The following is a 57,671-nucleotide window of genomic DNA, read 5'->3' as shown; positions in this document are numbered from 1 at the left end:
GCCGCCGCCGCGCGCCACCGACTTGGAGACGATGTTGGACGAGGTGTTCGGCGCCATGTGGACCATCTTGGAACCGGCGTCCTGGTGCTGGCCCTCGCCCGCGAAGGCGATCGACAGGGTCTCGCCCTTGGCGTGCTCGCCCATCAGGTAGACGGCCGGGTACTTCATCGTCACCTTGGAGCCGATGTTGCCGTCGATCCACTCCATGGTCGCGCCCTCGTAGGCCACGGCGCGCTTGGTGACCAGGTTGTAGACGTTGTTCGACCAGTTCTGGATGGTCGTGTAGCGGCAGCGGGCGTTCTTCTTGACGATGATCTCGACGACCGCGCTGTGCAGGGAGTCGCTCTTGTAGATCGGGGCGGTGCAGCCCTCGACGTAGTGCACGTAGGCACCCTCGTCGACGATGATCAGGGTCCGCTCGAACTGGCCCATGTTCTCCGTGTTGATGCGGAAGTAGGCCTGGAGCGGGATCTCCACGTGGACGCCCGGCGGGACGTAGATGAAGGAGCCGCCGGACCACACGGCGGTGTTCAGCGAGGCGAACTTGTTGTCGCCGACGGGGATGACGGTCCCGAAGTACTCCTTGAAGAGCTCCGGGTGCTCCTTCAGGGCGGTGTCGGTGTCGAGGAAGATGACGCCCTGCTCCTCCAGGTCCTCGCGGATCTGGTGGTAGACGACCTCCGACTCGTACTGGGCCGCGACACCGGCGACGAGGCGCTGCTTCTCCGCCTCGGGGATGCCGAGCTTGTCGTACGTGTTCTTGATGTCCTCGGGCAGGTCCTCCCAGGACTCCGCCTGCTTCTCCGTGGAGCGCACGAAGTACTTGATGTTGTCGAAGTCGATCCCCGACAGGTCCGAGCCCCAGTTCGGCATGGGCTTCTTCTCGAAGAGCCGCAGGCCCTTCAAGCGCAGCTTGGTCATCCACTCCGGCTCGGACTTCTTCGCCGAGATGTCGCGGACGACCTCCTCGTTCAGACCGCGCCTGGCAGAGGCGCCGGCCGTGTCGGAGTCGGCCCAGCCGTATTCGTACTTGCCCAGGCCCTCGAGTTCGGGGTGGGCAGTCTCCGTGGGGAGAGTCATGCGGGGTTCCTCCCGGCCGTGCTTGCGGATGCGTTGTGGCTTTGGTGATCGGTCTGGGAAATCTTGGGGATGAACGTCGTGCAGACGCCGTCGCCGTGCGCGATGGTCGCCAGTCGCTGGACGTGAGTACCCAGCAGCTCGGCGAAGATCTCCGTCTCCGCCTCGCACAGCTGCGGGAACTGCTCCGCGACATGGGCGACCGGGCAGTGGTGCTGGCAGAGCTGCTCACCCCGCTGCGGGAGGGGCGCGCTGCGCGCCGTAGCAGCGTACCCGTCCACGCTCAGGGCCTTGGCCAGCGCTTCGGTGCGCTCGTCGGGGGTGACGGCCTCGATCGCCTTGCGGTACGCGCTCGCCTGCGCGGCGATCCGGGCCCTGGCGAAGGCGGCGACCGCCTCCGGCCCGCCCTCCCGCTCGGCGATCCAGCGGAGCGCGTCCGCGGCGAGCTTGTCGTACGACTGGTCGAAGGCGTCCCGCCCGCAGTCGGTGAGCGCGAAGACCTTGGCGGGCCGGCCGCGCGTCCGCGCGCCGTACACCCGCTGCTCCCGCGCCGCCACCACGTCGTCGGCGACCAGGGCGTCCAGGTGGCGCCGTACGGCGGCCTGGGTGAGCCCCAGCCGGCCGGCCAGCTCGGCGACGGTCGACGGGCCGTGGTCCAGGATGGACCGCGCGACCCGGTTGCGCGTGGAACGATCCGAGCGCACCCCGGCCGCGAACTCCTCCTGCGGGACCCCCGTGAGGGTCTCCCGAGCCTCGCCGACGTTTTTCACAACGCCATTGTTGCGTAATTCCTCGCGGACTGACAAGCGGCCTTGATCCGGACGGACGGTGCCCTGCGTCACTTAGGCAAACCTAATCCGACCTGCGGAAACGATCTCCGATCGATCAAACGAGTGGCACCCTCCCAGGGCGATGCGCCAGACTCCCCGACCATGCCCACACCGCCGCCGACCGGCCCGCTCGTCACCCGGGACACGATCGCCGAAGGACTGCGCGACCTCGGCGTACGCCCCGGCGAGACCCTCCTCGTCCACTCCTCCCTCAGTTCGCTCGGCTGGGTCTGCGGCGGCCAGGTCGCGGTCGTCCAGGGACTGCTCGACGCGCTCGGTCCCGACGGCACGCTCGTGGTCCCCACCCACTCCGGCGACCTCTCCGACCCGGCGCGCTGGAGCAGACCTCCGGTGCCCGAGGAGTGGTGGGACACCATCCGGGCCACGATGCCCGCCTACGACCCCCTCGTCAGCCCCTCCTTCGGGGTCGGAGTGATCCCGGAGTCCGTGCGCACCTGGCCGGGCGCCCTGCGCAGCGCACACCCGGACGCCTCGTTCGCGGCGATCGGCCCGCGCGCCGCCGCGATCGTCGACGGGCACGCCACCGACTGCCGGTTCGGCGAGCGCAGCCCGCTCGCCCGCCTGGAGGCGCTCGGGGCCCGGGTGCTGCTGCTGGGCGCCGGATACGGTTCCTGCACCTGCTTCCACCTGGCCGAGTACCGGATCCCCGGACCGCTCACCCGGGAGGGCCGGCCCGGGCCGCACGGCTGGGAGGTCGTCACCGACGTGTCCATATCCTCCGAGCGGTTCGACGAACTCGGGCACGACTTCGAGCGCGACCGGCCCGTGGTCCGGGGGACGGTGGGCGCCGCCCGGTCGCGGCTGTTCCCCGTGGCGGACGCGGTGGCGTACGCGGAGCGGTGGCTCGCGGTGCACCGGCCCCGGGAGGATGACTTCCCTCACCCGGCCGCCTGAGCCGTCCGGCGCGTCCCTAGACTTTGGCCTCATGCGAAGTGAGCCCGTGGTCCAGGTCCAGGCCTTGGTGAAGCGGTACGGCACGAAGACCGCGGTGGACGGCCTCGACCTGGTGGCCCGGGCGGGCGTGACCGCCGTGCTCGGCCCCAACGGCGCGGGCAAGACGACGACGGTCGAGACCTGCGAGGGGTACCGGCGGCCGGATTCCGGCACGGTGCGCGTCCTGGGCCTCGACCCCGTGGGACAGTCCGCGCAGCTCAGGCCCCGTATCGGTGTGATGCTCCAGTCGGGTGGCGTGTACTCCGGCGCCCGGGCCGACGAGATGCTGCGGCACGTCGCCAGGCTGCACGCCCACCCGCTGGACGTCGACGCCCTCGTGGAACGGCTCGGACTCGGCGGCTGCGGGCGGACCTCCTACCGCCGGCTGTCCGGCGGCCAGCAGCAGCGGCTCGCGCTCGCCATGGCCGTCGTCGGCCGGCCCGAACTGGTCTTCCTCGACGAGCCGACCGCCGGACTCGACCCGCAGGCCCGCCGGGCCACCTGGGACCTGGTGCGCGACCTGCGCGCCGACGGCGTCTCGGTGATCCTCACCACGCACTACATGGACGAGGCCGAGCAGCTCGCCGACGACGTCGCGATCATCGACGCCGGCCGGGTCATCGCCCAGGGCTCCCCGGAGGAGCTGTGCCGCGGCGGCGCCGAGAACACCCTGCGCTTCACCGGCCGCCCGGGACTCGACGTCGCCTCGCTCCTCAAGGCACTGCCCACCGACTCCTCGGCCGCCGAGCTGACCCCGGGTTCCTACCGCGTCGTCGGCAAGGTCGACCCGCAGCTGCTCGCGACCGTGACGTCCTGGTGCGCCCAGAACGGCGTGATGCCGGACCGCATCTCCGTCGAGCGGCACACCCTGGAGGATGTCTTTTTGGAGCTGACCGGCAAGGAGCTGCGCTCGTGACCACCGCCACCGGTACGTACGCCCCGAAGCCCGGCGCGGCCCCACTGACCCGCATGATCGCGGCGCAGGCGGCGCTGGAGACGAAGATGCTGCTGCGCAACGGCGAGCAGCTGCTGCTCACCGTGGTCATCCCCACGCTGCTGCTGGTGCTGTTCAGTTCCGTGGACGTCGTCGACACCGGCGCGGGCAGGGCCGTGGACTTCCTCACCCCCGGCGTCCTCGCGCTCGCCGTGATGTCGACCGCGTTCACCGGGCAGGCCATCGCGACCGGCTTCGAGCGGCGCTACGGCGTGCTGAAGCGGCTGGCCGCCTCACCGCTGCCGCGCTCGGGGCTGATGACCGCCAAGACGGTGTCGGTGCTGGTCACCGAGGTGCTCCAGGTCGTGCTGCTGACCGTGATCGCGTTCGCGCTCGGCTGGTCTCCGCACGGCAACCCGTTCGCCGTGCTCCTGCTGATGGTCCTCGGCACGGCCGCCTTCTCCGGGCTGGGCCTGCTGATGGCGGGAACCCTGAAGGCGGAGGCCACGCTGGCCGCCGCCAACCTGGTCTTCCTGCTGCTGCTGGTCGGGGGCGGGGTGATCGTCCCGCTGGACAAGTTCCCGCCCGTCGCCCAGGACGTGCTCGGCCTGCTGCCCATCTCGGCGCTCTCCGGCGGGCTGCGGGACGTGCTCCAGCACGGGGCCGGGATGCCCTGGGGCAACCTGGCGATCCTCGCCGTCTGGGCGGTGGCGGGGCTCGCGACCGCCGGGAAGTTCTTCCGCTGGGAGTAGGGCGCGATGGACCCTCGTGAAACGGTGCACAAGCGGACGCCTACGATGGATCGCGTGCCAAACCTGACCCGCGCCGACGCCGTGTCCGCCGTGCGCAACCCGCTCGCCCTCATCGCCGAACGCTGGACCCCGCATCCGAGGACCGTCCAGCGGGCGGCCCTCTCCGCGCTGGTGATGGCGGTGGTCATCGTCGTCACCGGCGGCGCCGTCCGCCTGACCGGCTCGGGCCTCGGCTGCCCGACCTGGCCCACCTGCACGGACGACTCGCTGACCACCACCCGCGAGATGGGTGTGCACGGCGTGATCGAGTTCGGCAACCGGATGCTGACGTACGTGCTGTGCGCCGCCGTGGGCTGGGCGATCCTCGCCGCGCGCGCCCAGAAGCCGTGGCGGCGCGGCCTCACCCGGCTGGGCTGGGCGCAGTTCTGGGTGGTCATGGGCAACGCGGTGCTCGGCGGCATCGTCGTCCTCGTCGGCCTGAACCCGTACACCGTCGCCGCGCACTTCCTGCTCTCCTCGGCGCTGATCGCGGTCGCCACGGTGATGTGGCAGCGCACCCGCGAGGGTGACGCCGAGCCGCGCCCGCTGGTCGGCAAGCCGATCCGGCAGCTGGTGGGATTCCTGGTCCTCGCGAGCGTGCTGCTGATCGCGGTGGGCACGGTGGTCACGGGCGCCGGGCCGCACGCGGGTGACTCCCAGGAGGTCGCCCGTATCCCGATCGACTGGCAGACGGTCGCCAAGCTGCACGCCGTGCTGGCGTGGATCGTGGTCACGCTGACGTTCGCCCTGTGGTTCATCCTCAAGGCCGTCGACGCGCCGCGGGGCCCCCTGGCGCGGACCCGCGAACTGTTCCTGATCCTGCTGGGCCAGGGCGCCATCGGCTATGTCCAGTCCTTCACGCACCTGCCCGAGGTCCTGGTCGGCCTGCACATGCTGGGCTCCTGCGTCATGTGGATCTGGGTGCTGCGCGTGCTGCTGTCGCTGCGCGAGCGGCCGGAGGCGGTGGCCGACCTGCCGGGTCCCGCCACCGAGGCGACGCTGGCCAAGGCCTGAGGCGGGACCGCCGGGGGTCAGCCGGGCCTGAGGCGGGACCGCCGGGGGTCAGCCGGGCCTGAGGCCGGGGCGCCCGAGGTTCAGCCGGGGGCAGCCCGTGTGCCCCGCTGGAGTAGAGGACCTTGCCGAACGGGGCCGGCTCCAGGATCTCCGCGAGGACCGTCGCGGCGCGGGCGCCGGTGCGGACCAGTGCGGCGCCCGAGTCGGCGTAGACGTGCGGGAAGAGGGCCCTCGGTGCGGGCCGGCCGGGCCTCGAAGGTGCCGAGGCCCGGCTCCGTTCTCAGGACCCCGTGGCAGTGCTGATCCACGAGGGACGGCGTCTCGATCAGCCGGTTCTCCCGACGCTGGGCCCGCTGCCTCCGTCAGGCCCCAACGGGTGAACCGGCCGTCAGGTGTTGCTGACCCGGGCCGTCCGGATCCGGTCAGCCGTTGGACGGGCCGCCCAGCTGGAGGCCCGCCATACGGCTCCACTCGTACGGGCCCGTCCGCACCTTGGCCGCGAACTCGCCGTCGAACGCCTCGTGGACGGTGATCCCGGACTTCTCCACCGCCTGCTCGGCGATGGCGTACGTCGGGGCCACGAGGTCGCCCCAGGTGCCGTCCTCGCCCACCAGGACGATCCTGGCGCCGCGCTCCCCGAGGTACGCGACCTGTCCCTCGGCGCCTCCGTGAGCCTTGGAGAAGGAGCCGATCCGCCGGGCGAGGCGGGCGGCCCTGCGCTCGGTCTTGGGGTCAACCTGCTGCGTGTCTGCCATGGCCAGGATGCTACCCACGGGTAGACCGAACGGCGACGGGCGGGGTGCGTGGCCTTGACCACGCACCCCGCCCGAGGGAAACCGCCACGACCCGTACGAGGGGTCAGCGCAGGAACGGATCCACCGCCACCGCCACGAACAGCAGCGACACATAGGTGATGGACCAGTGGAACAGGCGCATCTCCTTCAGCTTCGTGCCGGTCGCCTCGGCCTTGGCCCGGTTCTGCAGCGCGTGCGCCTCCCACAGCCACCAGCCGCCCGCCGCCAGCGCCACCGCCGTGTAGAACCAGCCGGTGTAGCCGAGCGGGGTCAGCAGCAGCGAGACCGCCACCATCACCCAGCTGTAGAGCACGATCTGGCGGGCGACCACCTTGTTGGAGGCGATGACCGGCAGCATCGGCACGCCCACGCGCGCGTAGTCCTCCCTCACCTTCATGGACAGCGGCCAGTAGTGCGGCGGCGTCCAGAAGAACATGACGAGGAAGAGGATGACCGGCGCCCAGGACATCGAGTTGGTGACCGAGGACCAGCCGATCAGCACCGGCATGCAGCCGGCGATGCCGCCCCACACGATGTTCTGCGAGGTACGGCGCTTGAGGATCATCGTGTAGACGACGACGTAGAAAAGGAGCGCTCCGAGCGACAGCCACGCGGACAGCCAGTTGACGGTGAGGCCGAACAGCAGCGTGGAGACGACCGCCAGCGTGATGCCGAAGGCCAGGCACTCGCGCGGGCTGACCATGCCGGTGACCAGCGGGCGCTGGGAGGTGCGGTCCATGAGCGCGTCGATGTCGCGGTCGATGTACATGTTCAGCGCGTTGGCGCCGCCCGCGGACAGGTAGCCGCCGAGACAGGTGAGCAGGACCAGCCCCAGGTCGGGCACGCCGCGCTGCGCCAGGAACATCACCGGAACGGTGGTGATCAGCAGCAGCTCGATGATCCGCGGCTTGGTCAGCGCCACAAACGCCTTGACACGGGCCCCGAACGGCCGGTGGCTCGGGCTCTGGCTCGCACCGAGTACCCCCGCTGGACGGGATTCGACGGCCGTCACGCACACCCCTGACAGAGACTCCCAGCGAGCCGCCCGTGTGAACCGACGGTAAGGACTCGCGCGTACCACGCCACTGTAGACGTTGCCCAGACCCGGACATTCGCGGGGGTCGGGTCGTGTTGGCGGGGCCCTCCGGACGGGCACGATCCGGCTCGATTGAGCGATCGGATGAGCAGCCCCGTATTCATGTGCCGAATGCTGTTCCGACCAGCGGGGAGGCGGATCCCGGAGAGTCCCGGCACTCTGGAACGACGCGGAAAAACGCACGTTCTGACGGGATAGGCTCGACAATGGCCGGCCGACGCCGAGAACGCCGGCAACCGGTGCGCGGTCCCCCCGTACGCCGGCATCCGACATGTGGAGAGGAGCCCTGACCCAGGGTGAGCACCAAGCCGACCACCACAGACCTCGAGTGGACCGAGTTGGACCAGCGTGCCGTGGACACCGCGCGCGTCCTGGCCGCCGACGCCGTACAGAAGGTCGGCAACGGCCATCCCGGTACGGCGATGAGTCTGGCTCCCGCCGCCTACACCCTCTTCCAGAAGGTGATGCGGCACGACCCGGCCGATCCGCAGTGGGTGGGGCGCGACCGCTTCGTGCTGTCCGCCGGCCACTCCTCCCTGACCCTCTACACCCAGCTGTACCTGGCCGGTTTCGGGCTGGAGCTGGACGACCTGAAGGCCTTCCGCACCTGGGGCTCGAAGACGCCCGGCCACCCGGAGTACGGGCACACGGCGGGCGTGGAGACCACGACCGGCCCGCTCGGCCAGGGTGTCGCCAACGCGGTGGGCATGGCGATGGCCGCCCGCTACGAGCGCGGTCTGTTCGACCCGGAGGCCCCCACCGGCACGTCCCCGTTCGACCACTTCGTCTTCTGCGTCGCCGGTGACGGCTGTCTCCAGGAGGGCATCTCCGCCGAGGCGTCCTCGCTGGCCGGCCACCAGAAGCTCGGCAACCTGATCCTGCTGTGGGACGACAACCACATCTCGATCGAGGGCGACACCGAGACGGCCGTCTCCGAGGACACCGTCAAGCGGTACGAGGCCTACGGCTGGCACGTGCAGCGCGTGGAGGCCAAGGAGGACGGCGACCTCGACCCGCAGGCGATCCACGCGGCCGTCGAGGCGGCCAAGGCCGTCACCGACCGGCCGTCCTTCATCGCGATGCGCTCGATCATCGCCTGGCCGGCCCCGCACGCGCAGAACACCGAGGCCGCGCACGGCTCGGCCCTGGGCGAGGAGGAGGTCGCGGCCACCAAGCGCGTCCTCGGTTTCGACCCCGAGCAGCACTTCGAGGTCTCCGACGAGGTGCTGAACCACACCCGCGCCGCCCTCGAGCGGGGCCGCCGGGCCAAGGCCGAGTGGGAGAAGTCGCTCCAGGTCTGGCGCGAGGCCAACCCCGAGCGGGCGGCCGAGTTCGACCGGATCGCCGCGGGCGAACTGCCCGCCGGCTGGGACGAGAAGATCCCGGTGTTCGAGGCGGGCAAGGGCCTGGCCACGCGTGCCGCGTCCGGCAAGGTGCTCCAGGCGCTCGGCGACGTGATCCCGGAGCTGTGGGGCGGCTCGGCGGACCTGGCCGGCTCGAACAACACCACCATCGACAAGACCTCGTCGTTCCTGCCCGAGGGCAACCCGCTGCCGGAGGCGAACCCGTACGGGCGCACCATCCACTTCGGCATCCGCGAGCACGCGATGGCCGCGGCGATGAACGGCATCACGCTGCACGGCAACACCCGCGTCTACGGCGGCACCTTCCTGGTCTTCTCCGACTACATGCGCAACGCGGTGCGCCTGTCGTCCCTGATGCACCTGCCGGTGACGTACGTCTGGACGCACGACTCCGTCGGCCTGGGCGAGGACGGCCCCACCCACCAGCCGGTCGAGCACCTGGCCTCGCTGCGCGCCATCCCGGGCCTGAACATCGTCCGCCCGGCCGACGCCAACGAGACCGCGATCGCCTGGCGCGAGATCCTGCGCCGCTGGACCAAGGAGTTCGGCAAGGGCACCCCGCACGGTCTGGCGCTGACCCGCCAGGGCGTGCCGACGTACGAGCCCAACGACGACGCCGCGCGCGGCGGTTACGTGATGTTCGAGGCCGAGGGGCCGGAAGGGCAGAACACCACGGCACAGGTCGTCCTGATCGCCACCGGCTCCGAGGTGCACGTGGCCGTGGAGGCCCGCGAGCGGCTCCAGGCCGAGGGCATCCCCACCCGGGTGGTGTCCATGCCCTCCGTGGAGTGGTTCGAGGAGCAGGACCAGGGGTACCGGGACAGCGTGCTGCCCCCGGCCGTGCGGGCACGCGTCGCGGTCGAGGCAGGTATCGGTCTGACCTGGCACAAGTACGTGGGAGACGCCGGCCGCATCGTTTCCCTCGAGCACTTCGGTGCTTCGGCCGACGCCAAGGTGCTCTTCCGCGAGTTCGGCTTCACCGCGGAGAACGTGGCCGACAAGGCCCGGGAATCCATCGCCGCCGCCCAGCGCTGACGCTCATACACGACCCGTAGGAGATGTAATTTCCATGACAGACGCACTGAAGCGCCTTTCCGACGAAGGCGTCGCGATCTGGCTGGACGACCTGTCGCGCAAGCGGATCACGTCCGGCAACCTCGCCGAGCTGATCGACCAGCAGCACGTCGTGGGCGTCACCACCAACCCGACGATCTTCCAGAAGGCGATCTCGCAGGGGGACGGCTACGAACAGCAGGTCTCCGACCTGGCCGCCCGCCGGGTCACGGTGGAAGAGGCCATCCGCATGATCACCACGGCGGACGTCCGGGACGCCGCCGACATCATGCGCCCCGTCTTCGACGCCACCGGCGGCAAGGACGGCCGGGTGTCCATCGAGGTGGACCCCCGCCTGGCGCACAACACCAGGGCCACGGTCGCCGAGGCCCGCCAGCTGGCCTGGCTGGTCGACCGGCCCAACACGCTCATCAAGATCCCGGCCACCAGGGCGGGCCTGCCGGCGATCACCGAGACCATCGGCAACGGCATCAGCGTCAACGTCACCCTGATCTTCTCGCTGGAGCGCTACCGCGCGGTGATGGACGCGTACCTGAGCGGCCTGGAGAAGGCCCGGGAGCGCGGCCTGGACCTGTCGAAGATCCACTCGGTGGCGTCCTTCTTCGTGTCCCGTGTGGACACCGAGATCGACCGGCGGATCGACGAGCTCGGCACCGCCGAGGCCAAGGCGCTGCGCGGCAAGGCGGGCGTGGCCAACGCGCGTCTGGCCTACGAGGCGTACGAGGAGGTCTTCGCCTCCGACCGGTGGAGCGCGCTGGAGCGGCAGGGCGCCAACAAGCAGCGTCCGCTGTGGGCGTCCACCGGAGTGAAGGACAAGGCGTACAAGGACACCATGTACGTCGAGGAGCTGGTGGCGCCGAACACGGTGAACACCATGCCCGAGGCCACGCTGGAGGCCACCGAGGAGCACGGCGCGATCCGCGGCGACGCGGTCACCGGCACCTACGAGCAGGCCCGCGCGGACATCGACGCGCTGGAGGGGATCGGGATCTCGTACGACGACGTGGTCCAGGTCCTGGAGGACGAGGGCGTCGAGAAGTTCGAGTCGTCCTGGAACGACCTGCTCAAGTCCACCGAGGCGGAGTTGGAGCGCCTCGCTCCCGCGGAGGGCTGAGAACCTTGGCGCCCCTTTCCGTCACTGGAGCGAACCCGCTCCGTGACCCCGCCGACCGACGGCTCCCGCGTATCGCGGGGCCGTCGGGCCTGGTCATCTTCGGTGTCACGGGTGACCTGTCGCGCAAGAAGCTCATGCCCGCGGTGTACGACCTCGCCAACCGGGGTCTGCTGCCGCCGGGCTTCTCGCTCGTCGGCTTCGCCCGCCGCGACTGGGAGCACGAGGACTTCGCCCAGGTCGTGCACGACGCCGTCAAGGAGCACGCGCGCACGCCGTTCCGGGAGGAGGTCTGGCAGCAGCTCATCCAAGGGATGCGCTTCGTGCAGGGCACCTTCGACGACGACGACGCGTTCGAGCGGCTGCGCGGCACGATCGAGGAACTGGACAAGGCACAGGGCACGGGCGGCAACTTCGCCTTCTACCTGTCGGTGCCCCCGAAGTCCTTCCCGGTGGTCATCCAGCAGCTGAAGAAGCACCAGCTGGCCGACCAGAGCCACGGCTCGTGGCGGCGCGCGGTCATCGAGAAGCCCTTCGGCCACGACCTGAGGTCGGCCGAGGAGCTCAACGCGATCGTGCACGAGGTCTTCGCCCCGGACCAGGTCTTCCGCATCGACCACTACCTGGGCAAGGAGACCGTCCAGAACATCCTGGCCCTGCGCTTCGCCAACACGATGTTCGAGCCGATCTGGAACCGGTCCTTCGTGGACCATGTGCAGATCACCATGGCCGAGGACATCGGCATCGGCGGCCGGGCCGGCTACTACGACGGCATCGGCGCCGCCCGCGACGTCATCCAGAACCACCTGCTGCAACTCCTGGCCCTGACCGCGATGGAGGAGCCCGCCTCCTTCGACGCGGACGCGCTGGCCGCGGAGAAGACCAAGGTGCTCGGCGCGGTGAAGCTGCCCAGGGACCTGGGCAAGTCGACCGTGCGCGGGCAGTACGCGGCGGGCTGGCAGGGCGGCGAGAAGGTCATCGGCTACCTCGAGGAAGAGGGCATCGACAAGAAGTCGAAGACCGACACGTTCGCGGCCGTCAAGCTGGAGATCGACAACCGCCGCTGGGCGGGCGTCCCCTTCTATCTGCGCACCGGCAAGCGCCTGGGCCGCCGGGTCACCGAGATCGCGGTCGTCTTCCAGCGGGCGCCGCACTCCCCCTTCGACACCTCGGCCACCGAGGAACTCGGGCAGAACGCCATCGTCATCCGCGTCCAGCCGGACGAGGGTGTCACGGTCCGCTTCGGCTCCAAGGTTCCCGGCACGTCGATGGAGATCCGGGACGTGTCGATGGACTTCGCCTACGGCGAGTCCTTCACGGAGTCCAGCCCGGAGGCGTACGAACGCCTGATCCTGGACGTGCTGCTCGGCGACTCCAACCTCTTCCCGCGCACCGAGGAGGTCGAGCTGTCCTGGCGGATCCTCGACCCGATCGAGACGTACTGGGACAAGCACGGCAGGCCCGCGCAGTACCCGTCCGGGACGTGGGGGCCCGCCGAGGCGGACGAGATGCTCGCACGAGACGGACGGAGCTGGCGCCGGCCATGAAGATAGACCTGACCGACACCACGGCCAGCAAGATCAACAAGGCGCTGGTGCGGGCCCGGCGGGCGATCGGCACCCCGGCCGTGGGCATGGTGCTCACGCTGGTCATCGTCACCGACGAGGAGAACGCCTACGACGCGCTGAAGGCCGCCGGAGACGCCTCGCGGGAGCATCCCTCGCGCCTGCTGGTGGTCATCAAGCGGCATGCCCGCACCCTGCGCGACCGCACGTCCTCGCGGCTGGACGCCGAGGTGCGGGTGGGCGCGGACGCCGGCGCCGGCGAGACGGTGGTGCTGCGTCTGCACGGCGAGGTGGCCGACCACGCCCAGTCGGTGGTGCTGCCTTTGCTGCTCCCCGACGCGCCGGTCGTCGTCTGGTGGCCGGTGAACGCCCCGCTCGAACCGGCCAAGGACCCGCTGGGCGCCCTGGCGCAGCGCCGGGTCACCGACACCTACGCCGCCGAGCAGCCGGTGCGGGAGCTCTCCGCGCGGGCCGAGGCGTACACGCCCGGCGACACGGACCTGTCCTGGACCCGGATCACTCCGTGGCGCTCGATGCTGGCCGCGGCCCTCGACCAGGTCACCTGCGAGGTCAGGGCCGTGGAGGTGGAGGGCGAGGAGTTCAACCCGAGCTGCGAGCTGCTGGCGATGTGGCTCGCGGACCGGCTGGACGTTCCGGTCAAGCGCTCGCAGTCCGCGGGCCCCGGTCTGACCGCGGTCCGCATGGACACCAGCTGCGGCCCGATCGCCCTGGACCGGGCCGACGGCAGGCTGGCGACCCTGTCCATCCAGGGGCAGCCGGAGCGGGCGGTGGCACTGAAGCGGCGGGAGACCGCCGAGCTGATCGCGGAGGAACTGCGACGGCTGGACCCGGACGACACGTACGCGTCCGCGCTGCGGTTCGGCGTGGACCGGCTGGACGGCGCCGGGGCGTCCGGCGGTTCGAAGGCGTCCGCGAAGGAGCCGGTCGCGGTGCCCGCCCCCCAGGAGGAGGCCGCCGAGTGAGCACTCCGCAACTGGTCGTCCACCACGACAAGGAGCTGATGGCGCAGGCCGCCGCGGCCCGGCTGATCACCCGGATCGTGGACGCGCAGGCCTCGACGGGCTCGGCGTCCGTGGTCCTCACCGGCGGCCGCAACGGCAACGGGGTGCTGGCCGCGCTGGCGGCCGCGCCCGCCCGCGACGCGATCGACTGGGGCCGGCTGGACCTGTGGTGGGGCGACGAGCGGTTCCTGCCGGAGGGCGACCCGGAACGCAATGTCACGCAGGCCCGCGAGGCCCTGCTGGACTCCGTGCCGCTGGACCCCGAGCGCGTGCACGCCATGCCGGCGTCGGACGGTCCCTACGGCGCGGACGTCGAGGCGGCGGCGGAGGCCTACGCCGAGGAGCTGGCCCGCGCGGCCGGCCCCGAGAACCACGGCGCGGTCCCGTCGTTCGACGTCCTGATGCTGGGCGTCGGCCCGGACACCCATGTCGCGTCCCTCTTCCCGGAACACCCGGGGGTGCGCGAGACGGAGCGCACGGTGATCGGCGTGCACGGCTCCCCCAAGCCGCCGCCCACCCGCGTCTCCCTCACCCTGCCCGCCATCCGCTCGGCCCGCGAGGTGTGGCTGCTGGCGGCCGGCGAGGACAAGGCCAACGCGGTGGCGATGGCCCTCTCGGGCGCGGGTGAGATCCAGGCCCCGGCGGCCGGCGCCCAGGGCCGCGCCCGCACTCTGTGGCTCCTGGACACGGCGGCGGCCTCGCAACTGCCGCGGTCGCTGTATCCACCGGCCTCGGCGTAGACGGCAAGGTGCGGCGGCGGTGAGGAACACCGCCGCCGCACTTTGCTTATCAGGCCGAACCAGGGATCGCCGTCACTTCACCGACCCCGCCATCACCCCCTGCACGAAGTGCCGCTGGAAGGCGAAGAACACGACCACCGGCACCACCAGGGACAGGAACGCCCCCGGCGCCAGCACATCGATGTTGCTGCCGAACTGCCGGATCTGCGACTGGAGTGCCACCGTCAGCGGCTGCGAGGAGGTGTCGGCGAACAGCAGCGCCACCAGCATGTCGTTCCACACCCACAGGAACTGGAAGATGGCGAGGCTCGCGATCGCGGGGCGCCCCACCGGCAGCACCAGCCGGGTGAAGATCCGCCACTCGTTGCCCCCGTCCATGCGGGCCGCCTCCAGCATCTCCTTCGGCATCTCGGCGAAGTAGTTCCGCAGCAGGAACACCGCGAACGGCAGTCCGTAGGCCACATGGAAGAGGACCACACCGGGGATCGTGCCGAACAGGCCGAGCTGGCCGAAGAGTTTGGCGACGGGCAGCAGACCGATCTGCACCGGCACCACCAGCATCGCCACCACCAGCAGGAACAGCGGCTCACGGGCCGGGAAGTCCAGCCAGGCGAAGGCGTATCCGGCCAGCGCCGCGATGACGACGACCAGGACCGTCGTGGGCACCGAGATCAGCACCGTGTTCCAGAAGGCCTTGGTGATGCCCGAGTTCTTCAGCAGTGCCGAGTAGTTGTCGAAGGACAGCTGCCCGGGGCTGGCCAGCGCCGTCCACCAGCCGCCCTTCGCGGTGTCCTGGGCCGAGCGCAGCGACGACAGGAACAATCCCGCGAGCGGGGTCATCCAGACCAGGCCGATCACCACGAGGACGGCCTGGACCAGCCCGTTGCCCAGGCCCCGCCTGACCGCGTTCATCGCTGACTCCTTCGGAAGCGGCGGACGTTGAACACCATCGCCGGGATCACCAGGAGCAGCAGGAGCACGCCGAGCGCGCTGCCGAGGCCCTGGTTGTTGCCACCGCCGAAGGACACCAGCCACATCTGGGTCGCCAGCACGGTGGCGTCCTGCTGCACCGGGCCGGGCGCGATGATGTAGACGAGGTCGAAGACCTTCATCACGTTGATCACGAGGGTGACGAAGACGACGGTGAGGACGGGGGCGAGCAGCGGCACGGTGATCCGGCGGAAGATCTGCCACTCGTTGGCCCCGTCGATGCGCGCCGCCTCCAGCGCGTCACGCGGCAGCGCGGACAGTCCGGCGCCGATCAGCACCATCGCGAACCCGGTCCAGATCCACAGGTAGGCACCGATGATCATCGGGGTGACGAGCGTCGGGCCGAGCCAGGAGACGCCCTGGTAGGGCTGCGCGAAGTTGGCCTGCGGCAGCTTCACCTCGTACGAGCCCGCCGTCAGGCCCGTGAAGCGGAAGGAGCCGTCGGAGCCCGTGGTGGTGGTCGCGACCGTCCGGCCGTCGCGCACCGCCTCGACCTTCATGCCGGGCAGGCCGCTCTCGCCGCGGTCGACCTTGCCCTGGGTGCCGCCTCCGCCGGGCGCGAAGTCCAGGTAGACGACTCCGCGCAGTTCGTCCCCGGCGGCCTTACCGCCCTCCACCGGGCGGGCGGGCGAGGCATCGCCCGGCAGGTCCTTGGGCAGCACGCCGACCATCGGCAGGGTCACCGTGGCGCCCGGCGAGAGGGTCGCGTCGGTGAGGTACGAGCCGTCCCGGCCCTGGGTCAGCCCGAATCCCTCACGGGCGCGTGCGCTCGGGTAGGACGGGGATCCCTTGAAGGCGTCGTGCACGGAGACCACGGCGGCGTTGAGGACGCCCTTGTCCGGGTCCTCGTCGTAGGCGAGCCGGAAGATGATGCCGGCGGCCAGGAAGGACACGGCCATCGGCATGAACAACAGCAGCTTGAACGCCGTCGCCCAGCGGACCTTCTCCACCAGCACGGCGAGGATGAGTCCGAGCCCGGTGAGCAGCGCCGGGGCGACCACGACCCAGATCGTGGTGTTCCGGACGGCCTTCAGCGTCGCCGGGTCGCGGAACATCTCGGTGTAGTTGTCCCCGCCGACGAACCGGGTGCCGGAGGCGTCGAAGAAGCTCCGGCCGACGGAGAACAGCACCGGGTAGACGACGAGCGCGCCGAGCAGCAGCAGTGCGGGGAAGACGAACAGCAGCGCGACGGTCCGCCCCCGCCGCCGCGCGCGCCGAGCATGTTCGGCGCGCGCGGCGGGCGACGGGGGGCCCGCTCCCTTCTCCTTCGCGAGCGTGGTGGCGGTCATGGTGCGTCAGCCCTGGTTCTTGTACGCCTTGGCCGCCGCGGCCTCCAGCTTCGCCGCGGTGCCCTTCGGGTCGGACGGGTCGCGCAGGAAGTCCTGGAGCAGCTTCCACTCGCCCACGCCGCTGGTGCCGCCGAAGGCCGCCGGGGCCTGGTCGGACATGTCGAAGCGGACCGCGTCGGAGTCGCCCGCCGCGACCAGGGACTTGGCGGTGGCGCGGGTGACGTCGTCGCCGTAGGAGGCGAGGTCGAGGTTCTTGTTCGGGGACAGGAAGCCGCCGGCCTTGGCCCAGACGGCCGCGGCCTCCGGGGTGGCCAGGTACTCGAGGAGCTTCATGCCGGCCTTGGCGTTCTTGCCGTCCTTGAGGACGGCGGCCGCGTCGCCGCCGCTGACGACCGGCGCGTTGCCGCCGTCGACCGGCGGGAACGGGAAGAAGTCCGCGTCCTTGCCGATGGTCCGGTCGAACTGGTCGTGGGCGACACCCGCGACGAAGTCGCCCTCGTAGACCATGCCGGCCTCGGGCTTGGGCCCGAAGACCTTCTCCACCGAGCCCGGGAAGTCGGTGTTGAGGGCGCCCTTCTGGCCGCCCGCGATCAGCTGCTTGTCCTTGAACAGCTTGCCGAGCGTGGTGAGCGCCTTGACCACGCTGTCGTCGGTCCACTTCAACTGGTGTGCGGCGAGGGCGTCGTACTTCTCGGGGCCGGCCTGGGAGAGGTAGATGTTCTCGAACCAGTCGGTCAGGGTCCAGCCGTCCTGTCCGGCGACCGCGAAGGCGGCGAGCCCGGAGTCGGAGAGGGTGTGCCCGGCCTTGAGCATCTCGTCGTACGTCGCCGGCGGCTTGACGCCGGCCTGGTCGAGCGCGTCGGGGCTGTACCAGACGGTCGACTTGTGGGCGGCCTTGAAGTACAGGCCGTACAGGGTGTCGTCGACGCTGCCGTACTTCTTCCACACCGGCGCGAAGTTGGCGTCCACCGACTTCTGGGTGGTGTCGGACAGCGGCTCCAGCCAGCCCTTCTTGGCGAACTGCTGGAGCACACCGACCTGCGGGACCATCACGACGTCGGGGGCGTTGCCGCCCTCGATCTTGCTGCCGACGACGGTGGAGACGTTGTCGCCGGTCGACATGAACTGGGTCTTGGCGCCGGTCTTCGCGGAGAACGCGTCCAGCACCTTCTGGAAGTTCTTCTGCTCGCTGCCGGACCAGACGCCGGCCACGGTGACCGTCTGGCCGTCGAGCGTCTTGTCGCCGCCGCCGGCGGAAACGGGGTCGTCGCTGCCGCAGGCGGTGGCGCCGAGGGCGAGGACGAGGGCGGTGCAGCCGGTGAGCAGGGTGGTACGTCGTCGCATCATCGTTGATGTCCCTTCGGAAGGTGGGGAATTGACGAGGTTCAGTGGTCGGTGCCTTCGGTGATCCACCAGGCGGCGGTGGACCCGGCGAGCATCCCGGGCGGGCAGTCGCCGCTGGCCAGCAGCGGGGTGCCGGAGACCGGCGCGGCCGTGGGCGACGTACCGAAGTTGACGGCGCAGACCAGGCCGTCACCGCGGACGAAGGCGAGGACGTCCGGCGGGGTGTCCAGCCAGCGCAGCGAGCCCTCGCCCAACTGGGGCAGTGCGGAACGCAGTTGCAGGCCGTCGCGGTACAGGTGCCAGAAGGAGCGGGTGTCGGCGAGGGCGCGTTCGGTGACGTACTCGGCGAAGTACGAGGGCTGCGGCAGCCAGGGCTTGGCGCTCTGGGTCCCGGAGGTGAAGCCGAACGGGGAGACCTGCCCCGACCAGGGCAGCGGCACCCGGCAGCCGTCGCGGACGCGGGCACGGCTTCCGGTGCGGTGGAAGATCGGGTCGGTGAGCACGTCGTCGGGCAGGTCGACGACCTCGGGCAGGCCGAGTTCCTCGCCCTGGTAGACGTACGCGGCTCCGGGCAGTGCCAGCATCAGCAGCGCGGCGGCGCGGGCGCGGGCGGCACCGAGTCCGCTGCCCTCCACGGCGGCCTCGCCGTAGCGGGTGACGGTGCGGACCTGGTCGTGGTTGTTGAGGACCCAGGTGACCGTGGAGCCGGTGCCGGCGATGTCCTGCATGGCCTCGGAGATGACCTTGCGGAAGGCGTCGGGGTCCCAGGGGGCGCCGAGCAGGTCGAAGAAGAAGGCCTGGTGCAGTTCGTCCGGCCGGACGTACATGGCGTGTTCGCGGGCGCTGGGCACGGACACCTCGCCGACCAGCAGGCGTTCGCGGCCGTCGCGGGCGGTGTACTCCTCGCACACCGCGCGCCAGTGCCGCCACACGTCGTGCACCTCGGGCTGGTTCCAGGCCAGCGGGTTGACCGAGTCGCGGGTGCGGGCGTCGGCCTCCGGGTCCGGGGAGTCGGGCAGTTCGGGGTGCTTGAACAGGCCGGCGGCGACGTCGATGCGGAAGCCGTCCACGCCCCGGTCCAGCCAGAAGCGCAGGACGCGCTCGAACTCGGCGGGGATCTCGGGGTTGCGCCAGTTCCAGTCGGGCTGCTCGGGCGTGAACATGTGCAGGTACCACTGGCCGGGGCGGCCGTCCGGCTCGGTGATCCGGGTCCAGGCGGGGCCGCCGAACATGGCGTGCCAGTTGTTGGGCGGCTCGGCGCCGTCCGGGCCGCGGCCGTCGGTGAAGTGGAAGCGGGCGCGGGCCTCGCTGCCGGGCTCGGCGGCGAGCGCCTCGCGGAACCACGGGTGCTCGCTGGAGCAGTGGTTGGGGACGATGTCGAGGAGCACCCTGATCCCGAGCCGATGGGCGGTGGCCATCAGCAGGTCGAACTCGGCGAGGTCACCGAAGAGCTGATCGACTCCGCAGTAGTCGGCCACGTCGTAGCCGTGGTCGTGCTGCGGGGAGGGGTAGAAGGGACTCAGCCAGATGCCGTCGACGCCGAGCTTCTTCAGATACGGCAGCCCGGCCCGGACCCCGGCCAGATCGCCGATGCCGTCGCCGGTGCTGTCCAGGAAGCTGCGCACGTACACCTGGTAGATCACCGCGTCGCGCCACCAACCATGCCTGTTCAATCCATTGACCTGTTCCTGTGAAGGCAGCAGTTATGCATGCATGTTAGGTAGCGGTGTCACGAGGGTGTCAACGAACGAAACAGAAGCTACTGGGCAGTTGGCTGCTCATGTCCGGACTTGTCCGGACGGGACGGTCGTAGATGTGATGGCCGCGTTACCTAACAAGTAACTACTGCGGCGCTTCCGCTGTGAGCGGTACGAGCGCTACGAGCGCCCGGCGATGGCGTCGAGCTCGCGCGCGAGGCGCCGCACGGCCGCCTCGGGGGTCTGCCGCCCGGCCAGCGTGTCGTGCACGACCGCCTGCACCACCAGGCTGACCTGGTCGTAGTGCGGGCTCTTGGGGCGCGGCGCGGCGGCCAGCACGGAGGCACGCAGGGTCGGCAGGTACGGGAACCGCCGTACGAGTGCGGGGTCTTCGTACAGCGCGGCGCGCACGGGCGGCAGCGCGCCCTCGGTGAGCACCTGGCGCTGGACGGGCTCGCTGGTGAGGTACGCGATGAGGCGCGCGGCCGAGTCGGGGTGCCGCGCGTGCGTGTTGACGGCCAGGTTGGAGCCGCCGAGGACACTGGTCCCCGGCCCGTCGGGTCCGGGCAGCGGTACGGCGCCGATCTTCCCGGCGACCTCGGAGCCCTCGGCGGAGGCGACGGCATAGGCGTAGGGCCAGTTGCGCAGGAAGAGCAGCCGGCCGTCCTGGAAGGCCTGCTTGGACTCCTCCTCCTTGTACGTCAGCGCCTCCTCGGGGATCCAGCCCTCGGCGAAGCCGCGCGCCAGGAAGCCGATGCCCTCGCGGGCCGCGCCCGAGTCGACGGTGACGCGCTCGCCCTCGTCGCCGAGGATCGTGCCGCCCGCCGAGTACACGGCTTCGGCCGCATTGACGGTCAGCCCCTCGTACGGCAGGAACTGGCCCGCGTAGCCGTCCAGTCCGTACTTCTGCGCGATGGTCCGGGCGGCGTGCTCCAGTTCTGCCCAGGTGCGCGGCGGCGGGACGCCCTCCTTGGCCAGGACGTCCTTGCGGTACAGCAGCAGGCCGGCGTTGGTGACGTACGGGACCGCGTACAGCCGTCCGTCGTAGGTGGCGGTGTCGACGACCGGGGGCAGGAACGTCTCCAGCGGGAAGCGCTCGCGCGGCAGCGGACGGATCCAGCCGGCGGCGGCGAACTCCGAGGTCCAGTTCACGTCGATGTTGAGCACGTCGAACCGGCTGCGGTTGCCGCCGCGCAGGTCGGTGGCCATCTGCTCCCGGGTCTCGTCGGCGGCGTCGGGCAGCTCGACGAGGGTGACCCTCTCGGTGGGGTGGGTGCGGTTCCAGCCCTCCAGCAGCGGACCGAGGTAGCCGGTCAAGTCGCCCGCGGTGGCCAGGGTGAGCGGGCCGCGGCCCTCGCTGCTCCCCTCGGTCGCCCGGGCACCCGAGGAGATATAGCCGGTCATGGCCACGACCAGAACAAGGAGGCCCCTACCGGCGGCGTGGATCCACCGCATAGGTTCCTCCTTGCACACCGGCGCCGGGCACCTTCGCCCGGCTCAGGCCATGTATACCTGTTAGGTATGGGCGATACTAGGGCCTGGCGTCAATCTCACGTCGTCCACCCGGAGACACCCCGCATGACGCGTCTGACGAGGACCTAGGAGGAGAGCACGCGTGCGCCTGCCCCTCCTCGCACTTCTCGCGCGCGGTCCCGCCCACGGCTACGAGCTGAAGCAGGACCTTGAGCAACTGCTGGGCTCCGCGTACCCTCAGCCGAACGTCGGCCAGATCTACGTGACCCTCGGCCGCCTCGAGAAGTCGGGACTGATCGAGGGCGAGGAGGTCGAGCAGTCCAGCCGGCCCAACAAGAAGATCTACCACCTCACCGACTCCGGGCGGGGGGCGCTGCGCGCCTGGTTCGAGGAGCCCGAGGACGAACCGCGGGTACGGGACGAGTTCTTCATGAAGCTCGCCCTCGCCCCGCAGACCGGTCTCGCCGACCAGATCGCCCTCATCAACAAGCAGCGGCGCCAGTACCTCAACACCATGCGCAACCTGTCGAAGCTGGCCGCCGCCGAGAACCGGGACAACCGAATCGCCCAACTGCTGATCGAGGGCGCCATGCTGCACCTTCAGGCCGACCTGGACTGGCTGGAGCGGTGCCAGGAGGAACTGGAGGGGCTGGAGTGAGCGACGTCCGAGCTCCGGCGCTGCTGCGGGCCGAGGGCCTGGTCAAGACGCACCACGGCCAGGGGGCACCCGCGCGGGCCGTGCGCGGGGTGGATCTGTCAGTGACCCGCGGCGAGTTCGTGGCGGTAACCGGCCCGTCCGGAGCCGGCAAGTCGACGCTGCTGCACCTGCTCGGCGGACTTCAGCGGCCGGACGAGGGCAGCATCTGGCTGGACGGCCGGTGCACCGACTCCTACGGCGAGGCCCGCTGGGCCGAGGAACGCCGCAACGGCATCGGGATCGTGTTCCAGTTCTTCAACCTGGTCTCCAACCTGTCCGTCGCCGACAACGTCGAACTGCCCGCCCTGCTCGCCGGCCGCTCGCCGCGGCAGGCGCGTGCCGAGCGGGAGGAACTGCTGGCCGAGCTGGGCCTGGAAGGCAAGGAGCGCAGTATGCCGGGCGAGCTGTCCGGCGGTGAGCAGCAGCGGGTCGCGCTGGCCCGCGCGCTGGTCAACCACCCTCCGCTGCTGCTCGCCGACGAGCCCGCCGGCAGCCTCGACAGCAAGGGCACCCGCGAGGTGATGCGGCTGCTGTCCCGCTTCCACGGACGCGGCCAGACGATCGTGCTGGTCACCCATGACGCCCGACTGGCGAGCGCCGCGGACCGGGTGATCAGTTTCTTCGACGGCCGGATCGCCGACGACGCGGAACTGGACGGGACGACGCCGTCGCGGAGCACGGGGATCTCGGGCGTGCTGGAACTGAGGGACTGAGTGCGGTGTACGACCACCTGATGTGCCCGGGGTGCGACCACCTGACGGGCTCGGGGTACGGCCGCCCGGCGTGCTCGGGTCCGCATTCCGGACCGAGGGACTGAGGCCCGTGCGAGCCACGATGCGCTGGGCGCACTCCGATCTGCGCGCCCACCGGGGGGAGGCGCTGTTCATCGTGCTGGCCACGGCCGGCATCGTCGCCTCGCTGCTGCTGGCCACCGCGTTGTTCGGCTACGCGACCAATCCCTGGCAGCGGGTCTTCACCCAGTCCCACGGGGCCCATGTGTGGCTGCACACGGCGCGGTCCGCCGAGACGGAACGGCTCGCCGCCCTGGACGGCGTCGAGTCGGTCACCGACGCCTACCTCGTCGAGTCCGCCACCGTCGTCTCCCGCGGCACCCGCGCCACCGTGGAACTGCGCGGTACGCCCTCGCTGCCCGCCGTGGGACGCCCATTGCTCACCGCCGGGCACTGGCTGGACGCCGGGGAGCCGGACGGCGTGGTCCTGGAGAGCCGCCTGGCCACGGCCCTGCTGGCCGAGCCCGGGGACACGCTCGTCCTGCCCGGTACCGGGCGCGCGCTGAGCGTGGTGGGCATCGCCGACAGCGCCGAGCCCCGCTACGGCCCCGGCGAGCAGCCGGGACTGGTGTGGGCGCAGCCGTCCGCGGTGCGCGAGCCCGGCGGACGGGTGGTCGGGCTGCGGCTGGCCGATCCCGACGACACGGACTACGCCGTGCAGCGCGCCGTCACCGTGCTGGGCGCCGGCGTGGTCGGCGAGGTGTCCACCTGGCAGCAGGCGCGGGCCGAGGCGCAGGGCGACAACCGGCTGCTCGGGCAGGTGCTGGGCCTGTTCGGGCTGGGCGCGCTGATCGCGGCCGGGCTGGCGGTGCACGGCGCGATCGGCACCCGTATCCGGGGGCATCTGCGGGACATCTCGGTGCTGAAGGCGATCGGTTTCACGCCCGCCCAGGTGGTCCGGATCTTCCTGCTCCAGCATGTGGCGTACGCCGTGCTGGGCGCCGTGGCCGCGGTGGTGCTGACCGAGGGGCTGGGCGCGCGGATCCCGGGCCGGCTGGGCGACGCGGTAGGGGTGTGGCAGGGCCTGCCGGGCCACACGGTGGCGATGGGCGCGGTCCCGGTGGGCGCGGTGCTGTTCATCGGCGCGGTGACCGGGCTCGCGGCGTGGCGGGCGGGACGGGTGCCACCGGTCCCGGTGCCGCACCCGGCGGCGGTGCCGGGCGGCGGCCTGCCCGGGGTCGCCCGCAGGGCGCTGGGTCTGCGCCTGCCGCCCGCGCTGGTCCTGGGCTGGCACCGGGCCTTCACCCGCCGCCCGCGCACCTTCGCCACGGTGGGGCGGCTGGCGCTGCCGCTGCTGCTGATCGTGGTGGCGATGAGTGCCTGGACCACGATCGACCGCTTCCACAACCGGCCGGAGGAGCTGGGGCTGCCGGCCGCGCTGACCGTCCGCCCCGACAGCACCCTGAACGACGGCGGGACGCGGGAGCTGCTGGATCGGGAACCCGGGGTCGCCGCCGTCTACCCCGGTGTGGAGGTGGCCGCCCTGGTGCCCGGCCAGACGGCCACGATCGCCCTGCGGGGCCTGGGCACCCACGAGGCTCCCTACCCGTTCGCCCTGGCCGAGGGCCGCCGCGCCGACGGGCCCGACGAGGCGGTGGCCGGGCAGGGCCTGCTGGACCTGCTCGACGTCCGGGTCGGCGACTGGGTGCGCATGACGGTGGGCGACCAGCCGCAGATCCTGCACATCGTCGGCCGCAGCATCGAGCCGGAGAACGCCGGCCGGGTCATCTCCACGTCCCTGGACACCCTGCACGAGAACGACCCGAACCTCAGCCCCACCTTCTACCAGCTCCGCCTCGATCCGGGCACCGATCCGCGCCACGTCGCCACCGCCCTGTCCGCCGCCGCCCACGGCCACCTGGACGTCCATCCGGTGACCAACCCGGCCGACGGCCTGTCGTCGATGCGCGCGGTCATCGTGGGCCTGACCTGCGTCCTGGCCCTGATCGGCCTGATCGAGCTCCTTTCCGCGATCGGCGGCACGATCCGCGAGGGCGAACGGGACCTCCTGGCCCTGAAGGCCATCGGTCTCTCCCCCCGCCAGATCACCGCGATCACGGTGACCGCGACCGGTTGCACGGCCCTGGCCGCCGCAGCCGCCGCCACGGCCCTGGCGCTCCCCCTGTCCAACTGGTTGATCAACGCCCAGGGCCACTCCAGCGGCATAGGCGCCGGCATCGCCAGAACGCCCTCCCCGCTCCTGCTGCTCCTCTTCGTCACCTCGGCGGCCGTGGGCGCCGCGGCCCTCTCCGCCCTCCCCGCGACCAGGGCCTCCCACCGCCGCCTGGCGGACACGTTGTCAGCGGTGGCCTGAACACCCACGGGTCCGGGCGGGGGCTGGGGCGGAGCCCCGGGTGATCCGGAGAGTCCGGGGGCCCGGGGGCTCCCGGGGCCCGGGGGCTCCGCTCCAGCGAGACGGGTGGGGGAAGTGGGATCAGCGGGAGCGAAAGGCGCGGTACTTGGCGACCAGGGTCGTCGTGGAGGGGTCCAGCCCCTCCACTTCCGCGCCCTCCGTCAGAGCCGGCTCCACGCGCTTCGCGAGGACCTTGCCCAGCTCGACTCCCCACTGGTCGAAGGAGTCGATGTTCCAGACGGCGCCCTGTACGAACACCTTGTGTTCGTACAGGGCGATCAGCTGCCCCAGCACCGACGGAGTCAACTCGCGCGCGAGGATCGTGGTCGTGGGGTGGTTCCCGCGGAACGTCTTGTGCGGCACCAGTTCCGCCGGCGCCCCTTCCGCCCGTACCTCCTCCGGCGTCTTGCCGAAGGCCAGCGCCTGGGTCTGCGCGAAGAAGTTGGCCATCAGCAGATCGTGCTGCGCCCGGAGTTCATCGCTCAGCTCGGCCACCGGCTCGGCGAAGCCGATGAAGTCCGCCGGGATCAGCTTCGTACCCTGGTGGATCAACTGGTAGTACGCGTGCTGCCCGTTCGTGCCCGGCGTCCCCCACACCACCGGCCCGGTCTGCCACTCCACGGGCTCTCCGTCCCGCTGCACCGACTTCCCGTTGGACTCCATGTCCAGCTGCTGCAGATACGCGGTGAACTTGGACAGATAGTGCGAGTACGGCAGCACCGCATGCGACTGCGCGTCGTGGAAGTTGCCGTACCAGATCCCCAACAGCCCTAGCAGCAGGGGCACGTTGGACTCGGCCGGCGCGGTCCTGAAGTGCTCGTCGACGAGCCGGAAGCCGTCCAGCATCTCCCGGAACCGGTCCGGCCCGATCGCGATCATCAGGGACAGGCCGATCGCGGAGTCGTACGAGTACCGGCCCCCGACCCAGTCCCAGAACTCGAACATATTCTCGACGTCGATGCCGAACTCGGACACCTTCTCCGTGTTCGTGGACAGCGCCACGAAGTGCCGGGCGACCGCCTCCGGGCCGGCCTTCAGCTCTCCCAGCAGCCAGTTGCGCGCCGACGTCGCGTTGGTGATCGTCTCGATCGTGGTGAACGTCTTGGACGCGATGACGAACAGCGTCTCCGCCGCGTCCAGATCCCGCACGGCCTCATGCAGATCCGCGCCGTCGACGTTCGAGACGAACCGCACCGTCAGAGCGCGGTCGGTGTAGGCCCGCAGGGCCTCGTACGCCATCGCGGGGCCCAGGTCGGAGCCGCCGATGCCGACGTTGACCACATTGCGGATCCGCTTGCCGGTGTGCCCCGTCCACTCCCCCGACCGCACCCGGTGCGCGAAGTCGCTCATCTTGTCGAGGACCGCGTGCACCCCCGGCACGACGTTCTCCCCGTCGACCTCGATCACCGCGTCCCGCTGCGAGCGCAGCGCCGTGTGCAGCACGGCCCGGTCCTCGGTGACGTTGATCTTCGCACCGCGGAACATGGCGTCCCGCAGCCCGAACACGTCCGTCGCGGCGGCCAGCTCCCGCAGCAGCCGCAGGGTCTCGTCGGTGACGAGGTGCTTGGAGTAGTCGACGTACAGATCACCGACCTGGAGGGCGTACGCCTCGCCGCGCTCCGGGTGGGCCGCGAACAGATCCCGTAGACCGGTGTCGGCGAACTCCTCACGGTGCTTGGCCAGAGCGGTCCACTCGGGCCTCTGGTTGAGCCTGGTACGGGCGTCTGCGTTCATTCGGACCTCAGCCTTCTTTCCTAGCTGTCCTGCGTCCTTGCCCCGCTGCCGGTCCAACCTAGTTGATCAGCGGGTGACATGAGTCGTCGTCACGCCGTCGTCCGGCGTAACAACGAGTACGTCGGCACGGCGCGCGGGTATCAGCGCGGCCACGGAAAGAGCGAAGAACGCGGCCGTGAGCAGCGCCGGCCAGTTCGGCCCCCACATGGCCGCGACGGCCCCGCCGAGCACCGCGCCCAGCGGCGCCCCAGCCACCGCGAGGGTGCGGAAGGCCGCGCTGACCCGGCCCAGCATCCCGGCAGGGCTGCGCTGCTGCATCAGTGTCGTCGTGTTGACGTTCCACACCATGCCCATCAGCCCGAACACGGCCAGCGCGGCCACCGCGACGGCCAGGCTGGGCACCAGCCCCAGGACCACCAGCGCGGCGATCTGCACCCCGCCGGCCAGCACCACGGCCCGCATCCGCCCGAGCCGGGCCACGATCCACCGGTTGACCGCTCCCCCGGCCAGGCTGCCGAGCGTGTACGCCGTCAGCGCCGCCGCGTATCCCTTGGTGCCCGCGCCCAGCCAGCCGGTCACGACGACCACCAGGGTGGCGATGAGCGCGCCCATCCCGACGTTGCACAGAGCGGTGGCTGCGCACAGCCCGCGCAGGGCCCTGTCCCGCCCGAGGGCGCGCAGCCCCTCGGCTATCTCCCGCCGCAGCGTGCTGCCCGCCGGTCTCGGACGGCGCTCGGGCGCCGGGACCCGCAGGGAGGCCACGAGAGCGGCGGCCATCAGGAAGGTGGCGGCATCGGCCGCGAAGGGCGCGGCGGCCCCCGCGGCGAACAGCAGGGGCACGACCGGGCCGCCCAGCAGCCCGCCCGCGAGGCGCTGCCCGGTCATCAGACGGGCATTGGCGCTGCCCAGCGCCTCGTACTCCACCAGGGCGGGCAACAGGGCCGTGGCAGCGTTGTCGAAGAGTGTCTGGAGCGTGGTCAGCGCGAAGGCCAGGGCGATCAGCAGGCCGATCGAGGCATGTCCGAGGGCCACCGCCAGGGCGAAGCCGCCGACAAGGAGGCCCCGTACCGTGTCCGCCGCCCACATCGCGCGCCGCTGGTCCACACGGTCCGCGACGGCGCCGCCGAGCAGCCCGAAGACGATCCAGGGGAGATAGCCGCAGGCCGTGACGGAGGCGATGAGCAGCGGGTCGTCGGTCAGGGACAGGGCGAGCAGCGGCAGCGCGGCCGTACGCAGCGCGTCGCCGAAGCTGGACAGCACGGCGGCACTCCACAGCCGTCCGAATCCGCCGCGCCACGCCGGCGCACCCGCGTCGACGGCTTCGCGCCCGGCCTCGACCCCCGTCATGGCTTCCCCTCCGCATCACGATTCACCGATACGCAAACCGTAGAGGGCACCACTGACAATCGGTCCGCGGCGGCCGGTCCGCCCGGATACGCAACAGGTCCGGCCTCGCGCCCGAAAGCGGCCGACCGGACCTCAAGTCCTAGATCTCGCCCCGCAGTTTGGCGAGCGCCTCGGCGAGGATCGCCTCACCGTCCGCGTCGCTGCGCCGCTCCCGCACATAGGCCAGGTGCGTCTTGTAGGGCTCGGTCCGCGGCGGGGCCGGCGGGTTGTCCTGGTCCTGACCGGCCGGGAAGCCGCAGCGCGGGCAGTCCCAGGTGTCGGGAACCTGCGCGTCGCTGGCGAAGCTCGGCTGGGTCTCGTGTCCGTTGGAGCACCAGAAGGAGATGCGCAGACGCGGCGCGGACTCGCCACGCTCGGCCTCGCCCATCGGCCCCGCCCCGACCCGGCTTCCTCGGATCGCGTTGCCACTTGCCACGGTCGTAACTCCCTGCGTGATGGTGCCGCGAAACGGGTCGGCCTCCGCTCCGCCGCGAGCGCCTCAGTCTACGTAAGGCCCAACGCGCGTCCAGTGATGGGAGTTACCGCTCCCACACAGACGCAAGCCCCATGATAGGCCGCGCTCAGGAACGCGTACCGACCATGGGGCCTTACGTACGGAATGTGCGGTCCCGACCGGCGGGCAGCCGCTCGTCAGCTGCTCGTCTTCATCAGGATGCCGAGCACGATGATGCAGGCGAGCCACAGCAGGCCGATGACCACGGTGATGCGGTCGAGGTTGCGCTCGGCGACCGAGGAGCCGCCGACGGAGGACTGCATACCGCCACCGAACATGTCGGAGAGGCCGCCGCCCTTCCCCTTGTGCATCAGCACCAGCAGCATCAGCAGCAGGCTGAAGACGATCAGGGCGATCGAGAACCCCAAAACCACGGCTGGACCAACTTCCTCGGATTCGGATGGACGACGGGGTGCAGCAGGTCATGCCTACCATGCCCCCGCAAGGGTACGACGGATCGCCGCCCGCGCATACTCACAGCCCGGCCCGCCGCTCACGGCGGGCCCGGCTCAGTGCCCGCGACGGACCCGGCTCACTGCTCGCCGAAGCGCACGATCTTGACGAACTCGTCCGTGTCCAGCGAGGCACCGCCGACCAGGGCGCCGTCGATGTCCTCCTGCGCCATGATCTCGGCGACGTTGCCCGACTTCACCGAGCCGCCGTACTGGATGCGCACCTGATCGGCGACCTCCTGCGAGTACAGCTCGGCGAGCTTGCCGCGGATGGCGCCGCAGACCTCCTGGGCCTCCGCCGCGCCGCAGACCTTGCCGGTGCCGATGGCCCAGACGGGCTCGTAGGCGATCACGATCGACTCGGCCTGCTCGGCCGGGAGGTCCTTCAGACCCCCCTCGACCTGGGCGAGCGTGTGCGTGACGTGGTTGCCCGCGTCGCGGACGTCCAGTTCCTCGCCGACACACAGGATCGGGGTCAGGCCGTGCTTGTAGGCGGCCTTGACCTTGGCGTTCACCAGTTCGTCGGTCTCGTTGTGGTACTGCCGGCGCTCGGAGTGGCCGATCACCACATAGGTGCACTTCAGCTTGGCCAGCATCGGACCGGAGATCTCGCCGGTGTACGCGCCGGAGTCGTGCGCCGAGACGTCCTGGGCGCCGTACTTGATCTTGAGCTTGTCGCCGTCGACCAGCGTCTGCACGGAGCGCAGGTCGGTGAAGGGCGGCAGGACGGCGACCTCGACGGCCTCGTAGTCCTTGTCGGCAAGGGCGAAGGCGAGCTTCTGGACGTGCGCGATGGCCTCGAGGTGGTTGAGGTTCATCTTCCAGTTGCCCGCCATCAGCGGCGTGCGCGTGCTCATACGGTTTCAGTCCTCCAGTGCGGCGAGGCCGGGGAGCGTCTTGCCCTCGAGGTATTCGAGGGAGGCGCCGCCGCCGGTCGAGATGTGGCCGAATGCCGACTCGTCGAAGCCCAGCGTACGGACCGCCGCGGCGGAGTCGCCGCCGCCCACGACGGTGAAGCCGTCCGAGTCGACCAGGGCCTGGGCGACCGCCTTGGTGCCCTCGGCGAAGTCGGGGTGCTCGAAGACGCCCATCGGGCCGTTCCAGAAGACGGTGGCGGCGTCGGCGAGCTTCGCGGCGTACAGCTTGCGGGACTCCGGGCCGATGTCCAGGCCCTGCTGGCCGGCCGGCATGGCGTCCGCGGCGACGGCGGCGGGGTGGACCGGGGCCTTGGCCTTCAGGTCCGGGAACTCGGGCGAGACCAGCGTGTCCACGGGCAGGACCAGCTCGACGCCGGTCTTCTCGGCTCGCTCGATGTACTCCTTGACGGCGGGGAGCTGGTCCTCCTGAAGGAGGGACGTGCCGATCTCGTGGCCCTGGGCCTTGAGGAAGGTGTACGCCATGCCGCCGCCGATGAGCAGCCGGTCGGCCCTGCCGAGCAACTCGTCGATGACGGCGAGCTTGTCGGAGACCTTGGCGCCGCCGAGCGCGACGACGTAGGGACGCCGGACGTCCTCGGTGAGCTTCTTCAGGACACCGACCTCGGTGGCGATGAGGTAGCCGGCGTAGTGCGGGAGGCGGGCCGGCAGGTCGTAGACGGAGGCGTGCTTGCGGTGCACGGCGCCGAATCCGTCGCCGACGTAGACGTCCGCGAGGGCGGCGAGCCGGTCGGCGAACTCGCCGCGCTCGGCGTCGTCCTTGGACGTCTCGCCGGGGTTGAACCGCAGGTTCTCGATGACCGCGACCTGGCCGGGCTGAAGGCCGTCCACGGCGGCGTGGGCGGCCGGGCCGACGGTGTCCTGGGCGAACGCCACGGGGGCGCCCAGGAGTTCACCGAGCCGCTCGGCGGCGGGCAGCAGCGAGAAGGCCGGGTCCGGGGCGCCCTTGGGGCGGCCCAGGTGGGAGGCGACGACCACCTTGGCGCCGGCCTCGGCGAGGGCCTTGACGGTGGGCAGGACGGCGCGGATGCGGCCGTCGTCGGTGATGACACCGTCGGCCAGCGGCACGTTGAGGTCGGCGCGGACGAAGACCCGCTTGCCGTCCACGCCTTCGGAGAGAAGTTCGTCGATCGTCTTCATTGAGTGGGACTCCTGAGGAGGGGGCTCTTGATCGTACGAGGGCTGATCGATCCGCACGTGGGCGGGTTGTGGTCGTTCGGCCCGCTGTACGTGCGTCAGGGCCCGGACTGCGCGTTGCGCCGCCCGAGCCCTGATCTCACATCGAGGTGCCTGCCCTGCCGGTCAGAGCTGGTTGCCGACGAAGACCGTGAGGTCGACGAGGCGGTTGGAGTAGCCCCACTCATTGTCGTACCAGCCGATGATCTTCACGTTCTTGCCGTCCTGAACCATGGTCAGGGAGGAGTCGAACGTGCAGGACGCCGGGGCGTTGACGATGTCCGAGGAGACGATCGGGTCCTCGGTGTAGTCCAGCAGGCCCTTCAGCTCGCCCTCGGCGGCCTTCTGGAAGGCGGCGTTGACCTCTTCCTTGGTGACCTCGCGGGAGAGTTCGACGACGAGGTCGGTGACCGAGCCGGTGGGAACCGGGACGCGCATGGCGATGCCGTCCAGCTTGCCCTTGAGCTGCGGCAGCACCAGGGCGGTGGCCTTGGCGGCGCCGGTGGTGGTCGGGATGATGTTCTCGGCGGCGGCACGGGCGCGGCGCAGGTCCTTGTGCGGGAAGTCCAGGATGCGCTGGTCGTTCGTGTACGCGTGCACGGTGGTCATCAGGCCCTTGACGATGCCGAAGTTCTCGTCGAGGACCTTCGCCATCGGCGCCACGCAGTTGGTGGTGCAGGAGGCGTTCGAGATGACGTGGTGGTTGGCCGGGTCGTACTTGTCCTGGTTGACGCCCATCACGATGGTGACGTCTTCGTTCTTCGCCGGGGCGGAGATGATGACCTTCTTGGCGCCGCCGGCGATGTGCTTCTCGGCGTCTTCCTTCTTGGTGAAGATGCCGGTGGACTCGATGACGATGTCGACGCCGAGTTCACCCCAGGGGATGTCGGCGGGGTTGCGCTCGGACAGCACCTTGATGGTGTGGCCGTCGACGGTGATGGTGTCGGCGGTGTGGGAGACCTCCTGCTTGAGGCGGCCCAGAATGGTGTCGTACTTCAGCAGGTGAGCGGTGGTCGCGGTGTCACCCAGGTCATTGACAGCCACGATCTCGATGTCTGCACCCTGCTCCAGCAGCGCGCGGAAGTAGTTACGACCGATGCGGCCAAAGCCGTTGATGCCTACGCGGATCGTCACGAACCGATCTCCTCGTTGGTACGCCGGTTTCGACGCCGGCGAGCTGTATTGGGATGTCCCCGACCACCCACGACCCTACCCCTCCAAGGCCTCCGAAGTGACATCCGGACGCGTCCTGGACAGCACGGCTTCGACAAAGGCTCGAACCCCTCGCGCAGGCTGCCGGGATCACCCGATTTCGCTATGGATTGCCCATACCAATTGACCGTGTTGGTCACTCGTTCGTGAGCACCTCGGCTCACTTGAGAAATGCCATGATTTCCAGCCAATCCGGACTTCCGACAAACCCGTCAATTCCCCCACAGGGCCGTCGCGGCGGCGGACCGTCCACACCGCCCCGGCCACACCCCGGCCGACCCTCCCCGTGGCGACCGGAGCAGCCTGTCAAGCACCATCGCCGACCCGTGTCGCCCGACCCGGACCGATCACTGTCGGTAGTTGCATATCAACCGACCGGCCGCCATCGGCCAACCAGCCGGTGCTGGTTGGCCGATGGCGGCCGGTCGGGGTGCGGTGAGGGTCGATGTGAGGCGACACGCCGGTGGTGGCCTGCGAGGGGCGGGTGGTGCCGGCCGACCCGTGACAGGAGGGCGCGGCCGACCGGAGGCGACAGGGCGGTCGGGAACGATCGGGACGTGATCCGGTCGGAGGATGGGGCCGGGCCGGTCGGCCGGCCCGTGGCGGTCAGCCCGCGAGGTTGTCCGCCAGTTCGTCGGCGAGGTTCGCCTCGGTGCCGGGGATGCCGAGGTCGGAGGCCCGCTTGTCGGCCATGGCCAGCAGGCGGCGGATGCGGCCGGCGACCGCGTCCTTGGTCAGCGGGGGGTCGGCGAGGGCGCCCAGCTCCTCCAGGGAGGCCTGCTTGTGCTCCATGCGCAGGCGTCCCGCGGCGGCGAGGTGCTCGGGGACGTCGTCGGCGAGGATCTCCAGGGCGCGGGCCACCCGCGCGCCGGCCGCGACGGCCGCGCGCGCCGAGCGGCGCAGGTTGGCGTCGTCGAAGTTGGCGAGGCGGTTGGCCGTGGCGCGCACCTCGCGGCGCATCCGCCGCTCCTCCCAGGCCAGCACGGACTCGTGGGCGCCCAGACGGGTCAGCAGGGCGCCGATCGCGTCGCCGTCACGGACCACCACCCGGTCCACGCCCCGCACCTCCCGGGCCTTCGCGGCGATGGACAGCCGGCGCGCGGCACCGACCAGCGCGAGGGCCGCCTCCGGGCCCGGGCAGGTCACCTCCAGGGAGGAGGAGCGGCCCGGCTCGGTGAGCGAGCCATGGGCCAGGAAGGCACCGCGCCAGGCCGCCTCGGCGTCGCAGGTGGCCCCCGAGACCACCTGCGGCGGCAGGCCGCGGATCGGCCGGCCCCGACCGTCGACCAGACCGGTCTGGCGGGCCAGCTGGTCACCGCCCGCGACGACGCGCACGACGTAGCGCGAGCCGCGGCGCAGCCCGCCCGGCGCCATCACGATCAGCTCGGAGCTGTGACCGAAGATCTCCAGGATGTCCCGCTTCAGGCGCCGTGCCGCCATGGCTGTGTCCAGCTCCGCCTCGATCACGATCCGCCCGCTGACCAGGTGGAGGCCGCCGGCGAACCGCAGAAGGGCGGAGACCTCCGCCTTCCTGCAGCAGGTCCGGGTGACGGGGAGCCGGGAGATCTCGTCCTTCACCGCTGCCGTCATCGCCATGGGCCGATCCTTCCATGCATCCGAAAAATACGGTCGTACGCGGCGGCCAGCAGCTCCGGGTCGTGCCGCGGAGTTCCGTCCCTCCGGGCCACCGGCGCGAGCTCGACCGCGGCGCCGAACCGCTCGGCGGCCTCGGTCAGCACTTCGCGGTCGGGCACGGCGGCCTCGTCGGCCAGCACCACGTCCAGGGCGAGTTTAGGGGCGTGTCGTCCCAAAACCTCCAAATGACGCTGCGGTGAGAAGCCCTCGGTTTCTCCCGGCTGCGGCGCGAGGTTCAGGGACAGCACCCGGCGTGCCCTGGTCTCGGTGAGCGCGTCCAGAAGCTCGGGCACCAGCAGGTGCGGGATGACCGAGGAGAACCAGGAGCCGGGTCCGAGCACCACCCAGTCCGCGTCCAGGACCGCGTCGACGGCCTCGGGCACGGCGGGCGGGTCGTTCGGCACCAGGTGCACGGACTGCACCTCGCCCGAGGTGAGCGCGACGGTGGCCTGGCCGCGCACGGTGTCGACGTCCTCGGGCCGCTCCGGGTCGTGTCCCTTGACCAGAGCCTGGAGCTCCAGGGGCACGGCGGACATGGGCAGCACGCGCCCGTGCGCCCCCAGCAGCTTGCCCACCAGGTCCAGCGCCTGGACATGGTCGCCGAGCTGTTCCCACAGGGCGACGATCAGCAGGTTGCCCACCGCGTGGTCGTGCAGGTCGCCCTGGGAGGTGAAGCGGTGCTGGATCACTCGGGCCCAGGTCTGGCCCCAGTCGTCGTCGCCGCACAGCGCGGCCAGCGCCTTGCGCAGGTCCCCGGGCGGCAGCACGCCCAGCTCGTCGCGCAGGCGCCCGCTGGAGCCCCCGTCGTCGGCCACGGTGACGACGGCCGTGAGGTCGCCGGTGATCCGGCGCAGTGCGGCGAGCGAGGCGGACAGGCCCATGCCGCCGCCCAGGGCGACCACCTTGGGCTGAGCGCCGCGGCGGCGCGCCCGGCCGCCCCGGGCCTCGGCCGGGCGCCCCGCGCGCGCCGCGATCGCCTGCCGTGCCGAACGCCCCTCCGGCACCACCCGGCGCAGCCTGCTCAGCCGCGGAGTACGTCCGCTCACTCGCGCCCCATGTCCCGGTGGACGACGACGGTCTCCACGCCCTCGGCCGCGAGCCGCGCGGCGAGCTTCTCCGACATGGCCACCGAGCGGTGCTTGCCGCCCGTGCAGCCGATCGCGATGGTCACGTACCGCTTGCCCTCGCGCCGGTAGCCGGCCGAGATGAGCCGCAGCAGCTCGGCATAGCGGTCGAGGAACTCCTTGGCGCCGGGCTGGTTGAAGACGTACGCGGCGACCTCGTCGTTCAGGCCGGTGTACGGGCGCAGTTCGGGGACCCAGTGCGGGTTGGGCAGGAACCGCATGTCGGCGACCAGGTCGGCGTCGACCGGCAGGCCGTACTTGAAGCCGAACGACATCACGGTGGCCCGCAGTTCGGGCTCCTCCTCGCCGGCGAACTGGGCGTCCATCTTGGCGCGCAGTTCGTGCACGTTGAGGCTGGAGGTGTCGATCACCAGGTCGGCGTCGCCGCGCAGCTCGCGCAGCAGCTCACGCTCGGCTGCGATGCCGTCGACGATGCGGCCGTCGCCCTGGAGCGGGTGGGGCCGGCGCACCGACTCGAAGCGGCGCACCAGGGCCTCGTCCGAGGACTCCAGGAAAACGATCCGCCGGGTGACGTTCTTGGCCTCCAGGCCGGCCAGGGACTCGCGCAGGTTGTCGAAGAAGCGGCGGCCGCGGACGTCGACGACGACCGCGATGCGTGCCACGTTGCCCTGCGAGCGGGCACCGAGTTCCACCATGGTGGGGATCAGCGCCGGCGGCAGGTTGTCGACGACGAACCAGCCGAGGTCCTCCAGACATTTGGCGGCCGTGGACCGGCCTGCCCCGGACATGCCGGAGATGATCACCAGCTCGGGAATGGCCGCGTCGGGGACGCCGGCCGTGTCGATGCCCGTACTCACCTGTGCTCCGTTTTCCTTGGACGCGCGCTCGTGCTGTTCCTCGCGCGGTCCCTCGTGGGACTGATCTCGCTCGGCGCTTCGCCGTGCGTCGTGCTCGGTCATGTCTCCTGCCCCCGTCGGTCGTCCGGAACGCCCGTGGACACGGGCGTCTCCGCGTCATCCGCCGTCGTCGCCGGTGGCGCTTCTTCCACGTCTTCCATGATCTCTCCAGTCGCCGTGTTGACGGCGGGTGCGGCCGGGGCCGCCTGGGCGAGTGCCGCGGCGATGGTCTCGGCCGTCTTGCGGCCTATACCGGGTACCCCGCAGATCTGGTCGATTGTCGCGGACCGCAGCCGCTTCACCGAGCCGAAATGCTTGATCAGCGCCTGTTTGCGTGTCTCGCCGAGGCCGGGCACGTCGTCCAGGGGCCCGGCCCGGAAGCGCTTGGCCCGTCTGGTGCGCTGATAGGTGATGGCGAACCGGTGGGCCTCGTCACGCACACGTTGCAGCAGGTACAGGCCCTCGCTGCTGCGGGGCAGGACCACCGGGTCGTCGTCGCCGGGCAGCCAGACCTCCTCCAGGCGCTTGGCCAGTCCGCACACGGCGATGTCGTCGATGCCGAGTTCGTCCAGGGCCCGCTGGGCGGCCGCGACCTGGGGCTGCCCGCCGTCGACGACGACGAGCTGGGGCGGGTAGGCGAAGCGCTTGGGACGGCCGTCGTCCTCGGTGAGGGCACCGACGGGGCCGCCGGGTGAGCCGTCGAGCGAGCCGTCGAGGGAGCCGCCGGGTGAGCCGTTCACGGGGACGTCCTCACCGTCGGCCCACTCGCCGGTCTTCTCCTTCTCCGCGAGGTAGCGCCGGAAGCGGCGGGTGATCACCTCGTGCATGGAGCGGACGTCGTCCTGGCCCTCGCCGTGCCAGAGCTGCGTGTCTCCGGCACGACCCTTGATCTGGAAGCGGCGGTACTCGCTCTTGCGCTGGAGGCCGTCCTCGAAGACGACCATGGAGGCCACCACGTCGTCGCCCTGGAGGTGGGAGATGTCGTAGCACTCGATCCTGAGGGGGGCGCTGTCCAGGTCGAGGGCCTCGGCGATCTCCTCCAGGGCACGCGAGCGCGTGGTGAGGTCGGAGGCGCGCTTGGTCTTGTGCAGGACGAGCCCCTGCTGGGCGTTGCGCTGCACGGTCTCCATGAGGGCCTTCTTGTCGCCGCGCTGCGGGATGCGCAGCGAGACGTTCGACCCGCGGCGCTCGGCGAGCCACTCCTGGACCGGTTCGACCGGGTCGGGCAGGGCCGGGACAAGGACCTCCTTGGGCACGGCGTCCCCGCTCTCCTCGCCGTACAGCTGCTGCAGGGCGTGCTCGACGAGGGCGCCGGTGGTGACGTCCTCCACCTTGTCGGTCACCCAGCCGCGCTGGCCGCGCACCCGTCCGCCGCGCACGTGGAAGATCTGCACCGCGGCCTCCAGCTCGTCCTCGGCGACGGCGATGAGGTCGGCGTCGGTCGCGTCGGCGAGCACGACCGCGTTCTTCTCCATGGCCTTCTTCAGGGCCTCGATGTCGTCGCGCAGGCGGGCGGCCCGCTCGTACTCCATCTCCTCGGCCGCCTCCGTCATCTGCTTCTCCAGGCGGCGCAGATACGTGCCGGTGCGGCCGGCCATGAAGTCGCTGAAGTCCTCGGCCAGTTCGCGGTGCTCCTCGGCGGAGACACGGCCGACGCAGGGCGCGGAGCACTTGCCGATGTAACCCAGCAGGCAGGGACGGCCGGTGCGGGCGGCGTTCTTGAAGACACCGGCCGAGCAGGTGCGCACCGGGAAGACGCGCAGCAGCAGGTCGACTGTGTCGCGGATGGCCCACGCGTGCCCGTACGGCCCGAAGTAGCGCACGCCCTTCTTCTTGTGGCCGCGCATCACCTGCACGCGAGGGAACTCCTCGTTCATCGTCACCGCGAGGTACGGGTAGCTCTTGTCGTCGCGGTACTTGACGTTGAACCGGGGGTCGTACTCCTTGATCCAGGAGTACTCCAGCTGCAGCGCCTCGACCTCCGTGGACACCACCGTCCACTCCACGGACGCGGCCGTGGTGACCATGCTGCGGGTGCGCGGGTGAAGGTTCGCGAGGTCCTGGAAGTAGTTCGCCAGGCGCTGGCGCAGGCTCTTGGCCTTCCCGACGTAGATGACCCGGCGGTACTCGTCACGGAACCGGTAGACCCCGGGGGAGTCCGGGACGTCTCCCGGCTTGGGGCGGTAGCTGGAGGGGTCGGCCATGACTCAACCCTACTGTCGAGCACCGACACCGCGGCGGCCCTCCACGACCCGGGCCGCGGCGCGCCCCGGCCGGGGCCGCTTCCTTGGCCAGGAGCGCACTCCTGTCGGGTCTCAGGTGTTGTCGGGACTTGGTCAACACGCTTCAATGCGTTGGAACTCGGGGCCGTGAACGACGGCGTACGGATGTGAAGAACCCTGCCTTCGCGCGGGGCGGCCCCGACGACCCGCGTGAAGGGTCCGCCGAGCCGCCCGCACCTTCACAGAAAGGCCCGCGCATGCCGCACGCCCCACAGCAGGCGGACGTCGCCACCGCGGAACTGGACACGGCCTTGCGAGGCGGCCCCTTCCACGTGGCGCTGCGCGCCGCGATCGCCGCTCGTGGACTGCCGTTGCAGCGCGTGCAGCACCATCTGACGCGCTACGGGGTGAAGGTCGGCGTCACCAGCCTCAGCTACTGGCAGCAGGGCGCCCGGCGCCCGCAGCGCCCGGAGTCGCTGCGGGCCGTACGGGCCCTTGAGGAGATCCTGCGGTTGCCGGACGAGTCGCTGATCCGGCTGCTGGCCGACGCCGACGAGCACGCGGCCGGCGGGCGGACCGCCGTCCGCTCGTACCGCTCCCTGGTCCGGGCCTCGGACGTGCTGCGCGGGCTGCTGGCGGAGCTCGACTTCCCGCCCGGCGGCGGGCTGCACGTGCTCGGGCACCACGAGCGGGTGCTGATCGGGGCGCGGCGCGAACTCGCGGGCCGCGAGTCCGAGCACATCGTGCGCGCCCACCGGGACGGCGTGGACCGTTTCGTGGCCGTCCATCACGGCGATCCGGGCTGCGCGCCGGAGCGGATGACCGTGCGGGCCCTGGAGAACTGCCGTACCGGGCGGATACGCCGGCACCACGACACCGGGGTGCTGGTGGCCGAGCTGCTCTTCGACACCCGGCTGCGGGCCGGCGACACGTTCCTGTTCCGGCACGGCGTGGAGGACGGAACGGCCGGGACGACGCGCGAGTACGTCCGGGAGTTCTCCTCCGCCGGCGGCCAGTACGCCCTTCAGGTCCGGTTCGACGCCGGCACCCTGCCGGTGCGCTGCCACCGGTTCACTCAGGCTTCGGCGGCGGCTCCGCGCAGCGGCCGCCGGGAGCTGCCGGTGAGCGAGCGGCACCGTTCGGTGCACCTCGTGGAGCCGCGCGTGCGGTCGGGAACCGTGGGGGTCGGCTGGGACTGGGAGTGAGCGGGCCGGACCGGCGGCGGACGTCAGGCGCCGGGGCCGGCGACGAGCCTGCCGCCCTCGGCGCGCACGGGCAGTTCGGGCAGCGGCGCGCTTGCCGGGGAACGCACCACCTCGCCGGTCGTGGCGTCGAACTCGCTGCCGTGGCAGGGGCAGATCAGCTTCGTCCCCTGGAGCTTGTTGATCGGGCACTGCGCGTGCGTGCAGATCGTGCTGAACGCCTTGAGGGTGCCGTCCGCGTCCCGGCTGACCACCACGTTGTGGTCCCGGTACAGCTTGGCGCCGCCCTCGGGGACCTCGCTCTCGGCGCCGAGGTCGACCGGCGCGGTGGGCGTGGCGGGGGTCGTGACGCCGCCGCCGATCGGTCCGCAGGCGGTGAGCCCGAGCGCGACGGCGGGGGTGAGGGCCGCTCCCCGCAGGATCGTGCGGCGGCTCGCGGAGGGGCGGCCGGACATGAAGGCCTCCACTGGTCAAGGGGCTGGACAACGCCGACGATACCCACCGGGCCCGGACCGGACGGGGGCGGGTCGGACGGACGCGGACGACCCGGGCCGGCGTTTTACCTCCGGCGCGCAATGGGATAGCTTCCCGGCCCGAGCTGTCCGAGAGAGGAACCGACTCGTGATCGTCGTCGCCGGTGAGGCCCTGATCGACCTGGTACCGCGGGGAAGGGGCGCCCTCGCGGACCTCAGACCGGCGCTCGGCGGCGGCCCGTACAACACGGCCGTCGCGCTGGGCCGCCTCGGCTCGCCCACGGCGTTCTGCTCCCGCACGTCGTACGACGCCTTCGGCGAGGCTCTGCTCGACGGGCTGCGGGGGGCCGGGGTGGACGTGTCCGGTGTGCAGCGCGGCGCCGAGCCGACGACGCTGGCGGTCGCCACGGTCGGCATCGACGGCTCCGCCGCGTACTCGTTCTACGTCGACGGCACCGCCGACCGTCTGTTCACGGCCCCCGCCGCCCTTCCCGCCGGAACCCGCGCGGTGTCCTTCGGCACCTGTTCGCTGGTGCTGGAGCCGGGCGCGAGCGCCTACGAGGAGCTGATGCGGACGGCGTCCGCGCAGGGTGTGTTCACCGCGCTGGACCCGAACGTCCGGCCCGGACTGATCGCGGACGCGGACGCCTACCGGGCGCGTTTCGCGAGCTGGCTGCCCTCGGTGTCGCTGCTGAAGCTCTCCGAGGAGGACGCGGGGTGGCTGGGCGGCACTCCGCGCGAGTGGCTGGCCGCCGGGCCCGGGGCGGTGGTGATCACCCACGGCGGCGACGGGCTCACCGCGTACACCCGGGACGGCGCGGAGCACTCCGTTCCGGGCGAGAAGGTCGACGTCGTCGACACCATCGGCGCGGGCGACACCGTGAACGCGGCCCTGCTGCACGGACTGGCCGTGCAGGACGCCCTCTCCCCCGAGGGCCTCGCGGGCCTCGGGGCCTCGGGCTGGAGCCGGCTGCTGCGGTTCGCGGCCCGCGCGGCGGCGATCACCTGCTCGCGCGCGGGAGCGGAGCCGCCGTACGCGGCGGAGGTCGGCGCGCCGTAGGCCTCCGGTGCGAGCAGCGCCCCGCGGGAGTACCCGCGGGGCGCTGTGGCCTGTCGGACGGTGACTCAGGCCTTGCGGGCCCGCGTCGTCTTCTTCGCGGGCGTCGCCTTCTTGCTCGCCGTGCTGTTGGCCTTGGTCGTCGTCTTCGCCGTGGCGGTCTTGCGGGTCGTCGACGCGGCCGCGACGGCCTTCTTGACGGCGGTCCCGCGCGGGGCCTTGCCCGAGGACGCGGCATCGCTGATCCGGTCCGGCTGCAGGATCTCGCGCAGGAACTTCCCGGTGTGGCTGGCCGGGACGCCGGCGACCTGCTCGGGCGTGCCCTCGGCGATGACCAGGCCACCGCCGGCGCCGCCCTCGGGGCCCATGTCGACGACCCAGTCGGCGGTCTTGATCACATCGAGGTTGTGCTCGATGACGATGACCGTGTTGCCCTTGTCGACCAGTCCGGACAGCACCTTCAGCAGCTTGCTGATGTCCTCGAAGTGCAGACCGGTGGTGGGCTCGTCCAGGACGTAGACCGTGCGCCCGGTGGAGCGGCGCTGCAGCTCGCTGGCGAGCTTCACGCGCTGCGCCTCACCGCCGGACAGGGTGGTCGCGGACTGCCCGAGCCGGACGTAACCCAGGCCGACGTCCTTGAGGGTCTTGAGGTGGCGGGCGATCGCCGGGACCGCCTCGAAGAACTCGGTCGCCTCCTCGATCGGCATGTTGAGCACGTCGGCGATGGACTTGCCCTTGTAGTGGACTTCCAGGGTCTCCCGGTTGTAGCGGGCGCCGTGGCAGACCTCGCAGGGGACGTAGACGTCCGGCAGGAAGTTCATCTCGATCTTGATGGTGCCGTCGCCCGCGCAGTTCTCGCAGCGCCCGCCCTTGACGTTGAAGGAGAAGCGGCCGGGCTGGTAGCCCCGGACCTTCGCCTCGGTGGTCTCGGCGAAGAGCTTGCGGATGTGGTCGAAGACGCCGGTGTACGTCGCCGGGTTGGACCGCGGGGTGCGGCCGATGGGCGACTGGTCGACGTGCACCACCTTGTCCACGAGGTCGTCGCCGTCCACGCGCGTGTGCCGGCCGGGCACGTTGCGGGCGCCGTTCAGCTCGCGGGCCAGGTGGGTGTACAGGATGTCGTTGACCAGCGTCGACTTGCCGGAACCGGAGACTCCGGTGACCGCCGTGAACAGGCCGAGCGGGAAGGACACGTCGATGTCCTTCAGGTTGTTCTCCCGGGCGCCGTGCACGGTGAGCTGCCGGGACGGGTCGAGCGGGCGCCGGATGTCGGGCAGCGGGATCGCCTTCTGGCCGGACAGGTACTGCCCGGTCTGCGACTCGGCGTTGGCGAGCAGTTCCTTCAGGGAGCCGCTGTGCACGACCTTGCCGCCGTGCTCGCCCGCGCCGGGGCCGATGTCGACGATCCAGTCGGCGGTCTTGATGGTGTCCTCGTCGTGCTCGACGACGATGAGCGTGTTGCCCATGTCGCGCAGCCGGACCAGGGTCTCGATCAGCCGGTGGTTGTCGCGCTGGTGCAGGCCGATGGACGGCTCGTCGAGGACGTACAGGACGCCGACGAGGCCGGAGCCGATCTGGGTGGCCAGACGGATGCGCTGGGCCTCGCCGCCGGAGAGCGTGCCGGCCGCGCGGTTCAGCGAGAGGTAGTCGAGGCCGACGTCGACCAGGAACCGCAGCCGCTCGTTGACCTCCTTGAGGACGCGCTCGGCGATCTTCTTGTCGCGCGCGTCCAGCTTCAGCCCGCGCAGGAAGTCCGCGCAGTCGCTGATGGACATCGCGGAGATCTCGGCGATCGACTTGCCCATGAGCGTGACCGCGAGGACGACCGGCTTCAGGCGCGTGCCCTCGCAGGTGGGGCAGGGCACCTCGCGCATGTAGCCCTCGAAGCGCTCGCGGCTGGCGTCGCTCTCGGCCTCGCTGTGCCGGCGCTTCACGAACGGCACGGCGCCCTCGAAGGGCGTGGTGTAGACGCGCTCGCGCCCGTACCGGTTGCGGTAGCGGACCTCGATCTGCGTCCTGTGGCCGTAGAGCAGGGCCTTCTTGGCGCGCTGCGGCAGGCCCGCGAAGGGGATGTCGGTGCGGAAGCCGAGGGCGTCGGCGAGGGCGCCGACCAGCCGGCCGAAGTAGTCCTTGGTGTGCCCGTGCGACCAGGGGTGGATGGCGCCCTCGTCGAGGGTCTTCTCCTCGTCCGGGACGATCAGCTCCGGGTCGACCTCCATGCGGGTGCCGATGCCGGTGCACTCGGGGCAGGCGCCGAAGGGCGAGTTGAAGGAGAAGGAACGGGGCTCCATCTCCTCGAAGGACAGGTCGTCGTACGGGCAGTACAGGTGCTCCGAGTACATCCGCTCGCGCTCGGGGTCGTCCTCGGGCAGGTCGACGAAGTCGAGCACGACCATGCCGCCGGACAGGCCGAGCGCGGTCTCGACGGAGTCGGTGAGGCGGCGCTTGGCGGAGTCCTTGACCGTGAGGCGGTCGACGACCACCTCGATGGTGTGCTTCTCCTGCTTCTTCAGCGTGGGAGGGTGGGAGAGCTGGATGGTCTCGCCGTCCACGCGCGCGCGGGAGTAGCCCTTGGTCTGGAGGTCGGCGAAAAGGTCGACGAACTCGCCCTTACGCTCGCGCACCAGCGGCGAGAGCACCTGGAAGCGGCTTCCCTCCGGCAGCTCGAGCACCCTGTCGACGATGGCCTGCGGCGACTGCCGTGAGATCGGCCGGCCGCACTCGGGGCAGTGCGGCTTGCCGATGCGGGCGAAGAGCAGGCGCAGGTAGTCGTAGACCTCGGTGATGGTGCCGACCGTCGAGCGCGGGTTGCGCGAGGTCGACTTCTGGTCGATGGAGACCGCCGGCGAGAGGCCCTCGATGAAGTCGACGTCCGGCTTGTCCATCTGGCCGAGGAACTGGCGGGCGTACGAGGAGAGCGACTCCACATAGCGCCGCTGGCCCTCGGCGAAGATGGTGTCGAAGGCCAGGGAGGACTTGCCCGACCCGGACAGGCCCGTGAAGACGATGAGCGAGTCCCGAGGCAGGTCGAGCGAGACGTTCTTCAGGTTGTGCTCGCGCGCGCCACGGACGATGAGACGGTCGGCCACGCCGGTCCGCACCTTTCTTGAGAGAAGTGACAGGGGCGGGGCCCCCGTGCTTTCTCAGACTAGGGGGAGCCACTGACAACGCCGGGCGGGATTCCCGGATGCGCCCGGATACACAACAATCCCCGGCTCTCCAGCATGCCCGATGCCGCACCCGACCTTATAGCACGTGCATTCGATTTACGGCCGTCCTTCACCGCCTTCACCCGAAGGTGTGGTGGGACTAGGGTCGGCGTCATGATTGATCACGCGCGCGACCTGGCGTCTGTGCAGGACGCAACCGAACGACTGCTGACCGCTGTCGGCAAGCTGGACAACGCGGCTGTGACCGACCAGTCACGACTGCCCGGCTGGACCCGGGGCCACATCCTGGCCCACCTCGCCCGCAACGCGGACGCGCTGGTGAACGTTTTCGAGGGCCGTCCCATGTACGCGTCCGCCGAGGCCCGGGACGCCGACATCGAGCGGGACGCCCCGCGCCCCCTCGACGTCCAGCTCGCCGACGTGCGCGACACCGCGGCCCGCTTCCGGCGGACGGCGGCCGAGCCCGCGGACTGGTCGCGGACCGTGGAGCTGCGCAACGGCGTCACCGACTCCGCGTCCCGGGTGCCCTTCCGGCGCTGGGTGGAGGTCGAGCTGCACCACGTGGACCTCGGCATCGGCCACGAGCTCGAGGACCTGCCTGCGGAGTTCGTCGAGCGGGAGATCGAGTTCCTGGCCCAGCGGTTCTCCGGGCACCCGGACGTGCCGTCGGCCCGGCTGACGGACGGCACGCACGCGTGGGACACGGGCCGGGAGGCGGACGAGCCCGCGGTCACCGTCACGGGGGGCCGGGCGGACCTGCTCGGCTGGCTCGCGGGGCGCCGCGACGGATCCGCCCTGACGGTGGCGGGCGGCGCGCTCCCGGCACTGCCGCCGCTGTAGCCGCGTGCGCGGTCCCCGGGCGGCTGCCCTCGCTATAGGCTGACGGCCATGACGTACAGCGGAGAGGTGAAGGTCGGCGGCCCGGCGGACGTGCACGAGCTGAAGGACCTGATGATCACCAAGATCGCGGTCGGCCCGATGGACAACAACGCCTATCTGCTGCGCTGCCGGGCCACGGACGAGCAACTGCTGATCGACGCGGCGAACGACGCGCACACGCTGCTCGGCATGATCGGTGACGACGGCATCGCCTCCGTCGTCACCACCCACCGGCACGCCGACCACTGGCAGGCGCTGGCGGAGGTCGTGGCGGCCACGCGCGCGCGTACGTACGCGGGACGGGACGACGCCGAGGGCATCCCGGTGCCGACCGACGTCCTCGTGGGCGACGGGGACACCGTGCGGGTGGGGCAGGTGGAACTCACCGCGCGCCACCTCGTCGGCCACACCCCCGGCTCGATCGCGCTGGTCTACGACGACCCGCACGGGCATCCGCACGTGTTCACGGGCGACTGCCTCTTCCCCGGCGGGGTGGGCAACACCCGCAAGGACCCGAAGGCGTTCGCCAGCCTGATCCACGACGTGGAGACGAAGATCTTCGACGTCCTCCCGGACGAGACCTGGGTCTACCCGGGCCACGGCAACGACACCACGCTGGGCGCCGAGCGCCCGCATCTTCCGGAGTGGCACGCGCGCGGCTGGTGAACGGGCCGCGGGGTGGTGAGCGGGCGGCTGGTGGTGAACGGGCGGCTGGTGGTGAACGGGCGGCGTACAGCCGCACGCCGCTCCCCGCCCGTGCGCCCCGTGCACCCCGTGTGAACCCCGCACACACAGCGGCGGCACGTACCCGCTCCCCCTCCGCGTCGTCGCGCAGTCGACTGGGGGCAGCCCGCGCGGGAAGACGGCTCCCGCGCGGTACGGGCCGCCGGTCTTCTGCCCGCCCTCGACCGGCGACCCCGGCCACGCGTCGCGGGCGGCTACGCGTCGGCCGCCCGCTGTGCGCCGGCCAGTGCCGCGACCCGCTCCACCGCGAACGCGTAGCCCTGCACTCCACACCCGGCGATGACGCCGTCGGCGCGCAGGGAGACGTAGGAGTGGTGCCGGAACTGCTCGCGCTGATGGATGTTGGAGATGTGCACCTCCACCACCGGCATCCCGTCGCAGGTGTTGAGCGCGTCGAGAATGGCGACGGAGGTGTGCGAGTAGGCGGCGGGGTTGATGACGATTCCGCAGTGGTTCAGCCGGGCCTCGTGGATCCAGTCGACCAGTTCGCCCTCGTGGTTGGACTGGCGGAAGTCGACCGTGCCGCCGTGCGCCGCGGCTGCCTTGGCGCACAGCGCCTCGACGTCCCCGAGCGTGTCGGAGCCGTAGATCTCCGGCTGCCGCTGCCCGAGCAGGTTCAGGTTGGGGCCGTTCAGGACCATGATCGGCGCGGTCGCGAGGGTGCGGGCGGGACGGGTCATATCGGGCCTCCGGTGAGATCGGTGCTTCGGTGGAGGTCTATCACGCGGCACCGGAGGCCCGTCCGCCGCTAAGGATTGATCGCCAGTTCCAAATAGGCGGCCAGCAGAACCAGATGGACACCGCCCTGCAAGGGGGTGGCCCGCCCCGGGACCACGGTGAGGGTGCCGACGACGATGGTCAGCGCGAGCAGCACCATATGGGTGGCTCCGAGGCCCAGCATCAGCGGCCCTGGCAGCCAGAACGACGCGATCGCCACCGCGGGGATGGTGAGGCCGATACTGGCCATGGCCGAGCCGAGCCCGAGATTCAGGCTGATCTGCACCCTGTCGCGGCGGGCGGCGCGCACTGCGGCGATCGTCTCCGGCAGCAGGATGAGCAGCGCGATGAGCACACCCACCACGGCGTGCGGCAGGCCGGCGCTGTCGATGGCGGTTTCGATGGTGGGCGACACGCCCTTGGCCAGGCCTACGACGCCCACAAGGGCCATACCGAGCAGGGCGAGGCTGGTGAGAGTGACCCGGGTGGTGGGCTTTTCGATGTGTTCCGGGGCCGAGATGACCTCGCCCTGGCGGGTCAGAGGGAGGAAGTACGAGCGGTGGCGCACGGTCTGGGTCGTGACAAACAGTCCGTAGAGCACCAGGGACGCCAGCGCGGCGAAGGTGAGTTGGGCCGGGGAGTACTCCGGTCCGGGCTTGCTGGTGGTGAAGGTCGGCAGCACGAGGCAGAGAGTGGCCAGGGTGGCGACCGTCGCGAGGGCCGCGCCGGAGCCCTCGGGATTGAAGATGGCGACCTTGTGACGCAGCGAGCCCACGAGCAGGCTCAGACCGACGATGCCGTTACAGGTGATCATCACCGCAGCGAACACGGTGTCGCGGGCGAGCGTGGCGCTCTTGTCACCGCCGTCGATCATCAAGGTCACGATGAGCGCGACCTCGATGACTGTGACGGCGACCGCGAGGATGAGGGAGCCGAAGGGTTCGCCCACCCGGTGGGCGACGATCTCGGCGTGGTGCACCGCGGCCAGGACCGCGCCAGCCAGGATCAGGGTCAGCAGCCCGACGATCCCACCGGGCAGGGAACGACCCCAGGTGAAGACCAGGAGGACGACCGCGAGCACCGGCACAATGGCCGTCCACTGCGCCATGAGGAAGTCCCTGAGCCGCGGGATCACGTCTCGATCCTTACAGGGTTGCGGGTCCTTCGCATGCGCGGTGCCCGCTCGTGCCTCGTCCTGGCGATCAAGCATTCACACGGTCCTTCGTCTCGTCGTCGTGATGTTCCTGCACCTCCTCCGCCTCAGCCTGTTTCCTGGCAGCAATCAGGCTGGTGACGGTGGTGACGGCCAGAACCGCGCAGATCACGCCGAGGGAGACCGGGATGCTGATCTGGGGGACATGCACGCCGGACTCGTGCAGCGCGTGCAGCACCAGCTTGACGCCGATGAAGCCGAGGATCACCGACAGGCCGTAGGACAGGTGGACCAGCTTCTTGAGCAGGCCGCCTATCAGGAAGTACAGCTGCCGGAGGCCCATCAGTGCGAAGGCGTTGGCGGTGAAGACGATGTACGGGTCCTGGGTGAGGCCGAAGATCGCGGGGATGGAGTCGAGGGCGAACAGGATGTCGGTGGTGCCGATCGCGAGCATCACGACCAGCATCGGCGTCATCACCCGCTTGCCGTTCTGCCGGATCCACAGCCGGGTGCCGTGGTAGCGGTCGGCCACGCCGAAGCGGCGCTCGGCGGCCTTGAGCAGCTTGTTCTCCTCGAAATCCTCTTCCTCGTCCCCGCCGGAGCGGGCCTCCTGGATGAGCTTCCAGGCGGTCCAGATCAGGAAGGCGCCGAAGAGGAAGAACACCCACGAGAAGCTCGCGATGATCGCGGCTCCGGCGGCGATGAAGCCGGCCCGCAGCACCAGGGCTATGAGGACGCCGATCATCAGCACCCGTCGCTGGTAGTGCGACGGCACGGCGAACTTGGCCATGATCAGGACGAAGACGAAGAGGTTGTCGACGCTCAGCGACTTCTCGGTGATGAAGCCGGCGAAGAACTCGCCGGCCGGCCGGCCGCCGCCGAAGACGAGCAGACCGAGCCCGAAGAGACCGGCCAGGACGACCCAGACGGCCGTCCAGATCCCGGCTTCCTTGATCGACACGTCATGGGGTTTGCGGCCGATGAAGAAGTCGACGGCGATCAGGGCGGCCAGGCCGATGATGGTCAGGACCCACAGGGACAACGAGACATTCACGGGACAAAACGGTACCCGAACCCCAAGGAATGGTAAAGAGCAAGGCAAAGAAAAGATCAAAGTCGCAGGTCAGAGTGGTTTACGATTCCTTGGTAAGGGGTGGTGCGGGACGTGTACCCGGGCTCAGCGGTTCCAGTCGCGACCACTGAGGCGACTGAGGCCCCAGTCGCGACCGCTCAACGGTTCCAGTCGCGCCGGGCCGCCGCGACCTCGGTGAGCACCAGTTGGAGCACCTGGCTGCCCGGCGGCACCACCGGCGGCTCGTACGTCCACGCGTGTCCGACCCAGGGGTCGGCGAGGTGGTCGTCGGGCACCGGGGTCAGTCGCATCAGCGAACGCCACAGCGGGTCGAGCAACGGGCCGTAGGCAGCGGCGTCCTCACGGTCGGCGACCATCATCAGGTGGACGCCCACGGCCGGGCCCTCGTCGGCGAGGTAGCGCAGCTGGGTCACGGCACGGTCGTCGAAGCCGTGCGGGAAGTCGTTGACGATCAGCAACTGTTCGGCGGCGTCGAAGCCGTGCGGCAGCGCGTCCGGCGCGCCCCCGCGCACGGCCATCTGCACCAGGTCGACCCTCTGGGTGAGCCGGCTCAGGACGTCCGCGACCCCGGCGGCGCCGGCCGCGGGCGGCCCCGCGAGCACCCCCGTGCGCACCAGGGGCGCGAGTGCCTGCGCTCCTGATCCGGCCGGGTCGATGACATGGACGCCGAACTCGCCCGCCGGGTAGACGGCGATCAGCCGGGCCGCGTGCGCCACGGCCGCCTCCATCGCCAGGCGGCGCCGCTCGCCCGCGTCCGCGAAGGATTCGTCGGGGGACGCCCAGCGGCCGCTGTCGATCCACAGGCCGCGCTCCAGCGGCAGCCGGATCAGCATGGGGACGCGCAGGGACGGGTCCTCGGGCAGGTGGAGATCGCCGAGGCGTACCGCCATGGGCATCTCCATCGGCACGCGGTAGCCGTGCCAGACCGGGTTGTCCCAGCGGGCGTACGCCGCCGGCAGGGCCGGCTCGACGACCTCGGACTCGTCGGTGAGCTGGGCCAGGTCTCTGTCGAGCGACGCTCTGGCCTGGTCGACGAGCCGCGCGTGCTTGGCACGGGCCGCCTCCCGGGCGGCATCGCCCTGACCGCCGATGCGACTGCGCGGGTCGGACAGGACCTGGTCCAGCTCCTTCTCCATACGCGACTCGGCGAAGTCGACGGCACTGCGGTAGGCGGCCGTAGTGCGGGCCAGGTCCTCGAACATCCCCCAGACCTGGTTGTAGAGCCGCTCCTCCATCGACCAGCCGGTCGCGTCCCCCGCGACGGGCCGCGCGGGGTGCCCGTCGCGGCCGGGACCCGCGGCCGGTGCGGCCGGCGGCGCCGCGGGCTGTCCGGACGGGGCCGACGGCTGTCGGGGCGTGGGTGCGGGCTGTCCGGGCGGGGGCGGGGGTGCGGGCTGTCGCCGCGGGTGCCGGTAGTCGATGGTTCCGCCCGCGGGCACCGATGTCGTTGGTCCGGCCGCGGGGGTCCCGTCTCCGGATCCCCCGGGGACCGCGGGCTGCGGCACCGAGGGGCCGGCGGTCCCGGAGACCTGTCCCTCGCGGGAAGAACCCTCATGGGAGGGAACGGAAGCAGCCGGGTTCGGCCGGGGCGGCGCGGAGGCCTGGTGGGAACGGGCGTCATCCGTCGTGCGGGGCGGGGGTGCCGCCACCGAGCGGGCCAGCCCCTCGGCCACCGCCTCCTCGGCGGCGGTGGCCAGTTCAGCGGCCCGGGTCAGTCCCAGGTCGGTGAGAAGTTCGGTGAGGCCGCCCGCGTAGCCCTGGCCGACGGCGCGCACTTTCCAGGCGTCCTGGCGGCGGTACAGCTCCACGGCGATCACGGCGGACTCGGCGTCCAGGCCGGTGATCGTGTAGCTGACGAGTTCGGTGCCGTCCGGGCCGGTGACCGCCACGAAGGGGGCGGCGACCGCGCCGAACCGGGTCGGGCCCCCACCCGCGGCGGGCAGGGCCAACAGCACGTCGACGCGGTGCACCGCCTCGGGTATGGCACCCAGGTCGATGGCGAGCCGGTGGTCGGCGGCAGCCTGGCGCGAGACCTCCAGACCGGGCAGGACGGGAGCGCCGGGGTGCACCACCCACTCGGCGTCCCGCGCCCTGCCGCTGTCGTCGCTGAGCGTGGCCGCCGCCACGACCGGACAGCCGGCCGAGATCCGGATCTCCAGGCGGACCTCGGAGAGCGGGTGGTTCTGCCCCCGCACCAGCTCGGCCGTCATCGCCTTCGTCCCCCTGGTGTCATGTGCTGTCGTGCGCCGACCGTCCGGACAATCCGAACCGTTCGGACCGTTCGGGCCGTTCTACAGGTGCGGCAGGATCGTCGGCATCAGGTCCTGGAAGGTGCGGCCGTTGGCGGGGACGCCGAGGGCCGTCATCGTCCAGGCGCCGTTCACGCGGTGCACCTTCGCCATGATCTGGGCGGTGTAGTTGCCACCGCCGGCCAGGGTGTAGCGGGCGAGTTCCTGGCCATTGGTCTCGTCGACCAGGCGGCAGAACGCGTTCTGCACCTCCTGGAAGGTCTGGCCCGTGAAGGAGTTCACGGTGAAGACGATCTGGTCGATGTGGACCGGGACGCGCTGGAGGTCGACGAGGATCGACTCGTCGTCGCCGCCCTGGCCCGCGCCGCCGACCAGGTTGTCGCCGGTGTGGCGCACGGAGCCGTCGTCGCTCACCAGGTGGCGGAAGAAGACGACGTCGACCGGCTGCTTCTCGGCGAAGAGCACGGCGGAGGCGTCGAGGTCGATCTCGCGCGTGCGCGAGCCGAACAGGCCCCGGCGCGGAGCGGCCTGCCAGCCGAGACCCATACGGACCGCGGTCAGGCTGCCCCCGTCGTTCTTCTGCAGACTGATGGCCTGACCCTTGGTCAAGTTGACGGTCACGGCTGATTCCCCTCTCGAGCTACGCCCCTGTCGCCGCCGGTACCGCGGCTGCCAAGAACCCTACGCAGAGGCAGCGCCTCCGCCGCACACGGGTCCGCACTTTGTGTCGGTCTTGCAACACAGCGCAGTCGGTCAGGACAGTCCCGCCTCGCGCATCTGACGCAGTTCCTTCTTCATCTCCGCGACCTCGTCGCGCAACCGGGCCGCGACCTCGAACTGGAGGTCCGCTGCGGCGGCGCGCATCCGCTCCGTCATCTCCTCGATCTGCTCGGCGAGTTCGGCGGCGGGACGGTCGGTGGGCACCGTCTCCTTCGCCTTGCCCTTGGCGGGCTTGGCGGATTTGGCCGGCTTTGCGGCACCGGCGGCCTTGGCGCCGTTCTCGCCGCGGGACGGCACGGGGGTCTTCGCGCCCTTGCCATCCTTCCCCTTGCGGTACCCGGTGCCGAGCAGCTGCTCGGTGTCGACCTCCTCGCGGGCGATCTGCGCGACGATGTCGTTGATCTTCTTGCGCAGCGGCTGCGGGTCGATGCCTTTCGCCTTGTTGTACGCGATCTGCTTCTCCCGGCGGCGGTTGGTCTCCTCGATGGCCTTCTCCATCGCCGGGGTGATCTTGTCGGCGTACATGTGGACCTGGCCGGAGACGTTGCGCGCCGCGCGGCCGATGGTCTGGATCAGCGAGGTGCCCGAGCGCAGGAAGCCCTCCTTGTCGGCGTCGAGGATCGCCACCAGTGACACCTCGGGCAGGTCGAGGCCCTCACGCAGCAGGTTGATGCCGACCAGGACGTCGAACTCGCCGCTGCGCAGCTCGCGCAGCAGCTCGACCCGGCGCAGGGTGTCGACGTCGCTGTGCAGGTAGCGCACCTGGATGCCGAGTTCCAGGAAGTAGTCCGTCAGGTCCTCGGCCATCTTCTTGGTCAGCGTGGTGACCAGGACGCGCTCGTCCTTCTCCACGCGCCCGCGGATCTCGTGCACCAGGTCGTCGATCTGGCCCTCGGTGGGCTTGACGACGACCTGCGGGTCGACCAGGCCGGTGGGGCGGATGATCTGCTCGACCTGCCCGTCCGAGCGGGACAGCTCGTACGTGCCCGGCGTCGCCGACAGGTACACCGTCTGTCCGATGCGCTTCTGGAACTCCTCCCACTTCAGCGGGCGGTTGTCCAGGGCGGACGGCAGCCGGAAGCCGTGCTCGACGAGGGTGCGCTTGCGGGAGGCGTCGCCCTCGTACATCGCGCCGATCTGGGGCACGGTGACGTGCGACTCGTCGATGACGAGCAGGAAGTCGTCCGGGAAGTAGTCGAGCAGGGTGTTGGGCGGGGTGCCGGGCGCGCGGTCGTCGAAGTGCATCGAGTAGTTCTCCACGCCGGAACAGGTGCCGATCTGGCGGAGCATCTCGATGTCGTAGGTGGTGCGCATCCGCAGCCGCTGGGCCTCCAGCAGCTTGCCCTGCTTCTCCAGCTCGGCCAGGCGCTCCTCGAGCTCCTTCTCGATGCCCCTGATCGCCCGCTCCATGCGCTCGGGGCCGGCGATGTAGTGCGAGGCCGGGAAGACGTACAGCTGCTGGTCGTCGCTGATGATCTCGCCGGTGAGGGGATGCAGGGTCGACAGCGCCTCGATCTCGTCGCCGAACATCTCGATACGGACGGCCAGCTCCTCGTAGACCGGGAAGATCTCGATGGTGTCGCCGCGCACCCGGAAGGTGCCGCGGGTGAAGGCCATGTCGTTGCGCGTGTACTGGATGTCCACGAAGCGGCGCAGCAGCTCGTCGCGGTCGATCTCGTCGCCGATCCGGAGGGGCACCATACGGTCCACGTACTCCTGCGGCGTGCCCAGGCCGTAGATGCAGGAGACGGAGGCGACCACGACGACGTCGCGACGGGTGAGCAGCGAGTTGGTCGCCGAGTGGCGCAGGCGCTCGACCTCCTCGTTGATCGAGGAGTCCTTTTCGATGTAGGTGTCCGACTGCGGGACGTAGGCCTCGGGCTGGTAGTAGTCGTAGTACGAGACGAAGTATTCGACCGCGTTGTTCGGCAGCAGTTCGCGGAACTCGTTGGCCAGCTGGGCGGCGAGCGTCTTGTTCGGCGCCATCACGAGGGTCGGGCGCTGCAGCTTCTCGATCATCCACGCCGTGGTGGCGGACTTTCCGGTGCCGGTGGCGCCGAGCAGGACGACGTCCGGCTCCCCCGCCTCGATGCGCTGGGCGAGTTCGGCGATGGCCTGCGGCTGGTCGCCGCTGGGCTGGTAGGGGCTGACGACCTCGAAGGGCGCCACCGTGCGTTCGATGTGAGAGACGGGCCGCATGACATCCACCGTACGACCCACCACTGACAACGGGTCCGGATCAGCGATTCTGCGGAACGCGGGGGCGTTCGCGAACCGTCCCGCGGCCGGGGTCGCGGTAGGCCCCGGCCGGGGGGCGGCCGGTGGAATGGGCGACGAGTTCACGCGCCGGCACGCCCGGCTTGTGCTCGACGGGGGCCCAGTCGGACCTGCCCGTGATCATCAGCGGGTCGAACAGCACGACGGCACCGGTGAGCAGCAGGAAGACGAGCGGGCCGATCAGCATCGGCGTGAGCAGGGCGGCCGACGACTCGCCTGTGGCGGCGCCGCCCGTCTCGTGCAGGTGGACGCTGAGGGCGGCCATGCCCGTGTAGTGCATGCCGACGACGGCGAGACCCATGACGAGGCTGGCGCCGACGCTCCAGAGGAACCCTTTCGCCCGCCCGGCCGCCCAGAGGGCCGCGGTCGCGGCGACGACGGCGATGACCACGGAGGCCGAGACAGTGAGGGTGTTGTACTCGAGCGTGCCGTCGAGCCGCATCCCGGCCATGCCCAGATAGTGCATGCTGGCGACGCCGAGGCCGGTGATCGTGCCGCCGGTGAACAGGGCGGAGCCGGTCGCGCCCCGGTAGCCGACGATGAAGATCCCGATCCCCGTCATGACGATGGCGACGGCGAGGCTCGCGTACGTCGTCGGCCGGTCGTAGCCGATCGACGCCTCTTCGATGGTGAAGCCGGTCATCGCGACGAAGTGCATCGTCCAGACGCCCGAGCCGATCGCGGCCGAGCCGAGGGCGAGCCAGCCGGGGCGCCAGGAGCGGGCGACGAGCAGGGCGCGGGTGGTGCAGCGCAGGCCGAGGGCCCCACCGAGGCAGGCCATGAGACAGGCCACCAGGGGGGTGACGAGCCCGTAGCTGAATCCGTCGACGGTGCCGTGCATGCGCGGTTGCCCTTCCGCCCTCTTGAAGTCCCGGAAATCGTGAATGCCCCCCGTCCCAGGACCGCCACGCGGTCAAGGTTGACGCTGAGAGTATGACTGCCACCGGAATGGCCGAACGACTTTCCGGCAAAGAAGCACGGCCTCGTCGCAGATGTGCGGCACCCGTGAGCGGGCTCGGCCGGTTCCGTGCACTCCCTCGACTGCACCCGTGGCCCTTCCGCGAGCGCCTCGTTGACTCTTTGCAGTCACTCTTGTGCTGTCCGTGATCATTCGTCGCGAGGAGTACGTATGCACGCGCGCGCAGTCGCCGCCCTGGCCACCGCTCTGGCGGCGGCCGTCGCCCTGTTCCTTCCCGGCTCGGAGGTACGGGCCGCGGACGCCCACCGGCCACAGCCCGTGGTCGTCGCCCACCGGGGTGCCTCCGCCCACGCCCCGGAGAACACGCTGCCCGCCATCGACAAGGCGGCGGCGCTCGGCTTCTCCTGGGTGGAGAACGACGTGCAGCGCACCAAGGACGGCAAGCTCGTGGTCATCCACGACGCCACCCTGAAGCGGACGACCAACGTCGAGCAGGTCTTTCCCGGCCGGGCCCCGTGGAAGGTGAAGGACTTCACCGCAGCCGAGATCGCCCGCCTGGACGCGGGCAGCTGGTTCTCCCCCAGGTTCGCGGGCACGCGCGTGCCGACGCTCGACCAGTACATGCGCCGGCTCGAACGCAACCACGAGAAGCTGCTCCTGGAGATCAAGAACCCAAAGCTGTATCCGGGGATCGAGGCACAGACCCTCAAGGTGCTCGCCGACGACGGCTGGCTCGACCACCGGCATCTGGCGAGCCGGCTGATCGTGCAGAGCTTCAGCGCCAACAGTGTGCGGACCGTGCACGCGCTGAAGCCCGCCGTCCGCACCGCTTTCCTCGGCCACCCGGACACGGCGGACCTGCGCCGGTACGCGGCCTTCGTGGATCTGATCAACCCCTCCTACCGCACGCTGTCGGCGGACTACGCGGCGGCGGTCCGCGCGCACCGGGGACCGCACGGCGTCCCGCTGGGGATCTTCACCTGGACGGTTGACAACGCCGCCGGCGCCCGGACCGTCGCCGGCTTCGGCGTGGACGGCATCCTCACGAACAAGCCGGAAGTGGTGCGCAAGGCACTCAAGACCGTCTGATCGCCCAAGACCGTCTGGTCTCGCGGCGGTGCAGGTCAGAGGGCGTTGTCAGTGGCGGGCCGTACCGTAATCGCATGGACAGCCACGAGCAGGACGAGCAGCGGGTCGTACCGGGCGAGCAGCGGGTCGTGTGGGCCGTCGTCGGTACCGGCATCGGCCCCCTGCTGCTGGCCGCGACCCCCGAGGGCCTGGTCAACGTCGTCTTCCACGCCACCGACGCGATACGGGAGCGCGCGCTGGACCGGCTGGCGTCCCGGCTGGGCACCGAGCCGGTCGAGGCGCCCGGATCCCCGCTGCTCGTGGAGGCGATACGCCAGGTGCGGGCGTACTTCGCGGGCGAGCGGCAGGACTTCGAGCTGCCGCTGGACTGGTCGCTGATCTCGGGCTTCAACCGGCAGGTGCTGCGCGAACTGGCGTCGGGCGTGCCGTACGGCACGGTCGTCGGGTACGGCGATCTGGCCGACCGGGTGGGGCAGCCGGGTGCCGCCCAGGCGGTGGGCGCGGCGATGGGCGCCAATCCGCTGCCGGTGGTCGTACCGTGCCACCGGGTCGTCGAGAGCGACGGGGGCATCGGCGGCTTCGGCGGCGGCTTGGAGGCCAAGCGCAGGCTGCTCGCGCTGGAAGGCGTGCTGCCCGAGCCGCTGTTCTGAGGCGACGGGCGCGAGGCGCACTGCCCGTACGGGCGCGAGGCGCGCTGCTCGCAGTACCTGGGCCGAGTGTGCCCCCCTCGTGGTGCCGGACCGCGCGTGCTCTGGTCACCGCGCGTGCGCTAGTCGTAGTGCCGTGCCTCGAAGACATTGCCGTCCGGGTCGCGGAAGTAGAAGCTGCGCCTCGCCTTGCCGCGCGCGCCGAAGGAGTCGTGGAAGAAGCCGGAGACGGGGACGGCGTGCTCCTCCAGGCGGGCGCGCAGGGCGTCGAAGCCGTCGGCGGGCAGGGACAGGCAGACGTGGTTCACGAGGTGGCCCGCGCTGCCGGCCGCGCCGGGGACCATGTTCATGCGCCCGGCCATGTCGAGCGGGGCGAGGTCGAGGATCGTCTCCTCGTTCAGGCGTACGGAGGGGAAGGACGCCTCGCCCGCGGCGAACTCGGCGGCCCTGACCGGCTCCAGGCCGACCGTCTGCTCGTAGAAGCCTGCCGCGGCGACCGGGTCGCGCACCCAGAGGACGACATGGTCGAGGCGTGGCGTGTTGTCGGTCATGCGTCCCAGGCTGGTGCCGTGCGGTACGGGCCGCAAGGGTTTGGCCCGGTGCGGCACCCGCCAGAGATGAGGGGAGAGCGCGACAGACGGGAGGCAGGCACGTGCTGGTGGTGTCCGAAGAGGTGCGGGAGGCGCTGGCCGCGCGTCGTCCCGTGGTGGCCCTGGAATCCACGATCATCGCCCATGGGCTGCCGCGTCCGCGCAACCTCCAGGTGGCGCTGGAGCTTGAGGACGCGGTACGGCACGAGGGCGCCGTGCCCGCGACCATCGCGGTGCTGGACGGCCACCCTCACATCGGCCTGGACAAGGGGCAGTTGGAGCGGGTCGCGAACGAGGAGGGGATGCGCAAGCTCGGCCACCGCGACCTGCCGCTCGCGATGGCCGCGGGGGCCAGCGGGGCGACCACGGTGTCGGCGACGGCGCTGCTGGCCTCGCTGGCGGGCATCCGCGTGTTCGCCACGGGCGGGCTCGGCGGAGTGCACCG

At 70.9% G+C, this 57,671-nt stretch carries 49 protein-coding genes and 1 pseudogene (2 of these 50 running past the window's edge); 19 read left to right on the top strand and 31 right to left on the bottom strand.

Going from position 1 to position 57,671, the window contains the following annotated elements; translation table 11 throughout:
* A protein-coding gene (gene sufB / locus ACFY3J_RS03765) for a Fe-S cluster assembly protein SufB (RefSeq protein ID WP_361411358.1) crosses the window boundary here: on the bottom strand, positions 1-1,080 show its 5' portion. Its footprint begins 342 nt before the window's first position; only the first 1,080 of its 1,422 coding nucleotides appear in the window; its start codon is at positions 1,078-1,080; the stop codon falls past the left edge of the window.
* A complete protein-coding gene (locus tag ACFY3J_RS03760) occupies positions 1,077-1,847 on the bottom strand; it encodes a helix-turn-helix transcriptional regulator (protein WP_384182966.1) in 771 nt (256 codons plus the stop codon). Before ACFY3J_RS03760 ends, sufB begins: the two co-directional genes overlap by 4 nt.
* A 162-nt stretch (positions 1,848-2,009) precedes the next feature.
* Between ACFY3J_RS03760 and ACFY3J_RS03755 the strand changes: the two genes are divergently transcribed.
* Genes ACFY3J_RS03755 through ACFY3J_RS03740 form a run of 4 tightly spaced genes read left to right on the top strand, consistent with a single transcriptional unit; the run spans position 2,010 to position 5,600 of the window.
* Positions 2,010-2,822, top strand: coding sequence for an aminoglycoside N(3)-acetyltransferase (locus tag ACFY3J_RS03755; protein WP_384182972.1), 813 nt, complete (start codon positions 2,010-2,012; stop codon positions 2,820-2,822).
* A 31-nt stretch (positions 2,823-2,853) separates the two neighbouring features.
* Positions 2,854-3,777, top strand: coding sequence for an ABC transporter ATP-binding protein (locus ACFY3J_RS03750; RefSeq protein WP_384182975.1), 924 nt, complete (start codon positions 2,854-2,856; stop codon positions 3,775-3,777).
* Positions 3,778-3,830: 53 nt separating this feature from the next.
* Positions 3,831-4,547, top strand: a complete 717-nt coding sequence (locus tag ACFY3J_RS03745) for an ABC transporter permease (RefSeq protein ID WP_384183035.1) — start codon at positions 3,831-3,833, stop codon at positions 4,545-4,547.
* A 45-nt stretch (positions 4,548-4,592) separates the two neighbouring features.
* Positions 4,593-5,600, top strand: a complete 1,008-nt coding sequence (locus tag ACFY3J_RS03740; protein WP_390840127.1) for a heme A synthase — start codon at positions 4,593-4,595, stop codon at positions 5,598-5,600.
* Positions 5,601-5,664: 64 nt separating this feature from the next.
* On the opposite strand, the pseudogene ACFY3J_RS03735 reads toward ACFY3J_RS03740, so the two are convergent.
* The 3 genes and pseudogenes from ACFY3J_RS03735 to ACFY3J_RS03725 all read right to left on the bottom strand — a co-directional run.
* Positions 5,665-5,826 (bottom strand): annotated as a pseudogene (locus tag ACFY3J_RS03735) (amidohydrolase); the annotation flags it as partial.
* Positions 5,827-6,022: 196 nt separating this feature from the next.
* Positions 6,023-6,355 (bottom strand): hypothetical protein, encoded by a 333-nt coding sequence (locus ACFY3J_RS03730; protein WP_384182981.1) that lies wholly within the window; start codon positions 6,353-6,355, stop codon positions 6,023-6,025.
* Positions 6,356-6,458: 103 nt separating this feature from the next.
* Complete coding sequence (locus tag ACFY3J_RS03725; RefSeq protein WP_384182985.1) at positions 6,459-7,412, bottom strand: heme o synthase; 954 nt, start codon at positions 7,410-7,412, stop codon at positions 6,459-6,461.
* 374 nt (positions 7,413-7,786) lie between these two features.
* Here ACFY3J_RS03725 and tkt point away from each other — a divergent pair, with 374 nt between their 5' ends.
* The 5 genes from tkt to pgl are packed head-to-tail and all read left to right on the top strand — an operon-like array spanning position 7,787 to position 14,366.
* Complete coding sequence (tkt, locus tag ACFY3J_RS03720; protein ID WP_384182988.1) at positions 7,787-9,889, top strand: transketolase; 2,103 nt, start codon at positions 7,787-7,789, stop codon at positions 9,887-9,889.
* Between the two features lie 34 nt (positions 9,890-9,923).
* Positions 9,924-11,042 carry a transaldolase gene (tal, locus tag ACFY3J_RS03715; RefSeq protein WP_225074139.1) on the top strand — a complete coding sequence of 373 codons (1,119 nt, stop codon included), beginning with the start codon at positions 9,924-9,926 and terminating at the stop codon, positions 11,040-11,042.
* A gap of 5 nt (positions 11,043-11,047) precedes the next feature.
* Positions 11,048-12,586 carry a glucose-6-phosphate dehydrogenase gene (gene zwf / locus ACFY3J_RS03710; protein WP_384182992.1) on the top strand — a complete coding sequence of 513 codons (1,539 nt, stop codon included), beginning with the start codon at positions 11,048-11,050 and terminating at the stop codon, positions 12,584-12,586.
* Positions 12,583-13,587, top strand: coding sequence for a glucose-6-phosphate dehydrogenase assembly protein OpcA (gene opcA, locus ACFY3J_RS03705; protein ID WP_384182995.1), 1,005 nt, complete (start codon positions 12,583-12,585; stop codon positions 13,585-13,587). The genes zwf and opcA overlap by 4 nt, the downstream gene beginning before the upstream one ends.
* Positions 13,584-14,366 (top strand): 6-phosphogluconolactonase, encoded by a 783-nt coding sequence (pgl, locus tag ACFY3J_RS03700; RefSeq protein ID WP_225074142.1) that lies wholly within the window; start codon positions 13,584-13,586, stop codon positions 14,364-14,366. The genes opcA and pgl overlap by 4 nt, the downstream gene beginning before the upstream one ends.
* Before the next feature lie 72 nt (positions 14,367-14,438).
* Here the strand turns inward: pgl and ACFY3J_RS03695 are convergent, their stop codons facing one another.
* From ACFY3J_RS03695 to ACFY3J_RS03675, 5 genes are all read right to left on the bottom strand, one after another.
* On the bottom strand, positions 14,439-15,278 hold the full coding sequence (locus tag ACFY3J_RS03695; protein WP_141362026.1) for a carbohydrate ABC transporter permease: 840 nt from the start codon (positions 15,276-15,278) through the stop codon (positions 14,439-14,441).
* Positions 15,275-16,645: an ABC transporter permease subunit gene (locus ACFY3J_RS03690; RefSeq protein WP_384182999.1), complete on the bottom strand. Its 1,371-nt coding sequence runs from the start codon at positions 16,643-16,645 to the stop codon at positions 15,275-15,277. Before ACFY3J_RS03690 ends, ACFY3J_RS03695 begins: the two co-directional genes overlap by 4 nt.
* A 6-nt stretch (positions 16,646-16,651) precedes the next feature.
* Complete coding sequence (locus tag ACFY3J_RS03685; protein WP_384183002.1) at positions 16,652-17,992, bottom strand: ABC transporter substrate-binding protein; 1,341 nt, start codon at positions 17,990-17,992, stop codon at positions 16,652-16,654.
* Between the two features lie 38 nt (positions 17,993-18,030).
* Positions 18,031-19,662 carry a glycoside hydrolase family 13 protein gene (locus ACFY3J_RS03680; RefSeq protein WP_384183005.1) on the bottom strand — a complete coding sequence of 544 codons (1,632 nt, stop codon included), beginning with the start codon at positions 19,660-19,662 and terminating at the stop codon, positions 18,031-18,033.
* Positions 19,663-19,866: 204 nt separating this feature from the next.
* Positions 19,867-21,141, bottom strand: a complete 1,275-nt coding sequence (locus ACFY3J_RS03675) for an ABC transporter substrate-binding protein (protein ID WP_390840124.1) — start codon at positions 21,139-21,141, stop codon at positions 19,867-19,869.
* Between the two features lie 160 nt (positions 21,142-21,301).
* Here ACFY3J_RS03675 and ACFY3J_RS03670 point away from each other — a divergent pair, with 160 nt between their 5' ends.
* From ACFY3J_RS03670 to ACFY3J_RS03660, 3 genes are all read left to right on the top strand, one after another.
* On the top strand, positions 21,302-21,817 hold the full coding sequence (locus ACFY3J_RS03670) for a PadR family transcriptional regulator (protein ID WP_141362016.1): 516 nt from the start codon (positions 21,302-21,304) through the stop codon (positions 21,815-21,817).
* Positions 21,814-22,569: an ABC transporter ATP-binding protein gene (locus ACFY3J_RS03665; protein WP_100569501.1), complete on the top strand. Its 756-nt coding sequence runs from the start codon at positions 21,814-21,816 to the stop codon at positions 22,567-22,569. Before ACFY3J_RS03670 ends, ACFY3J_RS03665 begins: the two co-directional genes overlap by 4 nt.
* A gap of 109 nt (positions 22,570-22,678) precedes the next feature.
* Positions 22,679-24,961 (top strand): FtsX-like permease family protein, encoded by a 2,283-nt coding sequence (locus ACFY3J_RS03660; protein WP_384183012.1) that lies wholly within the window; start codon positions 22,679-22,681, stop codon positions 24,959-24,961.
* Between the two features lie 120 nt (positions 24,962-25,081).
* Here ACFY3J_RS03660 and pgi read toward each other — a convergent pair whose 3' ends face one another.
* The 11 genes from pgi to uvrC all read right to left on the bottom strand — a co-directional run bounded on the left by pgi (position 25,082) and on the right by uvrC (position 38,229).
* Positions 25,082-26,734, bottom strand: a complete 1,653-nt coding sequence (gene pgi, locus ACFY3J_RS03655) for a glucose-6-phosphate isomerase (protein ID WP_390840121.1) — start codon at positions 26,732-26,734, stop codon at positions 25,082-25,084.
* A gap of 66 nt (positions 26,735-26,800) precedes the next feature.
* Positions 26,801-28,081, bottom strand: a complete 1,281-nt coding sequence (locus ACFY3J_RS03650; RefSeq protein ID WP_384183018.1) for an MFS transporter — start codon at positions 28,079-28,081, stop codon at positions 26,801-26,803.
* A gap of 139 nt (positions 28,082-28,220) precedes the next feature.
* Positions 28,221-28,556 carry an RNA polymerase-binding protein RbpA gene (locus tag ACFY3J_RS03645; RefSeq protein WP_073952427.1) on the bottom strand — a complete coding sequence of 112 codons (336 nt, stop codon included), beginning with the start codon at positions 28,554-28,556 and terminating at the stop codon, positions 28,221-28,223.
* A gap of 215 nt (positions 28,557-28,771) precedes the next feature.
* Positions 28,772-29,008, bottom strand: a complete 237-nt coding sequence (gene secG / locus ACFY3J_RS03640) for a preprotein translocase subunit SecG (protein ID WP_100569504.1) — start codon at positions 29,006-29,008, stop codon at positions 28,772-28,774.
* A gap of 158 nt (positions 29,009-29,166) precedes the next feature.
* Positions 29,167-29,943 carry a triose-phosphate isomerase gene (tpiA, locus tag ACFY3J_RS03635; protein ID WP_384183022.1) on the bottom strand — a complete coding sequence of 259 codons (777 nt, stop codon included), beginning with the start codon at positions 29,941-29,943 and terminating at the stop codon, positions 29,167-29,169.
* Positions 29,944-29,949: 6 nt separating this feature from the next.
* Positions 29,950-31,161, bottom strand: a complete 1,212-nt coding sequence (locus ACFY3J_RS03630; RefSeq protein ID WP_384183024.1) for a phosphoglycerate kinase — start codon at positions 31,159-31,161, stop codon at positions 29,950-29,952.
* A 162-nt stretch (positions 31,162-31,323) separates the two neighbouring features.
* A complete protein-coding gene (gap, locus tag ACFY3J_RS03625; RefSeq protein WP_225074154.1) occupies positions 31,324-32,331 on the bottom strand; it encodes a type I glyceraldehyde-3-phosphate dehydrogenase in 1,008 nt (335 codons plus the stop codon).
* A 684-nt stretch (positions 32,332-33,015) separates the two neighbouring features.
* A complete protein-coding gene (gene whiA, locus ACFY3J_RS03620) occupies positions 33,016-34,005 on the bottom strand; it encodes a DNA-binding protein WhiA (protein ID WP_141362000.1) in 990 nt (329 codons plus the stop codon).
* Positions 33,996-35,090 carry a uridine diphosphate-N-acetylglucosamine-binding protein YvcK gene (yvcK, locus tag ACFY3J_RS03615; protein ID WP_384180497.1) on the bottom strand — a complete coding sequence of 365 codons (1,095 nt, stop codon included), beginning with the start codon at positions 35,088-35,090 and terminating at the stop codon, positions 33,996-33,998. Before yvcK ends, whiA begins: the two co-directional genes overlap by 10 nt.
* A complete protein-coding gene (rapZ, locus tag ACFY3J_RS03610; protein WP_384180495.1) occupies positions 35,087-36,088 on the bottom strand; it encodes an RNase adapter RapZ in 1,002 nt (333 codons plus the stop codon). Before rapZ ends, yvcK begins: the two co-directional genes overlap by 4 nt.
* Positions 36,085-38,229: an excinuclease ABC subunit UvrC gene (gene uvrC / locus ACFY3J_RS03605; RefSeq protein WP_390840118.1), complete on the bottom strand. Its 2,145-nt coding sequence runs from the start codon at positions 38,227-38,229 to the stop codon at positions 36,085-36,087. The genes rapZ and uvrC overlap by 4 nt, the downstream gene beginning before the upstream one ends.
* A 275-nt stretch (positions 38,230-38,504) precedes the next feature.
* On the opposite strand from uvrC, the gene ACFY3J_RS03600 reads away from it, so the two are divergent.
* Complete coding sequence (locus ACFY3J_RS03600) at positions 38,505-39,452, top strand: hypothetical protein (protein ID WP_384180491.1); 948 nt, start codon at positions 38,505-38,507, stop codon at positions 39,450-39,452.
* Between the two features lie 23 nt (positions 39,453-39,475).
* Here the strand turns inward: ACFY3J_RS03600 and ACFY3J_RS03595 are convergent, their stop codons facing one another.
* Positions 39,476-39,904 carry a Rieske 2Fe-2S domain-containing protein gene (locus tag ACFY3J_RS03595; protein WP_384180489.1) on the bottom strand — a complete coding sequence of 143 codons (429 nt, stop codon included), beginning with the start codon at positions 39,902-39,904 and terminating at the stop codon, positions 39,476-39,478.
* 166 nt (positions 39,905-40,070) lie between these two features.
* Here ACFY3J_RS03595 and ACFY3J_RS03590 point away from each other — a divergent pair, with 166 nt between their 5' ends.
* Positions 40,071-40,982: a carbohydrate kinase gene (locus ACFY3J_RS03590; RefSeq protein ID WP_390840117.1), complete on the top strand. Its 912-nt coding sequence runs from the start codon at positions 40,071-40,073 to the stop codon at positions 40,980-40,982.
* A 65-nt stretch (positions 40,983-41,047) separates the two neighbouring features.
* On the opposite strand, the gene uvrA is transcribed toward ACFY3J_RS03590, so the two are convergent.
* Positions 41,048-44,068, bottom strand: a complete 3,021-nt coding sequence (gene uvrA / locus ACFY3J_RS03585; RefSeq protein ID WP_384180485.1) for an excinuclease ABC subunit UvrA — start codon at positions 44,066-44,068, stop codon at positions 41,048-41,050.
* 234 nt (positions 44,069-44,302) lie between these two features.
* Between uvrA and ACFY3J_RS03580 the strand changes: the two genes are divergently transcribed.
* Together ACFY3J_RS03580 and ACFY3J_RS03575 are read left to right on the top strand one after the other, a co-directional pair.
* A complete protein-coding gene (locus ACFY3J_RS03580) occupies positions 44,303-44,989 on the top strand; it encodes a maleylpyruvate isomerase family mycothiol-dependent enzyme (protein WP_384180483.1) in 687 nt (228 codons plus the stop codon).
* Positions 44,990-45,037: 48 nt separating this feature from the next.
* Positions 45,038-45,694 (top strand): MBL fold metallo-hydrolase, encoded by a 657-nt coding sequence (locus tag ACFY3J_RS03575; protein ID WP_384180481.1) that lies wholly within the window; start codon positions 45,038-45,040, stop codon positions 45,692-45,694.
* A 272-nt stretch (positions 45,695-45,966) separates the two neighbouring features.
* On the opposite strand, the gene aroQ is transcribed toward ACFY3J_RS03575, so the two are convergent.
* The 7 genes from aroQ to ACFY3J_RS03540 form a co-directional block, all read right to left on the bottom strand.
* Entirely contained in the window at positions 45,967-46,452 is a 486-nt protein-coding gene (gene aroQ, locus ACFY3J_RS03570) for a type II 3-dehydroquinate dehydratase (RefSeq protein ID WP_384180479.1), read from the bottom strand.
* Positions 46,453-46,520: 68 nt separating this feature from the next.
* Positions 46,521-47,624: a calcium:proton antiporter gene (locus ACFY3J_RS03565; protein ID WP_384180512.1), complete on the bottom strand. Its 1,104-nt coding sequence runs from the start codon at positions 47,622-47,624 to the stop codon at positions 46,521-46,523.
* Positions 47,625-47,691: 67 nt separating this feature from the next.
* Positions 47,692-48,696 (bottom strand): TerC/Alx family metal homeostasis membrane protein, encoded by a 1,005-nt coding sequence (locus ACFY3J_RS03560; protein WP_384180477.1) that lies wholly within the window; start codon positions 48,694-48,696, stop codon positions 47,692-47,694.
* A 176-nt stretch (positions 48,697-48,872) separates the two neighbouring features.
* Entirely contained in the window at positions 48,873-50,945 is a 2,073-nt protein-coding gene (locus ACFY3J_RS03555) for a TerD family protein (protein ID WP_390840113.1), read from the bottom strand.
* A gap of 81 nt (positions 50,946-51,026) precedes the next feature.
* Positions 51,027-51,605 (bottom strand): TerD family protein, encoded by a 579-nt coding sequence (locus ACFY3J_RS03550; RefSeq protein WP_376410016.1) that lies wholly within the window; start codon positions 51,603-51,605, stop codon positions 51,027-51,029.
* A 132-nt stretch (positions 51,606-51,737) separates the two neighbouring features.
* Positions 51,738-53,903 (bottom strand): excinuclease ABC subunit UvrB, encoded by a 2,166-nt coding sequence (gene uvrB, locus ACFY3J_RS03545; protein ID WP_384180472.1) that lies wholly within the window; start codon positions 53,901-53,903, stop codon positions 51,738-51,740.
* 40 nt (positions 53,904-53,943) lie between these two features.
* Positions 53,944-54,822: an MHYT domain-containing protein gene (locus ACFY3J_RS03540; protein ID WP_384180470.1), complete on the bottom strand. Its 879-nt coding sequence runs from the start codon at positions 54,820-54,822 to the stop codon at positions 53,944-53,946.
* Between the two features lie 288 nt (positions 54,823-55,110).
* On the opposite strand from ACFY3J_RS03540, the gene ACFY3J_RS03535 reads away from it, so the two are divergent.
* A complete protein-coding gene (locus ACFY3J_RS03535; RefSeq protein WP_384180468.1) occupies positions 55,111-55,989 on the top strand; it encodes a glycerophosphodiester phosphodiesterase in 879 nt (292 codons plus the stop codon).
* Between the two features lie 74 nt (positions 55,990-56,063).
* Positions 56,064-56,639 (top strand): methylated-DNA--[protein]-cysteine S-methyltransferase, encoded by a 576-nt coding sequence (locus tag ACFY3J_RS03530; protein WP_384180466.1) that lies wholly within the window; start codon positions 56,064-56,066, stop codon positions 56,637-56,639.
* Positions 56,640-56,758: 119 nt separating this feature from the next.
* Here ACFY3J_RS03530 and ACFY3J_RS03525 read toward each other — a convergent pair whose 3' ends face one another.
* Positions 56,759-57,187 (bottom strand): VOC family protein, encoded by a 429-nt coding sequence (locus ACFY3J_RS03525; RefSeq protein WP_390840110.1) that lies wholly within the window; start codon positions 57,185-57,187, stop codon positions 56,759-56,761.
* A gap of 101 nt (positions 57,188-57,288) precedes the next feature.
* Here ACFY3J_RS03525 and ACFY3J_RS03520 point away from each other — a divergent pair, with 101 nt between their 5' ends.
* On the top strand, positions 57,289-57,671 hold the 5' end (the start) of the coding sequence (locus tag ACFY3J_RS03520; protein ID WP_384180462.1) for a pseudouridine-5'-phosphate glycosidase. 523 nt of this gene lie beyond the right edge of the window; 383 of the gene's 906 nt are visible here — the first part of the coding sequence; it begins with the start codon at positions 57,289-57,291; its stop codon lies beyond the right edge, outside the window.

Origin of the sequence: Streptomyces sp. NPDC001231 (genome assembly GCF_042896885.1) — a bacterium.
Classification (GTDB): domain Bacteria; phylum Actinomycetota; class Actinomycetes; order Streptomycetales; family Streptomycetaceae; genus Streptomyces.
Note: the sequence above shows the minus strand (reverse complement) of the source record. Positions and strands in the feature narration are given on the sequence as shown.

Coding starts and splice junctions, on each gene's coding strand:
- ACFY3J_RS03755 (WP_384182972.1), top strand. CDS start 2,010: ATGCCCACACCGCCGCCGACCGGCCCGCTCGTCACCCGGGACACGATC.
- ACFY3J_RS03750 (WP_384182975.1), top strand. CDS start 2,854: ATGCGAAGTGAGCCCGTGGTCCAGGTCCAGGCCTTGGTGAAGCGGTAC.
- ACFY3J_RS03745 (WP_384183035.1), top strand. CDS start 3,831: ATGATCGCGGCGCAGGCGGCGCTGGAGACGAAGATGCTGCTGCGCAAC.
- ACFY3J_RS03740 (WP_390840127.1), top strand. CDS start 4,593: ATGGATCGCGTGCCAAACCTGACCCGCGCCGACGCCGTGTCCGCCGTG.
- ACFY3J_RS03730 (WP_384182981.1), bottom strand. CDS start 6,355: ATGGCAGACACGCAGCAGGTTGACCCCAAGACCGAGCGCAGGGCCGCC.
- tal (WP_225074139.1), top strand. CDS start 9,924: ATGACAGACGCACTGAAGCGCCTTTCCGACGAAGGCGTCGCGATCTGG.
- opcA (WP_384182995.1), top strand. CDS start 12,583: ATGAAGATAGACCTGACCGACACCACGGCCAGCAAGATCAACAAGGCG.
- ACFY3J_RS03695 (WP_141362026.1), bottom strand. CDS start 15,278: ATGAACGCGGTCAGGCGGGGCCTGGGCAACGGGCTGGTCCAGGCCGTC.
- ACFY3J_RS03690 (WP_384182999.1), bottom strand. CDS start 16,645: ATGACCGCCACCACGCTCGCGAAGGAGAAGGGAGCGGGCCCCCCGTCG.
- ACFY3J_RS03685 (WP_384183002.1), bottom strand. CDS start 17,992: ATGATGCGACGACGTACCACCCTGCTCACCGGCTGCACCGCCCTCGTC.
- ACFY3J_RS03675 (WP_390840124.1), bottom strand. CDS start 21,141: ATGCGGTGGATCCACGCCGCCGGTAGGGGCCTCCTTGTTCTGGTCGTG.
- pgi (WP_390840121.1), bottom strand. CDS start 26,734: ATGAACGCAGACGCCCGTACCAGGCTCAACCAGAGGCCCGAGTGGACC.
- ACFY3J_RS03650 (WP_384183018.1), bottom strand. CDS start 28,081: ATGACGGGGGTCGAGGCCGGGCGCGAAGCCGTCGACGCGGGTGCGCCG.
- tpiA (WP_384183022.1), bottom strand. CDS start 29,943: ATGAGCACGCGCACGCCGCTGATGGCGGGCAACTGGAAGATGAACCTC.
- ACFY3J_RS03630 (WP_384183024.1), bottom strand. CDS start 31,161: ATGAAGACGATCGACGAACTTCTCTCCGAAGGCGTGGACGGCAAGCGG.
- whiA (WP_141362000.1), bottom strand. CDS start 34,005: ATGGCGATGACGGCAGCGGTGAAGGACGAGATCTCCCGGCTCCCCGTC.
- rapZ (WP_384180495.1), bottom strand. CDS start 36,088: ATGACCGAGCACGACGCACGGCGAAGCGCCGAGCGAGATCAGTCCCAC.
- uvrC (WP_390840118.1), bottom strand. CDS start 38,229: ATGGCCGACCCCTCCAGCTACCGCCCCAAGCCGGGAGACGTCCCGGAC.
- ACFY3J_RS03600 (WP_384180491.1), top strand. CDS start 38,505: ATGCCGCACGCCCCACAGCAGGCGGACGTCGCCACCGCGGAACTGGAC.
- ACFY3J_RS03595 (WP_384180489.1), bottom strand. CDS start 39,904: ATGTCCGGCCGCCCCTCCGCGAGCCGCCGCACGATCCTGCGGGGAGCG.
- ACFY3J_RS03580 (WP_384180483.1), top strand. CDS start 44,303: ATGATTGATCACGCGCGCGACCTGGCGTCTGTGCAGGACGCAACCGAA.
- ACFY3J_RS03575 (WP_384180481.1), top strand. CDS start 45,038: ATGACGTACAGCGGAGAGGTGAAGGTCGGCGGCCCGGCGGACGTGCAC.
- aroQ (WP_384180479.1), bottom strand. CDS start 46,452: ATGACCCGTCCCGCCCGCACCCTCGCGACCGCGCCGATCATGGTCCTG.
- ACFY3J_RS03555 (WP_390840113.1), bottom strand. CDS start 50,945: ATGACGGCCGAGCTGGTGCGGGGGCAGAACCACCCGCTCTCCGAGGTC.
- uvrB (WP_384180472.1), bottom strand. CDS start 53,903: ATGCGGCCCGTCTCTCACATCGAACGCACGGTGGCGCCCTTCGAGGTC.
- ACFY3J_RS03540 (WP_384180470.1), bottom strand. CDS start 54,822: ATGCACGGCACCGTCGACGGATTCAGCTACGGGCTCGTCACCCCCCTG.
- ACFY3J_RS03535 (WP_384180468.1), top strand. CDS start 55,111: ATGCACGCGCGCGCAGTCGCCGCCCTGGCCACCGCTCTGGCGGCGGCC.
- ACFY3J_RS03530 (WP_384180466.1), top strand. CDS start 56,064: ATGGACAGCCACGAGCAGGACGAGCAGCGGGTCGTACCGGGCGAGCAG.
- ACFY3J_RS03525 (WP_390840110.1), bottom strand. CDS start 57,187: ATGACCGACAACACGCCACGCCTCGACCATGTCGTCCTCTGGGTGCGC.